General features: G+C 62.9%; 52 protein-coding genes (1 of these 52 running past the window's edge). 32 read left to right on the forward strand and 20 right to left on the reverse strand.

Annotation, left to right across the window (positions count from 1 at the left end):
* The 5 genes from CQ12_RS39040 to CQ12_RS39060 all read left to right on the forward strand — a co-directional run.
* The coding region (locus tag CQ12_RS39040) for a tetratricopeptide repeat protein (protein WP_488226011.1) at positions 1–514 on the forward strand (514 nt) is incomplete at its 5' end.
* Positions 515–554: 40 nt separating this feature from the next.
* Positions 555–1,046, forward strand: coding sequence for a cytochrome c maturation protein CcmE (gene ccmE, locus CQ12_RS39045; protein WP_057840603.1), 492 nt, complete (start codon positions 555–557; stop codon positions 1,044–1,046).
* Positions 1,043–3,025, forward strand: coding sequence for a heme lyase CcmF/NrfE family subunit (locus CQ12_RS39050; RefSeq protein ID WP_057840544.1), 1,983 nt, complete (start codon positions 1,043–1,045; stop codon positions 3,023–3,025). Before ccmE ends, CQ12_RS39050 begins: the two co-directional genes overlap by 4 nt.
* 4 nt (positions 3,026–3,029) lie before the next feature.
* Entirely contained in the window at positions 3,030–3,530 is a 501-nt protein-coding gene (locus CQ12_RS39055; protein ID WP_057840545.1) for a cytochrome c-type biogenesis protein, read from the forward strand.
* Positions 3,531–3,621: 91 nt separating this feature from the next.
* Positions 3,622–4,143: a DUF1993 domain-containing protein gene (locus tag CQ12_RS39060; RefSeq protein WP_057840546.1), complete on the forward strand. Its 522-nt coding sequence runs from the start codon at positions 3,622–3,624 to the stop codon at positions 4,141–4,143.
* Positions 4,144–4,168: 25 nt separating this feature from the next.
* Here CQ12_RS39060 and CQ12_RS39065 read toward each other — a convergent pair whose 3' ends face one another.
* The 3 genes from CQ12_RS39065 to CQ12_RS39075 form a co-directional block, all read right to left on the reverse strand.
* Entirely contained in the window at positions 4,169–4,684 is a 516-nt protein-coding gene (locus tag CQ12_RS39065; protein WP_057840547.1) for an MAPEG family protein, read from the reverse strand.
* A 12-nt stretch (positions 4,685–4,696) separates the two neighbouring features.
* The gene (locus tag CQ12_RS39070; protein WP_063799885.1) at positions 4,697–5,137 is read right to left on the reverse strand and encodes a hypothetical protein; all 441 of its coding nucleotides are present in this window, start codon (positions 5,135–5,137) and stop codon (positions 4,697–4,699) included.
* A 91-nt stretch (positions 5,138–5,228) separates the two neighbouring features.
* Entirely contained in the window at positions 5,229–5,966 is a 738-nt protein-coding gene (locus CQ12_RS39075) for a TSUP family transporter (RefSeq protein WP_057840548.1), read from the reverse strand.
* Positions 5,967–6,070: 104 nt separating this feature from the next.
* Between CQ12_RS39075 and CQ12_RS39080 the strand changes: the two genes are divergently transcribed.
* The 9 genes from CQ12_RS39080 (at position 6,071) to CQ12_RS39120 (ending at position 18,895) form a co-directional block, all read left to right on the forward strand.
* Complete coding sequence (locus CQ12_RS39080; protein ID WP_057840549.1) at positions 6,071–6,955, forward strand: LysR substrate-binding domain-containing protein; 885 nt, start codon at positions 6,071–6,073, stop codon at positions 6,953–6,955.
* Positions 6,956–7,129: 174 nt separating this feature from the next.
* Positions 7,130–8,722 carry a Do family serine endopeptidase gene (locus CQ12_RS39085; RefSeq protein WP_057840550.1) on the forward strand — a complete coding sequence of 531 codons (1,593 nt, stop codon included), beginning with the start codon at positions 7,130–7,132 and terminating at the stop codon, positions 8,720–8,722.
* A gap of 273 nt (positions 8,723–8,995) precedes the next feature.
* Positions 8,996–9,676: a response regulator transcription factor gene (locus CQ12_RS39090; protein WP_057840551.1), complete on the forward strand. Its 681-nt coding sequence runs from the start codon at positions 8,996–8,998 to the stop codon at positions 9,674–9,676.
* Positions 9,660–11,126 carry a sensor histidine kinase gene (locus tag CQ12_RS39095; protein WP_057840552.1) on the forward strand — a complete coding sequence of 489 codons (1,467 nt, stop codon included), beginning with the start codon at positions 9,660–9,662 and terminating at the stop codon, positions 11,124–11,126. Before CQ12_RS39090 ends, CQ12_RS39095 begins: the two co-directional genes overlap by 17 nt.
* A complete protein-coding gene (locus CQ12_RS39100; protein ID WP_057840553.1) occupies positions 11,123–14,059 on the forward strand; it encodes a bifunctional [glutamine synthetase] adenylyltransferase/[glutamine synthetase]-adenylyl-L-tyrosine phosphorylase in 2,937 nt (978 codons plus the stop codon). The genes CQ12_RS39095 and CQ12_RS39100 overlap by 4 nt, the downstream gene beginning before the upstream one ends.
* A gap of 395 nt (positions 14,060–14,454) precedes the next feature.
* The gene (locus tag CQ12_RS39105; RefSeq protein ID WP_083519674.1) at positions 14,455–15,378 is read left to right on the forward strand and encodes a formylglycine-generating enzyme family protein; all 924 of its coding nucleotides are present in this window, start codon (positions 14,455–14,457) and stop codon (positions 15,376–15,378) included.
* A 131-nt stretch (positions 15,379–15,509) separates the two neighbouring features.
* Entirely contained in the window at positions 15,510–17,180 is a 1,671-nt protein-coding gene (locus CQ12_RS39110) for an arylsulfatase (protein WP_057840554.1), read from the forward strand.
* Positions 17,181–17,503: 323 nt separating this feature from the next.
* Positions 17,504–18,529: an HAD family hydrolase gene (locus CQ12_RS39115; RefSeq protein ID WP_057840555.1), complete on the forward strand. Its 1,026-nt coding sequence runs from the start codon at positions 17,504–17,506 to the stop codon at positions 18,527–18,529.
* 168 nt (positions 18,530–18,697) lie between these two features.
* Complete coding sequence (locus CQ12_RS39120; RefSeq protein ID WP_057840556.1) at positions 18,698–18,895, forward strand: hypothetical protein; 198 nt, start codon at positions 18,698–18,700, stop codon at positions 18,893–18,895.
* A gap of 39 nt (positions 18,896–18,934) precedes the next feature.
* Here the strand turns inward: CQ12_RS39120 and CQ12_RS39125 are convergent, their stop codons facing one another.
* A complete protein-coding gene (locus CQ12_RS39125; RefSeq protein WP_057840557.1) occupies positions 18,935–19,156 on the reverse strand; it encodes a hypothetical protein in 222 nt (73 codons plus the stop codon).
* Between the two features lie 286 nt (positions 19,157–19,442).
* On the opposite strand from CQ12_RS39125, the gene CQ12_RS44690 reads away from it, so the two are divergent.
* Positions 19,443–19,709 (forward strand): hypothetical protein, encoded by a 267-nt coding sequence (locus CQ12_RS44690; protein ID WP_157088756.1) that lies wholly within the window; start codon positions 19,443–19,445, stop codon positions 19,707–19,709.
* Positions 19,710–19,840: 131 nt separating this feature from the next.
* On the opposite strand, the gene CQ12_RS39130 is transcribed toward CQ12_RS44690, so the two are convergent.
* Positions 19,841–20,593, reverse strand: a complete 753-nt coding sequence (locus CQ12_RS39130; RefSeq protein ID WP_057840558.1) for an anti-sigma factor — start codon at positions 20,591–20,593, stop codon at positions 19,841–19,843.
* Complete coding sequence (locus CQ12_RS39135; RefSeq protein ID WP_083519675.1) at positions 20,590–21,168, reverse strand: sigma-70 family RNA polymerase sigma factor; 579 nt, start codon at positions 21,166–21,168, stop codon at positions 20,590–20,592. The genes CQ12_RS39130 and CQ12_RS39135 overlap by 4 nt, the downstream gene beginning before the upstream one ends.
* Before the next feature lie 153 nt (positions 21,169–21,321).
* Between CQ12_RS39135 and CQ12_RS39140 the strand changes: the two genes are divergently transcribed.
* Together CQ12_RS39140 and CQ12_RS39145 are read left to right on the forward strand one after the other, a co-directional pair.
* Positions 21,322–22,098 carry a DUF4394 domain-containing protein gene (locus CQ12_RS39140; RefSeq protein ID WP_057840606.1) on the forward strand — a complete coding sequence of 259 codons (777 nt, stop codon included), beginning with the start codon at positions 21,322–21,324 and terminating at the stop codon, positions 22,096–22,098.
* A 432-nt stretch (positions 22,099–22,530) separates the two neighbouring features.
* Positions 22,531–23,775: a cation:proton antiporter gene (locus CQ12_RS39145; protein ID WP_057840559.1), complete on the forward strand. Its 1,245-nt coding sequence runs from the start codon at positions 22,531–22,533 to the stop codon at positions 23,773–23,775.
* Here CQ12_RS39145 and CQ12_RS39150 read toward each other — a convergent pair.
* The 7 genes from CQ12_RS39150 to CQ12_RS39180 all read right to left on the reverse strand — a co-directional run bounded on the left by CQ12_RS39150 (position 23,772) and on the right by CQ12_RS39180 (position 31,114).
* The gene (locus tag CQ12_RS39150; protein ID WP_057840560.1) at positions 23,772–23,987 is read right to left on the reverse strand and encodes a formate dehydrogenase subunit delta; all 216 of its coding nucleotides are present in this window, start codon (positions 23,985–23,987) and stop codon (positions 23,772–23,774) included. The two genes, CQ12_RS39145 and CQ12_RS39150, sit on opposite strands and share 4 nt — an antisense overlap.
* Positions 23,977–24,813 (reverse strand): formate dehydrogenase accessory sulfurtransferase FdhD, encoded by an 837-nt coding sequence (gene fdhD, locus CQ12_RS39155; RefSeq protein ID WP_057840561.1) that lies wholly within the window; start codon positions 24,811–24,813, stop codon positions 23,977–23,979. Before fdhD ends, CQ12_RS39150 begins: the two co-directional genes overlap by 11 nt.
* Before the next feature lie 3 nt (positions 24,814–24,816).
* On the reverse strand, positions 24,817–27,690 hold the full coding sequence (gene fdhF / locus CQ12_RS39160; protein WP_057840562.1) for a formate dehydrogenase subunit alpha: 2,874 nt from the start codon (positions 27,688–27,690) through the stop codon (positions 24,817–24,819).
* A gap of 10 nt (positions 27,691–27,700) precedes the next feature.
* The gene (locus CQ12_RS39165) at positions 27,701–29,257 is read right to left on the reverse strand and encodes a formate dehydrogenase beta subunit (protein ID WP_057840563.1); all 1,557 of its coding nucleotides are present in this window, start codon (positions 29,255–29,257) and stop codon (positions 27,701–27,703) included.
* The gene (locus CQ12_RS39170) at positions 29,254–29,727 is read right to left on the reverse strand and encodes a formate dehydrogenase subunit gamma (RefSeq protein ID WP_157088757.1); all 474 of its coding nucleotides are present in this window, start codon (positions 29,725–29,727) and stop codon (positions 29,254–29,256) included. The genes CQ12_RS39165 and CQ12_RS39170 overlap by 4 nt, the downstream gene beginning before the upstream one ends.
* Before the next feature lie 234 nt (positions 29,728–29,961).
* Positions 29,962–30,744 carry a methanethiol S-methyltransferase gene (gene mddA / locus CQ12_RS39175; RefSeq protein WP_057840564.1) on the reverse strand — a complete coding sequence of 261 codons (783 nt, stop codon included), beginning with the start codon at positions 30,742–30,744 and terminating at the stop codon, positions 29,962–29,964.
* Positions 30,745–30,790: 46 nt separating this feature from the next.
* Positions 30,791–31,114, reverse strand: a complete 324-nt coding sequence (locus CQ12_RS39180) for a hypothetical protein (RefSeq protein ID WP_157088758.1) — start codon at positions 31,112–31,114, stop codon at positions 30,791–30,793.
* Positions 31,115–31,287: 173 nt separating this feature from the next.
* Here CQ12_RS39180 and CQ12_RS39185 point away from each other — a divergent pair, with 173 nt between their 5' ends.
* A complete protein-coding gene (locus tag CQ12_RS39185) occupies positions 31,288–32,946 on the forward strand; it encodes a winged helix-turn-helix domain-containing protein (RefSeq protein WP_198164389.1) in 1,659 nt (552 codons plus the stop codon).
* 109 nt (positions 32,947–33,055) lie between these two features.
* On the opposite strand, the gene CQ12_RS39190 is transcribed toward CQ12_RS39185, so the two are convergent.
* Entirely contained in the window at positions 33,056–33,901 is an 846-nt protein-coding gene (locus CQ12_RS39190; RefSeq protein ID WP_057840567.1) for an HD domain-containing protein, read from the reverse strand.
* 284 nt (positions 33,902–34,185) lie between these two features.
* On the opposite strand from CQ12_RS39190, the gene CQ12_RS39195 reads away from it, so the two are divergent.
* The 3 genes from CQ12_RS39195 to CQ12_RS39205 all read left to right on the forward strand — a co-directional run bounded on the left by CQ12_RS39195 (position 34,186) and on the right by CQ12_RS39205 (position 38,139).
* Positions 34,186–35,151 carry an ABC transporter substrate-binding protein gene (locus CQ12_RS39195; protein ID WP_057840608.1) on the forward strand — a complete coding sequence of 322 codons (966 nt, stop codon included), beginning with the start codon at positions 34,186–34,188 and terminating at the stop codon, positions 35,149–35,151.
* 52 nt (positions 35,152–35,203) lie between these two features.
* Positions 35,204–36,958, forward strand: coding sequence for a cache domain-containing protein (locus CQ12_RS39200; protein ID WP_245310341.1), 1,755 nt, complete (start codon positions 35,204–35,206; stop codon positions 36,956–36,958).
* Between the two features lie 272 nt (positions 36,959–37,230).
* The gene (locus CQ12_RS39205; RefSeq protein ID WP_057840568.1) at positions 37,231–38,139 is read left to right on the forward strand and encodes a LysR family transcriptional regulator; all 909 of its coding nucleotides are present in this window, start codon (positions 37,231–37,233) and stop codon (positions 38,137–38,139) included.
* Here the strand turns inward: CQ12_RS39205 and CQ12_RS39210 are convergent.
* Positions 38,136–39,083, reverse strand: a complete 948-nt coding sequence (locus CQ12_RS39210; RefSeq protein WP_057840569.1) for a LysR family transcriptional regulator — start codon at positions 39,081–39,083, stop codon at positions 38,136–38,138. The two genes, CQ12_RS39205 and CQ12_RS39210, sit on opposite strands and share 4 nt — an antisense overlap.
* 252 nt (positions 39,084–39,335) lie before the next feature.
* Here CQ12_RS39210 and CQ12_RS39215 point away from each other — a divergent pair, with 252 nt between their 5' ends.
* The 6 genes from CQ12_RS39215 (at position 39,336) to CQ12_RS39240 (ending at position 45,265) form a co-directional block, all read left to right on the forward strand.
* Positions 39,336–40,430 (forward strand): ABC transporter ATP-binding protein, encoded by a 1,095-nt coding sequence (locus CQ12_RS39215; RefSeq protein ID WP_057840570.1) that lies wholly within the window; start codon positions 39,336–39,338, stop codon positions 40,428–40,430.
* 55 nt (positions 40,431–40,485) lie between these two features.
* A complete protein-coding gene (locus tag CQ12_RS39220; protein ID WP_057840610.1) occupies positions 40,486–41,184 on the forward strand; it encodes an HAD-IA family hydrolase in 699 nt (232 codons plus the stop codon).
* A 20-nt stretch (positions 41,185–41,204) separates the two neighbouring features.
* Positions 41,205–42,512 (forward strand): NAD(P)/FAD-dependent oxidoreductase, encoded by a 1,308-nt coding sequence (locus tag CQ12_RS39225; protein WP_057840571.1) that lies wholly within the window; start codon positions 41,205–41,207, stop codon positions 42,510–42,512.
* 31 nt (positions 42,513–42,543) lie between these two features.
* Positions 42,544–43,599: an ABC transporter substrate-binding protein gene (locus tag CQ12_RS39230; RefSeq protein WP_157088761.1), complete on the forward strand. Its 1,056-nt coding sequence runs from the start codon at positions 42,544–42,546 to the stop codon at positions 43,597–43,599.
* Between the two features lie 71 nt (positions 43,600–43,670).
* On the forward strand, positions 43,671–44,483 hold the full coding sequence (locus CQ12_RS39235; protein ID WP_057840612.1) for an ABC transporter permease: 813 nt from the start codon (positions 43,671–43,673) through the stop codon (positions 44,481–44,483).
* Positions 44,480–45,265 carry an ABC transporter permease gene (locus CQ12_RS39240; protein ID WP_057840572.1) on the forward strand — a complete coding sequence of 262 codons (786 nt, stop codon included), beginning with the start codon at positions 44,480–44,482 and terminating at the stop codon, positions 45,263–45,265. The genes CQ12_RS39235 and CQ12_RS39240 overlap by 4 nt, the downstream gene beginning before the upstream one ends.
* Before the next feature lie 4 nt (positions 45,266–45,269).
* On the opposite strand, the gene CQ12_RS39245 is transcribed toward CQ12_RS39240, so the two are convergent.
* Both CQ12_RS39245 and CQ12_RS39250 read right to left on the reverse strand, forming a co-directional pair.
* Complete coding sequence (locus tag CQ12_RS39245; protein ID WP_057840573.1) at positions 45,270–47,579, reverse strand: sensor histidine kinase; 2,310 nt, start codon at positions 47,577–47,579, stop codon at positions 45,270–45,272.
* A gap of 192 nt (positions 47,580–47,771) precedes the next feature.
* Positions 47,772–49,148, reverse strand: a complete 1,377-nt coding sequence (locus CQ12_RS39250) for a cation-efflux pump (protein WP_057840574.1) — start codon at positions 49,146–49,148, stop codon at positions 47,772–47,774.
* Positions 49,149–49,673: 525 nt separating this feature from the next.
* Here CQ12_RS39250 and CQ12_RS39255 point away from each other — a divergent pair.
* Positions 49,674–50,027 carry a DUF2200 domain-containing protein gene (locus CQ12_RS39255; protein ID WP_057840575.1) on the forward strand — a complete coding sequence of 118 codons (354 nt, stop codon included), beginning with the start codon at positions 49,674–49,676 and terminating at the stop codon, positions 50,025–50,027.
* A gap of 119 nt (positions 50,028–50,146) precedes the next feature.
* Here the strand turns inward: CQ12_RS39255 and CQ12_RS39260 are convergent, their stop codons facing one another.
* Positions 50,147–50,662: a Spy/CpxP family protein refolding chaperone gene (locus CQ12_RS39260; RefSeq protein WP_057840576.1), complete on the reverse strand. Its 516-nt coding sequence runs from the start codon at positions 50,660–50,662 to the stop codon at positions 50,147–50,149.
* A 218-nt stretch (positions 50,663–50,880) separates the two neighbouring features.
* Positions 50,881–51,249: a hypothetical protein gene (locus CQ12_RS39265; RefSeq protein ID WP_157088763.1), complete on the reverse strand. Its 369-nt coding sequence runs from the start codon at positions 51,247–51,249 to the stop codon at positions 50,881–50,883.
* 350 nt (positions 51,250–51,599) lie between these two features.
* Here CQ12_RS39265 and CQ12_RS39270 point away from each other — a divergent pair, with 350 nt between their 5' ends.
* Entirely contained in the window at positions 51,600–51,875 is a 276-nt protein-coding gene (locus tag CQ12_RS39270; protein WP_157088764.1) for a hypothetical protein, read from the forward strand.
* A 53-nt stretch (positions 51,876–51,928) separates the two neighbouring features.
* Here the strand turns inward: CQ12_RS39270 and CQ12_RS39275 are convergent, their stop codons facing one another.
* The gene (locus CQ12_RS39275) at positions 51,929–52,153 is read right to left on the reverse strand and encodes a hypothetical protein (RefSeq protein WP_057840579.1); all 225 of its coding nucleotides are present in this window, start codon (positions 52,151–52,153) and stop codon (positions 51,929–51,931) included.
* Positions 52,154–52,621: 468 nt separating this feature from the next.
* On the opposite strand from CQ12_RS39275, the gene CQ12_RS39285 reads away from it, so the two are divergent.
* The 3 genes from CQ12_RS39285 to CQ12_RS39295 all read left to right on the forward strand — a co-directional run.
* Positions 52,622–55,942: an adenylate/guanylate cyclase domain-containing protein gene (locus tag CQ12_RS39285; protein ID WP_083519677.1), complete on the forward strand. Its 3,321-nt coding sequence runs from the start codon at positions 52,622–52,624 to the stop codon at positions 55,940–55,942.
* A gap of 173 nt (positions 55,943–56,115) precedes the next feature.
* Positions 56,116–56,610 (forward strand): hypothetical protein, encoded by a 495-nt coding sequence (locus tag CQ12_RS39290; RefSeq protein WP_057840582.1) that lies wholly within the window; start codon positions 56,116–56,118, stop codon positions 56,608–56,610.
* Between the two features lie 264 nt (positions 56,611–56,874).
* A protein-coding gene (locus CQ12_RS39295) for a J domain-containing protein (RefSeq protein ID WP_057840583.1) crosses the window boundary here: on the forward strand, positions 56,875–57,164 show its 5' portion. The gene runs 517 nt beyond the window's last position; 290 of the gene's 807 nt are visible here — the first part of the coding sequence; the start codon lies at positions 56,875–56,877; the stop codon falls past the right edge of the window.

The following is a 57,164-nucleotide window of genomic DNA, read 5'->3' on the forward strand; positions in this document are numbered from 1 at the left end:
GGGCGCGGCGGGCGGCGTCGTCACGGCCGAGGCCAAGGCTGAATTTGAACGCGCGGTGGCGCAAAGCGCCGACGACCCGAAGGCCAATTACTTTCTCGGGCTCGCCGCCGAACAGGATGGCCGCCGGACCGATGCCGCCGCGATCTGGCAGGGCATGCTCGCCAAGTCGCCCGCCGACGCGCCATGGCGCCCGCTGATCGAGGCCGCACTGGCCCGGGTCGGCGGATCTGTCGCGCCGGCACTTTCCAGCGATGCGATGGCCGCCGCCAAGGACATGAATGAGGATGACCGCGGCGCGATGATCCGTGGCATGGTGGATCGGCTTGCGACGCGGCTGAAGCAGAACGGCGACGATGTCGAAGGATGGTTGCGGCTGGTGCGGGCCTATCAGGTGATGGGCGAACGCGACAAGGCGGCGAGCGCGGTCGTCGAGGCGCGGCAGGCGGTCGCGAGCGATGCGGAACGCTTGCGCCAGCTCAATGCCGGCCTGAAGAATCTCGGACTTGATGGGTGAGCAGGGTGACAAGACGCGCAAGGGAAGGCAGAGGACAGAAATGACGCGCAAGCAGCGGCGTTTGACCATGATCGGCGGTTCGCTCGCGGTGCTCGCGATTGCGGCGGCGCTGGTGCTGAACGCCATGCGCGATTCCATCGTGTTCTTCTCCACGCCGACGATGGCCGCGGAGAAGCAGATCCCGCCGGGCAAACGGTTCCGTCTTGGCGGCCTGGTCCAGCCGGGCTCGCTGGTGAAGGGCGACAATCTTGCCGTGAATTTCTCCGTCGCCGACGGCGCCGCAACGCTGCCCGTCGCCTACAAGGGAATCTTGCCGGACCTGTTCCGAGAGGGGCAGGGCGTCGTCGCCGAAGGGGCGATCGACGCCTCCGGCGTCTTTAGGGCCGACACCGTGCTGGCAAAACATGACGAGACCTACATGCCGAAGGATGTCGCCGATGCCCTGAAGAAGCAGGGGCACTGGAAGGACGATTACGGCGCCAAGCCCGGCGCCACGGCCGCGTCTGCGCCGGTTCAGGGGGCCTCGAAGTGATCGCGGAAGCCGGCCATTACGCGCTTGTGCTGGCGCTGGGACTGGCGCTGATCCAGTCCACGGTGCCGATCCTGGGCGCGCGCTGGGGCGATCATGCCTTGATGAATGTCGCGCGCTCCACCGCGCTCGCGCAGTTGCTGTTCGTGGGCGCGTCGTTTGCGGCGCTGACGATGCTGCACGTCGTCTCGGACTTCTCCGTCGTCAACGTGTTCGAGAATTCGCACTCGATGAAGCCGATGCTCTACAAGATCACCGGCGTGTGGGGCAATCACGAAGGATCGATGCTGCTGTGGGTGTTGATCCTGGCGCTGTTCGGCGGCCTGGTCGCCGCCTTCGGCAACAATCTGCCGCTGTCGCTGCGCGCGCATGTGCTGACGGTGCAGGGCTGGATTGCCGCCGCGTTCTATCTGTTCATCCTGGCCACCTCCAATCCGTTCCTGCGCATCTCAAGCCCGCCGATCGAGGGCCGCGACCTCAATCCGGTGCTGCAGGACATCGGCCTCGCGGTGCATCCGCCGATGCTCTATCTCGGCTATGTCGGCTTCTCGATCTCGTTTTCCTTCGCGGTGGCCGCGCTGATCGAGGGCCGCATCGACGCCGCCTGGGCGCGCTGGGTGCGACCGTGGACGCTGGTGGCGTGGATCTTCCTCACCCTCGGCATCGCGATGGGCTCGTACTGGGCCTATTACGAACTCGGCTGGGGCGGCTGGTGGTTCTGGGATCCGGTCGAGAACGCTTCCCTGATGCCGTGGCTCGCCGGCACCGCGCTGCTGCATTCCGCGGTCGTGATGGAAAAGCGCAACGCGCTGAAGGTCTGGACCATCCTGCTATCGATCCTGACCTTCTCGCTGTCATTGCTCGGCACCTTCCTGGTGCGTTCGGGTGTCCTGACATCGGTGCATGCGTTCGCGACCGATCCGGCGCGCGGCGTGTTCATCCTTTTGATCCTCTGCCTGTTCATCGGCGGCAGTCTTTCGCTGTTCGCCGCGCGGGCGACGGCGCTGAAGCAGGGCGGATTGTTCGCGCCGATCTCGCGTGAGGGCGCGCTGGTGCTCAACAATTTGCTTCTGACTGTCGCCTGCGGGACCGTGCTGTTCGGGACGCTGTATCCGCTGGCGCTGGAAGTCCTGACCGGCATCAAGCTTTCGGTCGGCGCGCCGTTCTTCAACCTGACCTTCGGGCCCTTGTTCGTGCTGTTGATGATCGCGGTGCCATTCGGGCCGATGCTGGCCTGGAAGCGGGGCGACCTGCTCGGGGCGGCGCAGCGGCTGATGGCGGCCGGCATTGCGGCGCTGATTGCGATCGCTGTGCTGTATGCGTGGACGTATGGCGGCAGCACATTCGCGCCGCTCGCGATCGGGCTTGCGGTATTCGTCATCGGCGGGGCGCTCAGCGATCTCGCTGAACGCACGGCGCTGTTCCGCGTTCCCTTGGGCGTGGCGATGGCTCGCGCGCGCGGATTGCCGCGCTCGACCTGGGGCACGGCGTTCGCGCATGCCGGCGCCGGCATTGCCCTGATCGGAATCGTCTGCGAGACCACCTGGAACAGCGAGTATATCGGCACGATGAAGCCGCGCGATGTCGCCAACGTCGCCGGCTATCAGTTGAAACTCGATGACATCACGCAGCGGCAGGGGCCGAATTTCCGCGAGATGATCGCGCAGTTCACGGTCTCGAGCGACGGTGAAACGCTGCAGATGATGACGCCGTCGAAGCGCAACTTCACCACGCGCGGCTCCTCGACCACCGAGGCCGCGTTGCTGACGCGCGGCGCCAGCCAGCTCTATGTTTCGCTCGGCGATACCAATGCCGACGGCGCCATTGCGGTGCGCATCTATCACAAGCCGCTGGTGCTGCTGATCTGGTGGGGACCTGTCCTGATGGCGTTCGGCGGCCTGCTGTCGCTGTCGGACCGCCGGCTGCGCGTCGGCGCACCGAAGCCGGCCAAGGCCACCCGTGCGCTGGCTCCGGCGGAGTAGGGCGGTGAGGCGCCTCCTTGCATACGTACTTGTCGCCGCGGTGATGTCAGTCGCGCCGGCCGCTTACGCCGTGCAGCCCGACGAGATCATGGCCGACCCTGCCAAGGAGGCGCGTGCGCGCAACCTGTCGCGCGAGCTGCGCTGCATGGTGTGCCAGAACCAGTCGATCGACGATTCCGATGCGCCGCTGGCGCGCGACCTGCGGCTTCTGGTGCGCGAGCGCATCGCGGGCGGCGACAATGACAGCCAGGTGATCGATTTTCTGGTGGCGCGCTACGGCGAGTTCGTGCTGCTGAAGCCGCGCCTCACGCCGCATACGCTGCTGCTGTGGCTGTTGCCGCCGCTGGCGCTGGCCGGCGGCGGACTGGCGTTGTGGTTCTACAGCCGCCGCCGCTCGCAATCATCAGGCGCAAGCGATCCATCCTTGCTCAGATTGAGCGAAGAGGAGCAGGCCCGGCTGGAGCGCCTGATCGCGGCGGAGACCGCGTCGGAAAAGAAGGGCTGACCGCCTCATTGCAAGCGGGCAGGTTTCCGCTATGAAATCCCCTGGCTAGAAAAATAATATTGCCTTCAATTTGTCTTGGGAGGAAACGGACATGGCCTTTTCACTCTACGACGCCAGCGTGGCGAATTACCTGCAGACCCTCGGTGCGGTCGGCGGCTTCCTTGATCGTGGTCTCAAGCATTTTCGCGATAACAACATCGATCCGGAAACGATGGTCGAGGCGCGCCTTGCGCCTGACATGCTGCCATTGCGCTTCCAGATCATCTCCGTCGCCCAGCATTCCCGCGGCGCCATCGAGGGCGTGCAGAGCGGAGAATTCCGTCCGCCCGCATCCAAGACGCCGTACGACTACGCCGGATTGCAGGGGCTGGTCGCGCAGACCCGCGAAGCGCTGGAGGGCTGGACGCCCGAGGCGGTCAATGCGCTCGGCGGCCGTGACGTCGTCTTTCATCTCGGCGAACACAAGCTGCCCTTCACGGCGGAAGGGTTTCTGATGTCGTTCTCGCTGCCCAACTTCTATTTCCACGCCACCACCGCCTACGACATCCTGCGCACCAACGGCGTGCCGCTCGGCAAGCGGGATTTCATGGGCCGGATGAAGATGAAGAAGTGACCTCGGCGCAAGCTGGCTGCGAACATTAGGCTCGCAGCATGTTCCAGCCCACCCAGACGAGAATGCCGATATTGAGGTACATTGTGGCCGCCATGCCGAAGGCCCGATACAGCGGGTGGATTCGGTAGCCGATCCAGAAGGCAAATCGGGCGACGATGAACACGATGGTGGCGGCTGCAATGACCTTGATCTGGCCGGGCGGCAGGCTGACGCTCAGCGCCAATGTGCCGATCACGAACAGCACATATTGCTGCAGCGTGTTGTCGAGCACGCGCCCGTTGATCAGCGTTGCCTGATCCTCCTTGTGCAGCGTCGGATCGATCGCTTCGCTGAGGAAGCGGTTGTTGCCGACGGTGATGGTGCCGACCACCAGCGGGATCGCGGCAAGGGCGTTTGCCTTGAGGGCAAAGGCAAGCCGATCGGCGAGGCCGGTCAGGGCCGAGGTATCCGCCCAGATCAGCGAGATGCCGGCGATTGCGGCTACCATGGTGAGCACGCCGCTACCGGCGCCAATCGCAACGGTCTGTTGTTCAGGAGTCATGGCACGTCTCCACTATCGATAGCCGGACGAAATCGGACCAGCGTGAACCGGGGCGCTATCCGGCACCCGGGCCGAGATCGCGGCAGACATCTGCAGCACGACGAACAGGCCATGCAGCGCCGTGGTGACGTAACCGACCACCAGCATGTCGGCCGCAATGAAGAGTTGCCAGAATACCAGATTGGCGGTTCCCAGCAGGACGTGAATGGCGACAGCCGCGAGGTGCCAGCCGCGCGCCGGCTGGGCGCGCCACATCAGGATGCCCAGGATGAACGCCAGCCCGTGCGCCTCGATGAAGCCAATTCCGGCATAGGGCGCCTCGGCCACGACATGCGCGACCGGTCCAAGCCCGAAGAATATGCCCCGTACGTCGCTTGCGAAGCCGCCCGCGGACGCTGCGAGGAGAAACGTTGCATTGGCGCGCAGGAGGATCTGTCGGGTGGCGGTAGTCATTGGTGGCCTCCGTGAGGTGCAATGTGGAGATGAAGACATGAGGTGAATCGGAAGAGGGGGACCGGTTTTCCATCCATGTGCACGGCGCGGGTCACAACAGCACCACGCCCTGAATCAGATAGACGGTGGACACCGCGCCGATCACGTATCGCGACCAGGTGCGGAATTGCGTTTCGCTGATGATCTCCAGCACGAACCGCGAGAGATGCGTTCCGGCGACCGCAAGCGGGATCGCCACGACGATCGCGATCAGCGACAGGGCCTCGCCGCCGGCGAGCAGATGACCGAAATAGGCGGCCTTCAGAAAGTGCCCGAGCACCTGCACGGCGGCCTTGGTGGCGACCAGTTGCCGGCTGTTGAGTTGCGAGCGCACGAAGAACACGTCCAGGATAGGACCGGAGACCCCGGCCAGAAGCTGCAGCACGGTGCACAAGACGCCGCAGCCATACGCGTGGCCGGCCTTTCCGATGTCGGGTGTGAGCCGGCCGGGAAGCAGCAGCCCCAACAGAGGGCTCACACCAACGATAATTAGGGCTATCGCCTTGCTCGCCACGAGCGCCATGACGCCGACCACAGCTGCGGCGACCACCGCGCCGCCGGCGTAATGGGCAACGATCCGCCAATCGATATGCGATCGCCACTGCCAGGCCCGCCAGCCGTTCGAGGCCATCTGCACGAGGCCGTGCAGAACCATGGCCGGCGCCAGAGGCATAAAAGCCAGCAGGATTCCCATCAGGATCATGCCTCCGGCCATCCCGAAGATGCCCGAGATGAAGGAGGTCGACACAATAGCGGCGGCGAATCCGGCTGCGAGGGGGAGGCTGAGCATGGACGTCGTCCAGTGAGATGCGATGACTGCTCCATGCGCGTTTGACAGCGGCTTCGCAAACGCGTTTAGTTCAGCCATAGACCAAGCAAATGTTGGGCTAGCTCATGCGCCGCCTGCCTTCGCTGAACGGTTTGCGCGCCTTCGAGGCTGCGGCGCGCCATGGCAGCTTCGTGGCCGCAGGCCAGGAGTTGAACGTCACGCAGGCGGCGATCAGCCGGATGGTGCGGCTGCTCGAAGCGCGTCTCGGATTTCCGCTGTTCGAGCGGCTTCCCAATGGCCTCGTGCTGACCGCGCAGGCGAGGGCGCTGCAGCCAAATCTCACGACGGCATTCGACTCGATTGCATCGAGTGTCGCGCAGGTCTCGGCGATGCGCGCCACGCCGGTTTTGACGATCGGTGTCGGCCCGTCCTTTGCAACACGCTGGATGATTCCGCGCCTTGCGAGTTTCTATCGCGCCCATCCCGAGATCGAGGTGCGGCTGGCGACGGGCGGCGCGATCAATCCGTTCAGGGATGACTGGACCTGCGGCATTCTCCTCGGTGGCGGCGATTGGCCGGAACTGGCGGCTGAGCCGTTGTTTTCGGCGGACCTCTTTCCCGTGTGCTCAGCTTCCATTGCCCGACGGCTCGGCAAGCCGTCGGACCTGACGCAGGAGAGCTTGCTGCAGGTGGCTCACTCGCCGGAGGATTGGCCGTTATGGCTTTCCGCCGCAGGCGTGAAGCGGCGTCGTGCCGCCTTGGGGCCGAGCTTTGCCAATTACGGAATGGCGCTGCAGGCTGCGCTCGACGGTGTTGGCGTGGCCATTGGCCTGCGCCCCTATGTCGAAGACGATATCGCCATGGGACGTCTGGTCGCGCCGTTTTCGCTGTCGGTGCCGAAGGGCAGGGCCTGGTATCTCGTGTATCGTCCGTTCCGCGAAACCGACCCGGGGCTGATCGCCTTCCGCGACTGGCTAAGGCAGAATTTCACGGAAAAGCCGCAGAGCTAAACGGCTGATTTGCCTGCGCTATTCTGCCGCATCCATAAGCCGCCGCATTACCAAAGTTTAATTCCCTAGCCAGCGCGCGGTAAGGCGGCAAACACCATGTTCAGGCCCTGTCAGGTGCCCAGCCCCCGCACCGTAGAACCAATGAAGAATTCAGGCTCTGGAGATCTTAGAAACATGACCGAACGTCCCGTCGATCTTTCCTCGCTACCGTCCAACGGCGCACCGCGCCGTTCGCTGTTCTCGGCGCGCAAATTCGCGCTGATGGCTTCCGTCGTCGCCGGCCTCGGCGCCGCCGTCTATGGCTTCTCGCCGCAGCAGGGCCCGGTCTTCACCAGCGCGGCGCATGCGCAGGTCAACAACGAGGTCCGCAAGGTCGAGCGGCCGATCGGCTTTGCCGACATTGTCGAGCGCGTGAAACCGTCGGTGATTTCGGTCAAGATCAACATCGCCGCCAAGGCCTCGAAGGGTGACGACAGCGCCAACAAGGACGACGACTCGCCGTTCCAGCCGGGCTCGCCGATGGAACGCTTCTTCCGTCGCTTCGGCGGTCCGGATGGTCTGCCGCCCGGCCTGCGCGGTGGTCCGCGTAGCGGCCGTGGTCCGGTCACCGGACAGGGTTCCGGCTTCTTCATCTCGGCTGACGGCTTTGCCGTGACCAACAACCACGTGGTCGACGGCGCCGAGAAGGTCGAAGTCACGATGGATGACGGCAAGACCTATACTGCAAACGTGATCGGCACCGATCCGCGCACCGATCTGGCGCTGATCAAGGTCGAGGGCCGCAAGGATTTCCCGTTCGCCAAGCTGTCGGACAGCAAGCCGCGGATCGGCGACTGGGTGCTCGCGGTCGGTAATCCGTTCGGCCTCGGCGGCACCGTGACCGCCGGCATCGTCTCGGCCTCCGGCCGCGACATCGGCAACGGTCCGTATGACGATTTCATCCAGATCGACGCGCCCGTGAACAAGGGTAACTCCGGCGGTCCGGCGTTCGACACCTCAGGCGAGGTGATGGGCGTCAACACCGCGATCTATTCGCCGTCCGGCGGCAGCGTCGGTATCGCGTTCTCGATCCCGGCTTCGACGGTCAAGAACGTGATCGCCCAGCTCAAGGACAAGGGCTCGGTCAGCCGTGGCTGGATCGGTGTCCAGATCCAGCCGGTGACGTCTGATATTGCCGACAGCCTCGGCATGAAGAAGGCGGAAGGTGCGCTGGTGGCGGAACCGCAGGCCAATGGCCCGGCGGCCAAGGCCGGTATCCAGTCCGGTGACGTCATCACCGCCGTCAATGGCGAGCCGGTCAAGGATGCCAAGGAACTCGCCCGCACCATCGGCGGTCTCGCGCCGGGCAATGCGGTCAAGCTCAACGTGCTGCAGAAGGGCCAGGACAAGGTCTTCAACCTGACGCTCGGCCAGTTGCCGAACACGATCGAGGCCAAGGCTTCGACCGACAAGGACGACAAGGGCAGCCAGAGCAAGGGAACCGACGTGCCGAAGCTCGGCCTGACGGTTGCCCCCGCCAACAGCGTGGCCGGCGCCGGCAAGGAAGGCGTCGTCGTGACCGAAGTCGATCCGAAGAGCGCGGCGGCTGAACGCGGCTTCAAGGAAGGTGACGTCATCCTCGAAGTCGCCGGCAAGAGCGTCGGTACTGCGGGCGAAGTCCGCGAGGCGCTTGATACTGCACGCACCGAGAACAAGAACAGCGTTCTCATGCGCGTGAAGAGCGGCGGTTCGTCGCGTTTCGTCGCAGTGCCGCTGGCGAAGGGCTAAACGAGGACTAGATACCAGATGGAGGGTTTCGCCGGCATTCGTCGCCCCCGCCGACGTCTCCTTCCGGGGAGCGGGTCCAAAACTCGCTCCCTCTGGCAACCTTCCAGCGGAATACGCCCCCCTCCGTCGGAAGGGCCTAGGGGCGGTGAGGTCCCCCAGCTTCACCGCCCGCTTTTTTCACTTGATCGAGAGCATCCGCGGCCGCCTTGCATGTGCAGGGCGGCCGCGCCATGGTGAGAGAAAGCCATTCCCGTGACCGCAACTGCCCAGCAAATGCGCCTGTTGATCATCGAAGACGACCGCGAGTCCGCCGACTATCTGGTCAAGGCGTTCCGTGAAGTCGGCCATGTCGCCGATCTCGCCAGTGATGGCGAGGAGGGCCTGTCGATGGCTGAAGGCGGCGATTACGACGTGCTCGTGGTCGACCGCATGCTGCCCAAGCGCGACGGCCTGTCCGTGATCGGGAGCTTGCGCGAGAAGGGCAATCGCACGCCGGTGCTGATCCTCTCCGCGCTCGGCCAGGTCGACGACCGCATCAAGGGCCTGCGTGCCGGCGGCGACGACTACCTGCCAAAACCATACTCCTTCGCCGAATTGCAGGCGCGCGTCGAAGTGCTGTCGCGCCGCAATGTCGGCCCGGCGGAAGAGACGACCTACCGCGTCGGCGATCTCGAGCTCGACCGTCTGTCGCATCGCGTCGCCCGCGGCAAGGATGAGCTGACATTGCAGCCGCGCGAGTTTCGCCTGCTCGAATATCTGATGAAGCATGCGGGTCAGGTGGTGACCCGCACCATGCTGCTTGAAAACGTCTGGGATTATCATTTCGATCCGCAGACCAACGTCATCGATGTGCATATTTCCAGGTTGCGCTCCAAGATCGACAAGGGGTTTGAGCGGCCCTTGCTGCACACGATCCGTGGCGCCGGATACATGATCCGTGACGGCCTTCGGTAAGCTGATCCGCACCACGGCGTTCCGGCTGACGCTGGTCTATCTGTTTTTGTTTGCGCTGTTTGCCGCGTCGCTGCTCGGCTATTTCGCCTGGAACACGCGGCGGCTGATCAACGAGCAGATCACCGCGACGGTGAACGTCGAGACCACGGAGATTACCGACATCTATACGCGCCGCGGCCTGCGCGGGCTCGTCTACACGCTCGAGAACCGGGCGCTGCGGCCGGGCGCCAATCTCTATCTCGTCACCACGCCTGAGGGAAAAGCGATCGGCGGCAATGTCGGATCGCTGTCGCCGGGCGTGATGGCCTCGACCGGCTGGTCCGAGACCGCCTATCGCCGGCTCGACGAGCAGGACACCGCCGATCATCGCGCGCTGGTGCGCGTCACCGAGCTCACCAACGGTTTTCGCCTGCTGGTCGGCCGCGACCTCGATGAGCGCCGACGGCTGTTCGGCATCGTTGCCAACGCTGCGCAATGGTCGCTGCTGGTCGTCATCGTGCTTGGCATCGGTGGCGGCATCTTCGTGGCGCGGCGGGTGCTGCAGCGGATCGACGCCATGACCGGCACCACAAGGCGCATCATGGCGGGCGACCTCTCCGGGCGCCTGCCGGTCGGCCGCTCCGGCGACGAGCTCGATCGCCTCGCCGAAAACCTCAACGCCATGCTGGAGCGCATCGAGGCGCTGATGATGGGGCTGAAGGAAGTCTCCGACAACATCGCGCACGATCTGAAGACGCCGCTGACACGCCTGCGCAACCGCGCCGAGGAGGCGCTGGCGAGCTCCGGCAGCGAGGCCGAATACCGCGCGGCGCTGGAACGGACCATCGAGGAATCGGACGGGCTGATCCGCACCTTCAACGCGCTCTTGATGATCGCGCGCGCCGAGTCCGGGCAGGCGCGTGGCAACATGGATGATTTCGACGCGGCCGACGTCGCCAGGGGCATCCACGAATTGTACGAGCCGCTGGCCGAAGACGACGGCATGACGCTCCGCGTCAAGACCGCGAACGCGCCGCTGCACGGCAATCGCGAGTTGATCGGGCAGGCGCTCGCCAATCTGGTCGAGAACGCAATCAAATACGGCAAGCCGTCGCCGGTGGTGCAGCCGATGGACCCTGTCGTCGCGGCGCGCACGCGGGAGATCCTGATCGAGGCCCGGCGCGAGGGCAATCATGTGCTGCTCAGCGTCACCGACCATGGGCCGGGCATTCCCGAAGCCGATCGCAAGCACGCGGTGGAGCGGTTCGTGCGGCTCGAGGCGAGCCGGACGTTGCCGGGTTCCGGGCTCGGCTTGAGTTTGGCGTCCGCGGTGGCGACCCTGCACGGTGGCGAACTCAGGCTAGGGGATTCCCATCCCGGCCTGACCGCGACGCTGGTCATCCCGGCGCTATCTGCCGCGGGTGACAGGCTTGCGGCCCAAACGCCGGATGTGCCACAGAAGGTGGCATGAATTCCTCCGCCTTGGCCGCGCGGTTCGTGTGCGGGCCGCATATCCCGGCCACCAGCAACGCCGAACAACGCCTGGGAGATTGGCTCGCCGAACTGGAGCCGGCGCAGTCGGCTGAGATCAGGACGTGGCTGGATCGTCCGTTCGCCAGAGCCATCCTGGTCGGCATTGCCGAGTTCTCCCCCTATCTGTTCGACCTGGTCCGCGCTGATGCCGCGCGGCTGGTCCGCCTCCTGTCCTGCGACCCGGAACAGCACCTCGCCACGCTGACCGAGGGAACCACGCGCGACGTACTCGCCGCTGAGGGCGAGGCCGACGTCATGCGGCTGCTTCGTCGCATGAAGTCGGAGGCCGCGCTGATGATCGCGTTGTGCGACATCGGCGGGGTCTGGCCGGTGATGCGGGTGACGGCGGCGCTGACCGAGCTTGCAACCGTCTCCGTGCAGACGGCGCTGCGTTTCCTGCTGCGCCAGGAAATCGCGCGTGGCCGCATGACCGCCCTCAATCATGATCGGTCGGAGGAGGGCTCTGGGCTGATCGTGCTCGCGATGGGCAAGATGGGCGCCGGCGAACTGAACTATTCCAGCGACATCGACCTGATCGTGTTCTTCGATCCGTCCACAACCTCGCTGGCAGCCGACATCGAGCCGGCGCCGTTCTTCGTGCGCGTGACACAGGCGCTGGCCCGCCTGCTGCAGCAACGCTCCGGCGAGGGCTACGTATTCCGCGTCGACCTGCGCCTGCGGCCCGATCCCGCTTCGACGCAGGTGGCGATCTCCACTGACGCAGCGCTGCATTATTACGAGCGGGAAGGGCGGACCTGGGAGCGTGCCGCGATGATCAAGGCGCGCGTTTGCGCTGGTGACGCCAAAGCGGGCGAGGCGCTGATCGCGGAATTGTCGCCGTTCGTCTGGCGCAAGCATCTGGATTTTGCCGCGCTCGCCGACGTCCACGACATGAAGCGGCAGATGCAGACCTATCGCGGCCAGAGCGAGATCGCGGTCGAAGGCCACAACGTCAAGGTCGGCCGCGGCGGCATCCGCGAGATCGAGTTCTTCGCGCAGACGCAGCAGCTCATCGCCGGCGGCCGCCATCCGGAATTGCGGGTGCGCCCCACGCTGCACGCCTTGCAGGTGCTGGCGACCAGCAACTGGATCACCTTTCAGGCCTGCGACGAATTGACGACGGCTTATGAATTCCTGCGCTGCGTCGAGCATCGGCTGCAGATGATCGCGGACGAGCAGACTCACGCGCTGCCTGAAGATGCCGAGGCGATCGAGCGCTTTGCGAACTTCTTCGGCTATGAGAGCCGCGCCGCCTTTGCCAAGGATCTGCTCGGCCATCTCAACATCGTGCAGGGGCATTACGGCAAGCTGTTCGAGGGCGATCCGGCCGGCTCGGTGAAGCTGCCGCAGCTCAATTACGCCGCCGGGCCTGAGGATGCGCGCCTGCTCGACCATCTGACGACGCTCGGCTTCAAGAAACCGATCGCGGTAGCGGGGACGCTGCAGCTCTGGATGGAGGGCAATTACCGCGCGCTTCGCAACGAGGCGACCAAGGCCGCCTTCATCGAGTTCGTGCCCGGCCTGCTCGACGGCCTTGCGAATGCCGAAGACCCTGACGATGCCGTGGCTGCGTTCGATCGTTTTCTCGGCGCGTTGCAGCGCGGCGGCCGGTTGATTTCCCTGCTGAGCCAGAACCGCGATCTGGTCGCGCTGGTGGCCTTGATCCTCGGCGCGGCGCCCCGGCTCGGCGACATGCTGGCGCGACAGCCGCAGATCATGGACGGCCTGATCGACCCGCGTTTCTTCGGCGCGATGCCGGACCAGAAGGAGTTGTCGGCGCGGCTGGCGACGACGCTGAAGGACGCGGATTCCTACGAGGACTTCCTCGACCGCCTGCGGCTGTTCGGACAGGAGAGCCTGTTCCTGATCGGCACGCGCATCCTCTCCGGCACGGTGTCGGCACAGCAGGCCAGCGTCGCCTTTGCCGACGTCGCCGAGGGCATCGTGCACACCGTGCACGGCCTGGTCACCGACCAGTTCGCCAGCCAGTATGGCCGCATCAAGGGGCAGGAGACCGCAATCGTTGCGATGGGTCGGCTCGGCAGCCGCGAGATGACGGCATCCTCCGACCTCGATCTGATCCTGCTGTACGATTTCGACACCGACAATCCCGACTCCGACGGCGAGCGCTCGCTGCACGGCGCGCAGTATTTTGCGCGGCTGACCCAGCGCCTGATCTCGGCGTTCACGACACGGACCAACTACGGCGTGCTCTATGAAGTCGACATGCGGCTGCGGCCCTCTGGCCGCGCCGGGCCGCTGGCGTCGCGGATCGATTCCTTCGCCGACTACCAGGAACGCGAGGCCTGGACCTGGGAGCACATGGCGCTGACGCGGGCGCGGGTGATTTCGGCCTCGCCGGCGTTTCGCGACAAGATCGAAGGCGTCGTCCGCGGCGTGCTGACGCGGCCGCGCGACGCGGCCTCTACCGCCGGCGACGTCGCCGACATGCGCCGGGCGATCGCGGCGGAAAAGGGCGAGAGCGACATCTGGGATCTCAAGCTTGCCGCCGGCGGCCTCGTCGACATCGATTTCATCGCCCAGTATCTGCAGCTGGTTCACGCCGCTGAAAAGCCCGAAATCCTCAGCGTCTCCACGCTGCAGGTGCTCGACAATGCCGCACGCCTCGGCGTGCTCCCGCAGTCCGACGCCGAGATTTTGCGCTCGGCGGCGCGGCTCTATCACGACCTCACGCAGATCCTCAGGCTGTGCGTCACCGACAAGTTCAACCCGGAGACCTCCGGCGAGAATTTGCTGCACGTAATGGCGCGCGCCGGCGACACGCCCGATTTCTCGACGCTGGAAGCGCGCCTGCGCGAGACGCAAGGGGAGGTGAGGCGGGTGTTCGGAGCGTTGGTTGGCGGCGGTTAGGGCGGTCCTTCGTTTTGAGGAACGCCAGGCAGACATTCAACGAACCTTCGCACGTCTGCATTTGACCCGGCATGAACCTTCCCGAAGTGGTCGAGTGTTACGCTATATCTAAAGGTGGTACTCCCCAGGTGGATATCGGGGCTGACGCATTTCGTATCCGCTTCGCGGCTTTGATTTAGATCAACATCATCTCTAACCGAACGACAATTACTCCCGGTTGCGCCTCAGGAAGTCTGTACCGAACTACGTCGTCCGCAAATACGGGACTCCACACCGATATTGGACCGCGGTCCGATATCGACCCAGTGCATCGGCCGGGAGGTAACGCATTGAAAGCGAAGCCTGAGCTAACGGGCGATATCGCCATTTGTGATGGTCCTTCCGATGTTGATAAAATGACCTGGATACCCGGCGGCACGTTCCGCATGGGATCGGACAAGCATTATCCCGAGGAAGCGCCCGCTCATCGCGTTACCGTCGATGGATTCCTGATCGACCGCACGCCGGTGACGAACCGGCAGTTCAAGGAATTCGTAAAAGCCACCGGCCACGTCACCGTCGCCGAGGTTACGCCGGATCCGAAAGACTATCCCGGCATGCTGCCGCACATGATCTATGCGGGCTCGCTGATGTTCACTCCCCCGAAACACGTGGTCGGCCTGCGCGACTTCAGCCAGTGGTGGTCGTTCGCCAAAGGCGCGGACTGGCGGCATCCCTACGGACCCAAGAGTAACATCAACGCGCTCGACGATTATCCCGTCGTACATGTGGCATTCGCCGATGCGCTCGCTTACGCCACATGGGCTGGCAAGGATTTGCCAACTGAAGCGGAATGGGAGTTCGCAGCGCGCGGCGGGCTCGACGGTGCCGAGTTCGCGTGGGGCGATGAGTTCACACCGCACGGCCGTCACATGGCCAATACCTGGCAGGGCGACTTCCCGCGTCAAAACCTGAATCACGATGGCTTCGAGCGCACCTCGCCGGTCAGCGCGTTCCCGTCGAACGGTTACGGACTTTACGACATGATCGGCAACGTCTGGGAGTGGACCGCCGACTGGTATTCGCCGAGGCACGAAGCGGATGCCGCGAAGGCCTGCTGCATCCCGGAGAACCCGCGCGGCGGCCGCGAGGCGGACAGTTACGACCCCAGAACGACCAATGTGAAAATTCCAAGAAAGGTCATCAAAGGCGGCTCGCATTTGTGCGCGCCGAACTACTGCCGACGCTACCGGCCGGCGGCGCGCCATGCGGAGCCGGTCGATACATCCACGAGTCACCTGGGCTTTCGATGCATCAGGCGAAAAGCATCTGATGCTTAACAAAGAGGAGTGACGCTATGGTTGGCTTTGTATCGAGTGAAAAACCATCAGCTACCGGAAAAGTGCTGCGAAAGAGGGCCGCAGGTTGGCATAAACGTTGCTGCGCAGCGTTGCTCGGTGCGACGACACTGATGACGCTGTCCGGGCCAGCCAGCACGCCGGCAACCGCACAGCCGGCACAGAAGCCCAATATCCTCTTCATCATGGGTGACGACATCGGCCTCTACCAGCCGAGCATCTACCATCGCGGCCTGATGGTCGGCGAGACGCCCAACATCGATCGCATCGGCAATGAAGGCGCGATCTTTACGCATTACTATGCCGAGCAGAGCTGCACCGCCGGCCGCAACGCCTTCTTCACCGGCATGCACCCACTGCGCACCGGCATGATTCCTCCGCAGCTTCCAGGCAGCCCGTCCTACCTGCGGCCGGGCACACCGGCAATCGCCAAGTTCATGCTCGATCTCGGCTACAACACCGGCGAGTTTGGCAAGAACCATCTCGGCGATCACACCGACGCGCTGCCGACCGCGCATGGGTTTCAGGAGTTCTGGGGCTACCTGTACCACCTCGACGCGATGCAGGGCGTAAGCTTCCCGGATATCAACAAGAGCCCGACCCAGCAGACGGTTGCCCCGCCATGCAAGAACACGCCGATCCCCGGCATCCCGGAGGTCGCAGGCGCGGTTGATCCGAAAACTTCGGTTTGCCTGACGCCTCCGCGTAACGTCCTGTCATGCAAGTCGGACGGTTCATCCAGAACTCAGCAGTGCATTGATCAGGGCCCGCTGACCCTCGAGCGGTCGAAGGGTGTCGACGAGGAAATTTCGGCCAAGGTCATCGACTTCCTCGATCGCAACGATCCGAAGACGACGGGCAAGCCGTTCTTCGTCTGGTACAACCCTGCACGCATGCACATCACGACCGTGCTGAATGACAAGTACGCGGCCATGATCGGCGAGCAGGGCGGCAAGGACTGGGGCCTCAACGAGGCCGGCATGAAGCAGATGGATGACAACATCGGCTATGTCCTGAAGAAGCTCCAGGACATGGGACAGCTCGACAACACGATCGTCGTGTTCACGACTGACAACGGCGCCGAGACCATCACCTTTCCGGACGGCGGCACCACGCCATTCAAGGGTGGCAAGTTGAGCACCTGGGAAGGCGGCATGCGGGCTCCGGCGGTCGTTCGCTGGCCGGGCGTCATCAAGCCCGGCACCGTCAAGAACGAAATGTTCGCAGCCCTCGACTGGCTGCCGACATTTGTCAACATCGGCGGCGGCGCCAAGGGCGACCAACTGAAGAAGCGCATCGAGGCCGGCCAATATCCCGGCATCGTCAAGACGACGCTCGATGGCGTCGATCAGACCGAATACCTTTCGGGGCGTTCGGAAAAGTCTGCGCGCGATACCTTCTTCTACTATTCGGGCAAGGATCCATCGGCGGTCCGCTACAAGAACTGGAAGATCTATTTCACGATGGTGTCCGACAATCCGGCGGGCTTTATAGCTGGAGCCCTTCCTTATCACTGGGCGCAGGTTGTCAACATCAAGCGCGACCCGTTTGAGACCTCAGTCGGCACACAAATAAAGACCCTCATGGGCCAGGGTGGCTCAATCGGCTCGCCCTCTACAGCCTACGTCTATGACTGGAACATGCTGCCGATCGGCCAGGCGCTCTGGCTGAAGGAACTCGAGACCTATATTCCATTCCCGCCGCTGCAGGACCCGGCGAGCTACAACCTCGAACAGGTAATACAGCAGATCAAGCAGGCCAAGACAGCCGGTCGCAGCGACTAGCTGCGCGCGACGAGCGTGATCCGACGAAGCGGGCGCCCAACGACGGGGCGCCCGCCAACGGAATTAGAAAAATGATCAAGGAGGCCGCGCCGGACCGGTCGGCACCTCCGCAAAACCGTGTCGGCTTCCGATGCATCAAGCGAACAGAGGCAATTGCATCGGAACGGGAGAAGCACGTCATGAGCATCGATGAGAAATCAGATCGAGAAGGCGATGCAGCCCCGCGCTGGCAGGTAGAATGTGCGGTCAGCGGGCGCCCCGCGTGCGGGCGTCCGTTTTAGGGCTTTCACAATCGATGCCTTTGTCGATGAAAGGAGCCAACTATGTCGACTTCCTTGGGTGTCAATCGCCGTATCCTGCTCTCGTCCCTGGCTTTGCTTCCGGCTCTGATCGGGCCGCTGCGTCCAATATCCGTCCAGGCACAGGCACGCGATCCGCTCCCGTCCTGGAACGAGGGCGCGACCAAGGCCTCGATTCTCGACTTCGTCGCGAGGGTGACGACACAAGGCGGGCCTTTCTTCGTGCCCGTCGATCAGCGCATCGCGACTTTCGACAACGACGGCACCCTTTGGGTCGAACAGCCGATGTATGTGCAATTGGCATTCGTGCTCGACCGCGTGAAGGCCATGGCGCCTATGCATCCGGAATGGAAGACCAAGCAGCCCTTCGCTGCAGTGCTGGACGGCGACCTGAAGGCGCTGGCCGCGTCAGGTGAAAAGGGATTGGTCGAACTGGTTGCGGTGACACATGCCGGCATGACCACGGCGGAGTTTGAGAAGATCGTCACGGATTGGCTGTCGACGGCGCGCGATCACCGCTTCAAGCGGCCTCATACCGAACTGGTCTACCAGCCGATGCTTGAACTTCTTGCTTACCTCCGGGCCAACGGCTTCAAGACCTTTATCGCGTCAGGCGGCGGCATCGAGTTCATGCGGCCGTGGACCGAGCGGATCTACGGAGTGCCGCCGGAGCAGGTCATCGGGTCCTCGATCAAGACCCGATTTGAGATGAAGGATGGCGCGCCGACGCTTTTCCGGCTGCCTGACATCAACTTCATCGACGACAAGGTAGGAAAGCCGATCGGCATCAACGAGCACATCGGGCGACGTCCGATTGCGGCGTTCGGAAATTCCGACGGCGATCTCGAAATGCTGCAATGGGCGACGCTCGGCGCTAGTGGCGCGCGGTTCGGCTTGATCGTGCACCACACCGATGCGGAACGCGAATACGCCTACGACCGTCAGTCGCATTTCGGGAAGCTCGACGTGGCGCTGGACGCCGCAGCGGTGAACAGGTGGACCGTGGTCGACATGAAGAAAGACTGGAAGCGCGTGTTCGCTTTCGAATAGACGCCCCGGATCGCAGCTAGGTGGTCCTCTCGAGTCTCACTGCGCTTCCAGGCCGAGGTGAGAGGTGAGACGGGTGTTTCAGTCGCTGTGGACGAAGGGTAATGCCCGGTTTCTTACGGAGGAACTCCTACGGGCGACCGGAATTGTTGGCGGTATCAGGAGGCTGGGATGCATACCGTGATCAATATCTTCGAAAAACCCATGGAACGCATCAGGAAGACTTGCGAGCTGATGGGCCTGGGCGCCGATTTCGACCGCAAACTGCCGGAACTCCAAACCCATCTGGAAGGGCTGGTGGCCGAAGGCGAGACCAGCGAAGAACGGCTGACCGTGAGCGGCCTGACCTTCGTCAAACAGGGGCGATAGGCCTCGGGCGAGGCCTGAGTAGCGCCGGGCAAAACGCCGTCAGGAAATCTCGTCCGGAAGCTTCCACGCTGGATCCGGCGCGCAACCTTGCTCCCTGGTTTCCTTGACGCGATAGCCGGCCGGCAGGACCTGTCCGCCTGCTTGGTCGGCAACGGGAATATCGGAAATCAGGCCGGCCTGAAGCGCTTGCTTCCAGGCCTCCGCCTCGGTCGGAAGGCCGGGGCCGATTTGCCTGTCGCCATCGAAAAGCGCGTAAGGCACGAACCCTCCAATCAAAACCCCGCCAGCTATCTGAAATAACTGACGGGGCTTTGAGCTGATATTTCCGGTTGGATTTCTCCTTCCTGATCTACCTGCTCACACCCCTAACGTCGGGCGATGGATATCGTTCCCGATTATTTTTGGTTCGGCACGAAGAAATGGCGGCACGTGCGATTGATGGGAATGGTGCGCAATGGCGGCTTTCGGCGGTCTGCCCCAATCGCGTGGAACTGTTGCCACTTTTTCCTGCTTGAAGCCGGAGCGTTCAACTCTGGAGCGGAGGCCCATGCGCAAACTGCTGTTTGGAATCGCACTCACCCTACCCATCGCCTTTGTGCCCCCGGCAACAGCAATGCCCCGAGGCTATCCGTTGATCCACGACTCGCTGGCCAAGGGCGATCTGATCGAAGTAAAGGGCGGGCACGGATGGGGCCGCGGGCATGGCTGGGGCCGAGGGCATGGCTATCGTCCGTTTGGTTGGAGCCGCGGCCGTAAGGTCGGCTGGCGCGGCCGTGGATGCCCGCCCGGTCACTGGAAAAAGGGCTGGTGCTGAAAAGGACGGCCAGCGACTTTCCTCTGGTGCATGATCCGGAAAAGTGGATACCGGTTTTCCGACAAGATCATGCTCAAAAAGAGTTAGAGCGTGATGACGATTCGAAGAAACGTCATCACGTTCCAGGGCGACTACAACGCCCGGGCCGCGTTGCCCTTGAACAGGATCGGGCCAGTCGGTCGTCCGATAGGTGAGCCGCCTTCAGGCTCCAGCGTGATCTCGAACAGTTGGTCCTGCACGGTCTCCGGCAGCGACTCCAGGTCGAGCTGCAGCGTGCGCGACTGACCGGTGATGGCGATCGATTTCGGGCCGATCGCGCGATCCCACAAGGTCCAAACCTGCAAGCTGCGGCCGGCGGGAACCTCGATCGGCCGCAACGGTATCAGCTCGACCCGGCCGTTCGAAAACGCGTTGACGATGGCGCCGGCCTCCTTCGTCGTGTCGTTCACCAGCACGGCGACGTAAATCGGCTTGCGCTGGGCGAGTGCGAGCATGTCGTGACGAAGCTGGCGCGACGTCGCCAGCGCACCGATCATGATCATTGCAAAAAGCGCCGCGGCGAAGGCGCCGCCGATACCGAGACCGCGCCAGAACCGGATGTTGTCCCACAATGTGGTGCCACGTAGCGCGGCGCGTGCGGAGGGCAGGGCGTCGATCGGCGCGATTTTGGTTGCATCCGCGATGCGCTGCCAAAGCGCCGGGCTTGGTGGGGTTTCCTCGGCCGTGAGATCGAGGTCCGCAAGCCGTGCCCGCCACGCGCTCACGGCCTGAGCAAACGATTGGTCGGTTTCGATGCGCCGTTCGGCGGCGGCTTGCTCTGCGCCGTCAAGCAGGCCCATCACGTAATCGGCAGCCATGGCGTTATCGGCGTCGTGCGGGCTCATCCCATGCACTCCTGCAACGCAAAGAGGCTGCGCCGTACCCAGCTCTTGACCGTGCCGAGCGGAACCTTGAGCCGTCCCGCCAATTCGCCGTGGCTCATGCCGTGAACATAGGCCAGCACCACCACATCGCGGCGGGGGCGGTCGATCTGCTCGAGACACCGGCGCAGCGCGCTGGCCTCCGGCATCCGCGACAGGGTGGTTTCGGAATCGACATCCCCGGCGCTTTCATCTGATGCTTCATAGCGATGCTCGTCGCGATGAATGCTCAGCGCCCGGTTGCGCACCACCGCATAGAGCCAGCCGCGCGCGCTGCCGCGGCGCGGATCGAAGCCGGCCGCGCCGCGCCAGATCCTGATAAAGGCGTCGTGCACCGCCTCTTCCGCAAGGTCCTGCCGGAACAGGATGCGTCGCGCGATGCCGACCATGCGCGGCGCCTCGCTGTCGTAGATCACGCGCAATGCGGTGCGGTCGCCGGCCGCGCAACGCGCCAGGGCCGCGGCAAGCTGCGCCTCGCGCTCCTGATCGCGCAGGTCGGGAGCCTGCGGGCTGGCGGTGATGGTGCCATTTCCGGTCATGTCTATGCCCTTGCATAGTTGTTCTACCTTGAGATGCGGCATTTGGATGCATGTGCCGAAAATTATTTTCAGGATGCTGCATCCGTTTCGCCGCGCCGCCGGTACCCGCTGTGTTGGTCCCGCGAGGATCATTCGAACACAGGGAGCTTTACGATGAATTTTCGCTCAATTTTCGCCGCCTCAGTTGCACTGTTGCTGTCATCCGCCGCCGCCAATGCCGCACAGGTCGCTGCCCTGATCGGCGGCGACACCATTGCGATGGTCGACACCGCACAGAAGAAGGCGACCGGCTCGGTCAAGGTGACCGGCATTTCCGGCGCGCTGGTTGGCATCGACGTACGTCCGGCCGACGGCTTGCTCTATGGATTGGTCGACGATGGCACCATTGTGACCATCGCGCAGGACGGCAAGGCCACGACGAAATCGAAGCTCGACACCATGCTTGCCAAGGGCGTGACCGCGACGGTCGATTTCAACCCGGTGGCGGATCGCCTGCGCGTGATGGGCGCGGACGGCATGAACCTGCGGGCCAATGTCGATGACGGCAAGGTGACCAAGGACGGCGACCACAAGTTTGCCGAGGGCGACATGCAGAAAGGCGAAAAGCCGAACATCGTCGCCGGCGCCTATACCAATTCGGTGAAGGGCGCCAAGGAAACGGCGTTGTTCAACATCGACGGCACCATCGGCGGATTGATCAAGCAGGCCCCGCCGAATGACGGCGTGCTCGGCGCGATCGGCAAGCTCGGGATCAAGGCGGATGCCGTCGCGTTCGACATCTGGTCCGACGGCGCCGGCAAGAACGAGGCCTGGCTATTAGCTGATGGCACGCTCTACAGCGTCGACCTCGCTACTGGAAAGGCAACCGAGGCCGCCAAGATCGCCGGCGTCAGCGGCACGGTGAAGGACATTGCCATCATGGGAATGTAGGAGATTCCGGCCGCCCTCGACGCCTGGACCCTGGTGCATCCTGCGCCAGGGTCGATCCTCAGGCGTATCGCTGGCTTGCGCGCTCTTCAGGGTCTCAATTGCGTCGCGGCGTGACGGTTAGCCGAGTGGCCGGCGCGGGTCGATCGTACCTCGCCGGTCACCGCTTTCCGCCGAGCGGCTATGGCGTTTGCGCCATGATCGGAACGTCTGGGAGTGGACGTCCGACTGGTACTCGCAAAAGCACGAAGCCGAAGCGCCGAAGGCGTGCTCACAATCCGCGTGGCGGCCCGAAGCGGCCAGCTTTGATCCATGTCAACGGAACATCCACATTCCGCGCAAGATGTTGAGGGGGGCTCGCATCGTTCAGTCAACGTGATGGTTGATTGACCCGAACTCCACTGACACTCGCTGGAGAGGAGGCACCGTCGGGATATGCTGTTCAACACGATCAGCTTCCTCCGGGATTACCTCTTCAGCATGCCGGTGCTCGCGAAGTTCGCGGTGGGGATGGTCATGCTTGTCATTATCCCCCGGCTTTCCCGCCGATTGAATGTTCCTGTACCTGTAGGTCTGCTGCTCAGCGGCGTTATCGTTGGGCCGTATGTTCTGGACATCTTTGGCAAGGTTCGACCGATCGCAGATTTCCTGGCGGAATTGGGCAAGCTGCTGTTGATGTTCTTTGCGGGCCTGGAAATCAATCTTGAGCTGTTTCAGCGCGCGCGAAACCGCTCGATTGCCCTCGGCATCGCCACAACCGCGCTTCCTCTGGTGCTCGGCACCATCGTTGGGCTCGCATTCGGCTACGCCGCGATTCCGGCGATCGTGATCGGATCGCTACTGGCTTCACATACACTGCTGGGGCTGAGCATAGTGAGCCGGCTCGGCCTTGGCAGCCTGGAGCCGGTGACGGTAGCCGTTGGCGCCACGGTGATATCAGACACTCTGTCGCTCGTGGTGTTCGCTATTTGCGTCTCGATTTACACGACCGGTTTTTCTCCGTCTGGTCTGGCGCTCCTGCTGGCCGAGATCACCGGCTATATCGCGCTGGTCCTGTTTGGCCTGAGCCGCCTCGGTGCCTATATGCTCAAGCGAGTTGAGAACGAGGAGGACGCTTACTTTGTGGTCATGCTAAGCATCATGGCCATCGCGGGCGTGCTTGCGGATGCGATCCAGCTGCCAGGCATCGTGGGTGCGTTCCTTGCGGGGCTCGCCATCAACGCCTCGGCAAAAGACGCGCCAGCAAGTGCCAAGCTAGGGTTTCTGGGTAAATCGCTGTTCATTCCGATATTCTTTGTCGTTACCGGATTCCTGATCGACCCGATCACCTTTGTTTACGGGATTTTCGACAATTTCCTGCTCGTTGCCAGTGTCATCGGCGCCTTGCTCCTCGGCAAGTGGATAGCCGCCTGGGGCGCGGGTCGTGCGTATGGCTACAACCGGGATCAACAGCTCACGATCTGGTCGCTCACACTGCCACAAGTTGCCGCCACGCTTGCCGCGGCACTGGTCGCGCATGACACGCTCGGTTCGGCCGGTCAACGGCTGCTCGACGATCGAATGCTCAATGTCGTGCTTGTGCTTGTATTCGCAACATCAGTCCTTGGACCGGTGTTGACCGAGCGGTTTGCGCCTCGTCTGACGACTGGCGAGAAGAGACATGCCGCGGGCGGCGGTTAAGCGGCCTTCTTCAGCGTCTCGAGCGCGTCGCGGACATTGGGGTCCAGCCCCGTGCCGCCATTGTCGAGATGGGCGAAGATCGCCTTGCGCATCCGTGGATCCCAGAACTTCCTGATGTGCTCGGCAATCCCCGGCACGGCCCTGTCGTGGCCCTGGCTCTGGAAGAATTTTCCGATCTGGTTGGCCATGTAAATCAGTCGATCAGGCGACATGGATAGCCTCCGCAACGCCGGGATTTTGTGGAACCGCAATCCGCTCGGGATGCGTGAAGATCTCAAAGCCATCGGACCGGGCAATCGCTGCGAGCGTGATGCCGGCGGCTTCCGCCGTACGCACCGCCAGCGCCGTCGGCGCCGACACCGCGACCATCAGCGGGGCGCCGATCGCAGCGGTTTTCTGTACCATCTCGACCGAGACGCGGCTGGTCAGCAGCACCATGCCCTCAGTGACGGGAGTGCCAGCCTGCGCCAGCGCGCCGGCGAGCTTGTCGAGCGCGTTGTGCCGGCCGACATCCTCCCGCAATGCCACGAGGCCGTGCGCCGGCGTCCAGAACGCCGCCGCATGCACCGCGCGGGTCTGAATGTTGATCTGCTGCAACAGGGTCATGCTCGCCATGGCGGCCATGATCTCGGACGGCGAGAAGGTGCGCCCCTTCGGCACGATCGCGGCAGGGCGGACGGCTTCCGCAATCGACTCCACGCCACAAATCCCGCAACCGGTCGGGCCCGCGATATGCCGCCGTCGCTCGTTGACCAGCTCGGCGCTGGAAGGTTTCAGCCACATCCTGAGCTCGATGCCGTTGTCGAGTTCCACGATGTCGAGCGTCTCGATCTCGTCGGGCGACCGCACGATGCCTTCGCTGCGGCTGAAGCCGATGGCAAAGTCATGCAGGTCCTGCGGCGTGCCCATCATGACGGCATAGGTGCCGCCATTATAGGTCAGCGCAATGGCCGTCTCCTCCGGGATCAGGCGCGGGCCTTCACCAAGCTGGCCGTTGCGCCAGATCTGCCGATCGGCGGTATAGACCGGATTGGGCATGCCTTACTCCGCGGCTTCCGCAGGCGCGATCCGGCGGGAGTGGCGGGCCTGCTCGTCATAGGCCTTCTGCCAGTCGGACGGTCCGTTCGACGGCGAGATCTGCACCGCCGTGACCTTGTATTCCGGGCAGTTGGTGGCCCAGTCCGAAAAGTCCGTGGTGATGACGTTGGCCTGCGTGTCCGGGTGGTGGAAGGTGGTGTAGACCACGCCCGGCGCCACACGATCGGTGATCTCCGCGCGCAGCGTGGTCTCGCCGGCGCGGCTCGCCAGCCGCACCCAGTCGCCATCGCGGACGCCGCGCTGTTCGGCATCGTGCGGGTGGATTTCGAGCCGGTCCTCACTGTGCCAGACGACGTTGTCGGTGCGGCGGGTCTGCGCGCCGACATTGTACTGACTGAGGATGCGCCCCGTCGTCAGCAGCAGGGGATAGCGCGGTCCGGTCCGTTCGTCGGTCGGGACATATTCGGTGATGACGAACTTGCCCTTGCCGCGCACGAAGCCGCCGATATGCATCACCGGCGTGCCTTCCGGCGCCTTCTCGTTGCAGGGCCACTGCACCGAGCCGAGCTCGTCGAGCTTGGCGTAGGAGACGCCGGTGAAGGTCGGCGTCAGCGCCGCGATCTCGTCCATGATCTCCGACGGATGATTGTAGTGCATGTCGTAGCCCATCGCCTTGGCAAGGCCGATGGTGACTTCCCAGTCGGCGAGGCCGTTGCGCGGCGTCATCACCTTGCGGACGCGCTGGATGCGGCGCTCGGCGTTGGTGAAGGTGCCGTCCTTCTCGAGGAAGGTCGAGCCCGGCAGGAACACATGGGCGTAATTGGCGGTCTCGTTGAGGAAGAGGTCATGCACGATGACGCATTCCATCGACGACAGCGCCGCCACCACATGCTTGGTGTTCGGGTCGGACTGCAGGATGTCTTCGCCCTGAACATAGATGCCCATGAACGTGCCTTCGATCGCGGCATCGAACATGTTGGGAATGCGCAGGCCCGGTTCGGGATTGAGCTTGACGTTCCACATCGCCTCGAACTGGTCGCGCACGGCATCGCCCGAGATATGGCGATAGCCGGGCAGTTCGTGCGGGAACGAGCCCATGTCGCAGGAACCCTGCACATTGTTCTGGCCGCGCAGCGGGTTCACGCCGACGCCGGGACGGCCGATATTGCCGGTCGCCATCGCGAGGTTGGCGATCGCGATCACCGTGGTCGAGCCCTGGCTGTGCTCGGTAACGCCGAGGCCGTAATAGATCGCGCCATTGCCGCCGGTGGCGAACTGCCGCGCGGCTTCGCGCAACACCTTCGGATCGACGCCGGTCATGATCGCGGTCGATTCCGGGCTGTTGTTCGGCTGCGCGACGAAGGCGGCCCATTCCTCGAACTCGCTCCAGTCGCAGCGCTCGCGCACGAAGGCCTCATCGACGAGGCCTTCGGTGACGATGACATGCGCCAGCGCCGTGAGCACGGCAACGTTGGTGCCAGGCATCAGCGGCAGATGCAGCGCCGACATATGCGGCCCTTCCACCATCTCGGTGCGACGGGGGTCGAGCACGATCAGCTTGGCGCCCTGGCGCAGCCGCTTCTTCAGCCGCGAGGCGAACACCGGATGCGCGGAAGCCGGGTTGGCGCCGATCACCATCACGACGTCGGTATGTTCGACCGAGTCGAAATCCTGCGTGCCGGCCGAGGTGCCGAACGTGGTCGACAGGCCGTAGCCGGTCGGCGAATGGCAGACGCGGGCGCAGGTATCGACGTTGTTGTTGCCAAAACCGCCGCGGATCAGCTTCTGCACCAGATAGGTTTCTTCATTGGTGCAGCGGGAGGAGGTGATGCCGCCGACGGCGTCACGGCCGTATTTCTGCTGAATGCCCTTGAACTTGGCGGCGGCAAAGTTGAACGCCTCGTCCCACGATACTTCGCGCCAGGGATCGGCGATGTCTTCGCGGATCATCGGCTTGAGGATACGCTCCTTGTGGGTGGTGTAGCCCCAGGCGAAGCGGCCCTTGACGCAGGAATGGCCGCGATTGGCCTTGCCGTCCTTCCACGGCACCATGCGCACGACTTCCTCGCCGCGCATTTCCGCCTTGAAGGCGCAGCCGACGCCGCAATAGGCGCAGGTGGTGACCACGGAATGCTCGGGCTGGCCGATCTCGATGACGGATTTTTCGGTCAGCGTCGCGGTCGGGCAGGCCTGCACGCAGGCGCCGCAGGACACGCATTCGGAGCCGAGAAAACTTTCGCTCATGCCGGGCGAAACGCGGCTGTCGAAACCGCGGCCGGAAATCGTCAGCGCAAAGGTGCCTTGCACTTCCTCGCAGGCGCGGACGCAGCGCGAGCAAACGATGCATTTCGAGGGATCGTAGGTGAAGTAGGGGTTGGATTCGTCCTTCGGCATCCAATTGTCATTGGTGCAGCCGTCGGACTTGGCGAACACGTGGTTCTCGCCCTCGTACCCATAACGAACGTCGCGCAGGCCGACCGCGCCCGCCATGTCCTGCAATTCGCAATCGCCGTTGGCGGCGCAGGTCAGGCAGTCCAGCGGATGGTCGGATATATAGAGTTCCATCACACCCTTGCGAAGCTTCTTCAGCCGCTCGGTCTGGGTGTGAACCACGAGGCCGGGCATGACCGGCGTGGTGCAGGACGCCGGCGTTCCGGCGCGGCCCTCGATCTCGATCAGGCAGAGCCGGCAAGAGCCGAACGCGTCGACCATGTCGGTTGCGCATAGTTTCGGAATCTGAGTGCCGGCTTCCATGGCCGCGCGCATGATGGAGGTGCCCTCGGGCACCGTGACGCTGTTGCCGTCGATGGTGAGCGTCACCATCGCCTCAGATTTCGAGCGGGGCGTGCCGAAGTCGATCTCTTCGATCAAAGACATTGTCAGTCTCCTATTCCGCGGCCTGCAGGGTCGCCGGTGCCGGGCCAAAATCTTCCCGGAAGTGTTTCAATGCGCTGAGCACGGGGTAGGGCGTGAAGCCACCGAGCGCGCAGAGCGAGCCGAATTTCATGGTGTTGCAGAGGTCTTCGACCACCGCGAGGTTTTCGGACGTGCGCTCGCCGCGAATGATCTTGTCGATGGTCTCGACGCCACGGGTCGAGCCGATCCGGCACGGCGTGCACTTGCCGCAGGATTCGACCGCGCAGAATTCCATCGCAAAGCGGGCCTGCTTCGCCATGTCGACGCTGTCGTCGAACACGACGATGCCGCCATGGCCGATCAGCCCGTCGCGCGCCGCAAAGGCCTCATAATCGAACGGCGTATCGAACAATTCGCGGGGGAAGTAGGCACCGAGCGGACCGCCGACCTGCACCGCGCGAACGGGACGGCCGGAGAACGTGCCTCCGCCGACGTCGTCGATCAATTCCCCAAGCGTGATGCCGAAAGCGACCTCGAACAGCCCGCCATGCTTGATGTTGCCGGCAAGCTGGATCGGCATCGTGCCGCGCGAGCGGCCCATGCCGAAATCGGCATAGGCCTTCGCGCCGTTGTCGAGGATGAAGGGGATCGCCGCAAACGACAGCACGTTGTTGATGACGGTGGGTCGGCCGAACAGGCCCTTGTGCGCCGGCAGCGGCGGCTTGGCGCGGACGATGCCGCGGCGGCCTTCGAGGCTTTCCAGCAGCGAGGTTTCTTCGCCGCAGACATAGGCGCCGGCGCCGACGCGGACTTCGAGGTCGAAATTGTGGCTGGAGCCGACAATGCCCTCGCCGAGATAGCCGGTGCGCCGGGCCGCCGCGATCGCAGCGTTCATCGCCGCCACGGCATGCGGATATTCCGAGCGAATGTAGATGTAGCCCTTGGTGGCGCCGACGGCGATGCCTGCGATCGTCATGCCTTCGATCACGACGAAGGGGTCGCCTTCCATGATCATGCGGTCGGCAAAGGTGCCGCTGTCGCCTTCGTCGGCATTGCAGACGATGTATTTGCGGTCAGCGCTGGCCTGCGCGACGGTCTTCCACTTGATGCCGGTCGGGAAGCCGGCGCCGCCACGGCCACGCAGGCCGGATGCGGTAACGTCGGCGAGGATCTCGTCCGACGTCAGTGTCAGCGCACGCTCCAGCCCCTTGTAGCCGCCGTGGTCGCGATAATCTTTGACCGAGCGGGGATCGATCACGCCGCAGCGCGCGAAGGTCAGGCGGGTCTGCCGCTTCAGCCAGGGAATTTCGTCCGCGAGACCGAGCCGCAGGGCGTGCGGGCCGTTGCTCGCCATCGCCTCGAACAGGGAGGGGACGTCCGCCGGAGATACCGGGCCATACGCGACGCGGCCTTTCACCGTCGCCACCTCGACCATCGGCTCCAGCCAATAGAGCCCGCGCGATCCGTTCCGGATGATCTCGATCGGCAGTCCGCGCTTCTCTGCGGCCTGCTCGAGTGCCGCAACGACATCATCGGCACCGACCGCAATTGCGCCGGCATCGCGCGGAACGAAGATTCGCATTTTCATCGCTGCGCCTCCGCCACCAGCGCATCGAGGCGCTGCTCGTCCAGCCGCCCGACGACGCGGCCATCCAGCATCGCCGATGGCGCTGTGGCGCAGAGCCCGAGGCAATAGATCGGCTCCAGCGTGACGCGTGCGTCAGGCGTGGTGTTTCCAATAGCGATACCGAGCTTGGCTTCCGCGCGCGCGGCAAGCGCGTCGCCGCCCGCCGCCTGACAGGCCTCGGCGCGGCAGATTTTCAGCACATGACGGCCGGCGGGCTCGTGGCGGAAGTCGTGATAGAACGTGAACACGCCATGGACTTCGGCGCGGGACAGGCTGAGCGCGGATGCGATCATCGGAATGGCGGGCTCCGGCACGTAGCCGAACGCCTCCTGCATCGCGTGCAGGATCACCAGCGTTGCGCCTTCGAGCTTGCCGTGCTCGGCGATGATCTCGGCGCCGCGCGCCTCACTCCAGGGTTCGTATGCCGACATCAGCAGGTTCCGATCAGAGGTTGTGGTCCTCGGATCAAAACCTGGAATCACTCAAAGTATCAATAAAGCTGTCCCATGTTGCGATTTCAAAACCCAATCAAGACAATGGCATAGGCAATGCCTATGGGGTGATAGGGGGCGGATTGGGGTTAATGCCTGATTACCGTCACATTCCGCAATGGAACGCGCCCGTCACTGCCGCGACGGGCGCGTCCTCCGTGTTTAATCGTCGTTTCAGAAGACGCCCGGCACCAGCATCGCCACCTTTTCGCGATAGCGCCGATACTGATCGCCGAACATTGACACCAGATCGCGCTCTTCCAGATAGATGCCGACAAAGATGTAGGCCGTCGTCACCGTAGAGAACAGCAGGTGGCCGAGCGTCATCACAGGCGTGCACCAGAAGGCGATGATGAAGCCGAGATAGATCGGGTGCCGGATCAGGCTGTAAAGGCCCGGCGTCTTGAACTTCATCGGCTCAACCACGCGTCCGGCGAAATGCGAGACCACTTGCGTCAATCCGAACAGCTCGAAATGGCTGATCAGGAAGGTGCTGTAGAGCACGATGAGCCAGCCCACAAAACCGCCCGCGGTCACGATGCCGGCGATCGTGGGATTCTCGACGCTCCAGACCACCATCGGCATCGGCTGCCATTGCCAGAACAGCAGGATCAGCGAAAGGCTTGCCAGCAGCACGTAGGTCGAGCGTTCGATCGCTGGCGAGGCGAAGCGTGCGAACAGCTTCTTGAAGCCCTGCCGCGCCATGCCGCTATGCTGCACGGCGAAGATCGACATCAGCACCAAATTGACCAGCAGGGCGGTCGTCAGCGAGGACGTGCGACCGGTATCGATTGTCTTCGGTACGACAAATCCCGAGACGAAGCCGACTGCGTAGAGAAACGTGCCGAAGAAGATCAGGTAGGCGAGGCCGCCGTAGCAGAGAGTAAGCAGCCTCGTTGCAAGGGAGGCGACGGCGGGACGCGCCGCATTGGGTCCATTTTGCATCGTAATCGACATTCGAAATCTCCTTGGTTTGGAAATGTGACGTCGGCAAATACTTTGTTCAGGACAGTTCGAGGCGCCTCGGCTTGCGACGCCGTGCAACTCTTTCGAGGGCGGGGTCGATCGGGCTGCGGTAGATGCGCTTGCTTTTCAGGTCGCGATCTCCAGCCTGGTGCGCCGCGAGCCAGGCGGCTTGCCGATCGCGGTAGGCGATGGCAGCGGCCATCCAGCTGTCGACAAGGCCCCGCAGCCGGGCGGGCAGGGCGAGGGGGCTGACGGCAGCGCTTGTACGGATCGGTGCGTGGGGCCGGATGGCAGCGTCGTGCGGCAACAAACCTTCTGGTGAAACATCCCCCTTGGTGGGATTGAGCAACAGGCCAATCATGGTCATCTCCGATTGAACGATGATTGACCCATCTGTAGATTGGGATTCCTGTTCCTGCTTGGCGGAGTCCTTGAGAAGACCTTTCTTTTTCCTCCGGAAGTGACTGTTTTTACTTAGTTTGTATCGTGAACCGCCTGATAGTGGCGGACCTGCCTCGCATCGGAATCACAGAGGTGGTATTGCAGTACCGGTTTTCCGATTATGAAATCGACCTCGGTCAGCATGAGCTGCGCCGACTAGGCGAAGCCGTGCATATCGAGCCCCAGGTATTCGATCTCATCGTTCACCTCGTGCGCAACCATGACCGTATCGTCAGCAAGGACGAACTGATCGAGACGGTCTGGAATGGCCGGATCATTTCTGAAGCCGCGCTCTCCAGCCGTATCAACGGCGCCCGGCGCGCGCTTGGCGACAACGGAAACGATCAGCTCTTTATTCGGACGCTGCATAAGCGGGGATTCCGGTTTGTCGGCGATGTTCACGCCATCGATGCGCCGAAAGCCGACATGGAGACGGCTTCGCTCGTTCCTGACGATGCGGTGACGCCGGACGATCTCTCCGGCCGCCTCTCGGTTTCTGCCGAAGTGCCCCGCCTCGATGATGTCGTCTCGGAATCCATCAAGGCAGAGGCTGTCACGCGATCGTCGATCGCGGTGATGCCGTTTGGAAACATGTCTGACGATCCCGAGAACGACTACTTCAGTTACGGGCTGACGGAAGACATCATTCGTCTCCTCGCCCGGAACCGGTGGCTTTCGGTGATCTCGCGACACTCGACCGTGGCGTTCCAGGGACGCACGGTGGACGCGCGCGAAATCGGCGAGCAGCTCGGTGTCAGGTATGTGCTGGTCGGCAGCGTCCGCAAGAGCCGCGATGCCGTACGGATAACGGCGGAGCTGGTCCGGGCGGCGGATCGGAAGCAATTATGGGCCGACAAATACGACCTTAAGCTGGAGTATATCTTCGATATCCAGGAGGAGATGGCTCGCCAGATCGCCGCAACGATCGAGCCCGAGCTGTCCAAGGTCGAGCAGCAACTCGCCGCTCGCAAGGCGCCGGAAAGCCTCGATGCCTGGGATTGCTACCAGCGCGGTCTGTGGAATTTCTGGCGCTTCACCTCGCCGGGATTCGATTCGGCTGAAGCCTATTTTCAACGGGCAATTTCAGCAGATCCGAACTTCGCCCGCGGCCACGGCGCTCTCAGCTACGTCAATTTGCAGCGCGCCTTTGTTGACGAGCCGAAAGATCGTCCAGCGCGACTGGAAGCGGCCTTGCGCCAGGCGCGTGATGCCGTGGCGCTCGATGACCTCGATTGCTTCTGTCACTGCGTCCTCGGACGAGCGCTCTGTTTGACCCATCAGAATGACGAAGCGCTGGCAGCGCTCGACGTAGCCCTGGAGCTCAATCCCAGCTTTGCGCAAGCCTACTTCGCGCAAGGGTTCAACCTGCTCTGGTACGGGCGGGAGATCGAGGCGGAAACGCTGCTCGATCAGGCGACCATGCTCAGTCCTCGCGACAGCCATCTGTGGAGTTTCCACCACGTCCGCTCCTGGACGCACTTCTCCCTGGGCGAGTACGAAATAGCGGCCGAGTTTGCCCGAAGGGCAACACGGCAGCCCAATGTCACCTATCAGGCCTTTGCGTCCCTTGCGGCGTCGCTTGGCCTTTTCGGCGAGCAGGCGCAGGCGAAAGCGGCGGCCGCCGAGCTGCTGCAGCGCAAACCGAACTACAGCCTCGAGACCGCGCGACAGGAGCTGTTCTTCTGCAACGATCGCGGCTTCATCGATCGCTTCGTCGAAGGGCTGCGTGTCGCCGGTATCGCGCGCGCCTAAAGCGCGATGACTTTTCTTCGAACGTCATCCCGCTTTATCTTCTTGTTTGAGCATGATCTTTTCGGAAAACCGCTGCACACTTTTCCGGATCATGCTCTCGCTGGCGTGATCACGGCTGTGGACCGGACAGGTTCATTTCGCGCTCGGCGCGGAACACATTGCTGTAAAGGTTTGCGATCCACTGACGCCCCCTTGAGGTGACGTTGAGATAGCGTATCGCTGTCTGGATTTGCGGCGCCACATTGTTCCAGTAGAACTGCGGATATTTGTAGACGACATCAGCCGGCGTCTCGTAACCGAGCTGCTTGGTCAGGCCGATCTCCTGAAATTCATAGAACAGGGCATTCGACTTTTTCAGGTAGTTCGGGTCGCCGAGCTGCCCGATGAGGTCAGCCGCGCGCAGCAACAATCCCTCCTCTTCGATCAGATCGTCTCCCGCCGCTTCCGGGTAGGGAAAGCGGGTATATTCGATCGCCCTGGCGATCCGGCTGGCATCGACTTCGTCCATTGTGTCGAGGCGCTCGAAGACGAACAGTTTTGAGCGGTCGACATGGTAGGGCGCCAGCGACGCATCGGACGAGCCTCTCGGCAGGCGAATGGTTCGGCCGCTGAGGTCGGCGACATAGGACTCGCCGTCATCTCCCTGAACGGTTCCTCTGACGTAGCCGATGTCGTGGGTCAGGCACGCCAGGATGAAGTTGGCATAGTCGTCGGGCGTCGTTGGTCGCAGCACCGCCCGTCCCATCAGGATGTCGTGGCCGGCCAGGGTGACGAGCAGGGAATGCTCGACGTTGTGATAGAGCGCGTCGCTGTTGCCGATGCACTCCAGTGTGAGCCGGGCGGCATAGGGCAGGAACTCCGCCAGTCGGGCTTGGGAGGAGCCAAACCGGCTCTTGGTTTCCGAGGTCAGGAATGTGCCCAGGGCTTGCGCTACCAGTTCCGGGATTGTGATCATCTGAACACCCCATCTCGATTGTGCGGTGTAGACGCAATATTCGCGTATCAGTGCAGCACCAGCACCATAGCACGTTGTTTGGGCGTGCCGGATGTCACCCGCTTCATGTGCCTCGCAGGTAATCTGGGCCGGTTTGATAACGGTGGGTCAGATGCCGTGACGTATTTCGGCAGACGTACGCTGGCGACGTGAGACCAGCCGCCAAGCCAAAATCAAGATTATCTTCAGATTATCTGAATACGGGCTCCAAGCGCGGCGTGGCGATTCAGGCCATATTCGCCGGCATGAAACGACGAGAATTCATTGCGCTCGCGGGTGCTGCGATGGCCTGGCCGGCCACCGCATTCGCGCAGGATTCGGCAAAAGCCTATCGTATTTTCTGGGTTTCCATCCAATCCCAGCCCGATCCGTTTCTGGACGGCTTCAGGGAGGGATTGCGGGCGCGCGGTTACATCGAGGGCAAGAACCTCGCCCTCGAACTTCACTTCGGCAATCCCCATGCGCTGCGCGAGGTGGTGGCCGAACTGAGGCGCGGCAATATCGATCTTGCCGTATCGAGCGGTCCTGCGACGCGGGCGCTGACGGAGGTCAAGGACATCCCCGTCCTGTTTGCTCTCAGCGGCGACCCGGTGGCGTTGGGCGTCGTCGAGAGTCTCGGTCAACCCGGCGGCAATTTCACCGGCTCGACGTTCCTGTCGCTTGAACTGGCGGGGAAGCGGGTTGAGTTGCTCAAGGAGGTGGTGCCGAGCCTGCGCAGGCTGGCCGTGTTTTCGAACAGCAACCATCCGGGAGAACAATCGGAGTGGCGCGCGACCAGGGAGGCCGCGACCAAGCTCGGCATTGAACCGGTCTATGTTCCCTTCGCCGGCCCGAACGAGCTGGACGCCGGACTTGTCGCGGTGGGGGAGGCCCATGCGGACGCCTTGCTGGTGTTCCCGGACGTTCTCACGATGGTGCATCGGAACAAGATCGCCCAATTTGCGACCGCGCACCGGTTACCGTCGATGTTCGGCTGGAGCGAATATTGCGAGGCTGGCGGATTAATGAGCTACGGGGCCAATCAGCGCGCGACGTATTTCTGGCTCGCGACCTACGCCGACCGGATCTTGCGCGGTGAGAAGCCAGCCAATCTTCCTGTCATGCAACCCACGAAGTTCGAACTGGTCGTCAATATCAGGACAGCCGAACAACTCGGCATCGACCTCGACAAATCGTCCATCCTGTTTCGCGCCAACAGGGTGATCGAATGAATTAGGCGTATCTCATATTGGTTTGAAACCCTTTTGTTTGGATATTCTTTCGGTGATCCGTCCGCGCCGCTCCCTGTTCGTCAAGTATTTCACTACGCTGTTTGTCGCAGTGGTGGTGCCGCTGCTGCTTGGCTCGGCAACCGAAGCCTGGTTTGCCTTTCGCGACAACCGGTACGATCTGGATGAACTTCTCCGGGTCGAAGCCCGTTCGGCAGCCGATCGGATACAGGCATTCACGGACGGCATCCGCGATCAGCTCGGCTGGGTCGTGCAGTTTCCTTGGACCCAGGGCGAGGACGACCGGCGCAGGATCGACGGACTGCGCCTGTTGCAGCAGGTACCGGCGATCGTTTCGCTCTCGATGGTCGATCCGACCGGCACCGAACGCGTTTTCGTATCCCGCGTCAGCATGAACAGGACCGGCGCCGGCGCTGATATGTCGGAGGATCCTGCGGTCATCGGCGCGCGCGCCAACCGGGTCTGGTATGGCCCGGTGCATTACCGGCGCGATTCCGAGCCTTACATGCGGATCGCGGTGGCGGGAAACCGTGCGGCCGCCGGGATCGTCGTTGCCGACATCAACCTGAAACTGATCTGGGACATCATCGCGTCAATCAAGATCGGCGACACCGGCCACGCCCTTGTCGTCGACGATTCCGGACGGCTGATCGCCCACCCCGACATCAGCCTGGTGCTGCGCAGCGGTGTCGGAGCAGGCGACTTCAACCGGCTGAAGTCCGAAGTCAGCGCTGCGGATGGAGCGGCGGTCACCACGACCGGTGAGGACGGCAAGCCCGTCGTTGCGCTTTCGGTACCTGCTCCCAATGTGGGCTGGACGGTGATCGCCCAGCAGCCGGCTTTGGAGGCGTTCGAATCCATCCGCGCCGCGCTGTGGCGTTCCCTGATACTCATCGGCCTCGGCATAGTTTTCGCGCTGGTCCTGGCCTATTGGCGGGCATGCCGCATGTGGGGACCAATCCGGCAACTGGAAGCCGGCGTCGAACGGATCGGGATGGGGCAACTCGACCATCGCATCACGATCCAGAGCCGCGACGAGCTGGAGCAACTGGCTGTCAGGTTCAACCAGATGGCGGAGGAACTCGCGGTCTCGCAGCACAAGTCCGAGCGCATCAATCGCCTGAAGCAGTTCCTGGCGCCGCAGGTGGCCGAACTGGTCGAACACTCCGATCAGCGGCTGCTCGACGGACATCGCCGGGAGGTGGTCGCGATCTTCGGCGATCTGCGCGGCTTCACTGCGTTTTCCGCGCGCGCCGAGCCCGATGTCATCATCGCGGTGCTGCGGGAGTATTATGAAGCGATTGGCGCCGTGACGGAGCGCCACTCGGCGACCTTGATCCGCTTCGCCGGTGACGGTGTGATGGTTCTCGTCAACGCGCCGGTCGCCTGCGACGACCCTGCGGAGCGCGGTGTGCGGCTTGCGATCGACATGCAGGCCGCCGTGCAATCGCTCGCCGATTCCTGGAACGCCCGCGGCTGGGCCATTGGTTTCGGCGTCGGTATCGCGATGGGACCTGCGACCGTTGGAACGCTCGGCTGGCACGGACGCCTCGACTACACGGCGATCGGAAGCGTGGTCAATCTGGCGTCGCGGCTTTGCGGTCTGGCCGAGGACACGCAGATCCTGGTGGACCCGGTCGTTACCGGTCATGTCAAGGGCAGCATCGGGCTTGCATCCATCGGCGAGAGGACCATCAAGGGCTACGATCATGCTCTCGAGGTTTTCGCCGTGGCCCGCACCGGCGCGCCGGTGCGTCGCACATCGCCTGAGTTGGATCTCGTCAGCTAACGGCTTCAACGCCCGTCGGCATGGCGATGGGTATCGCGGAGCCTGTCATCGGGCGCGCGCGTTCGCGCGACCTGTTGGCTCCACCCATCCTACCGGGCTGGCATACGCGATAACGGCGAAAAATCGTCCAATTTGACAATCCAATCGATCCCGCAAGATGCTCATCCGACGCCGCTTTTGAAGTATTGGCGGCTGCCCGCCCGTGCTATCTGTGGCGAGCCGGGCGGGGGCCTTGCCACCGGATCGACCGCTAACTTCCTGGGAATGACGCCTTGATCGACAAGCTTGAACTTCTGCTCGCGCTCGCCAAGGAGCGGCATTTCGGACGGGCTGCGGAAGCCTGTGGCGTCACCCAGCCGACCATGTCGACCAGCCTGAAGCAGCTCGAGGAGATCCTCGGCGTCATGCTGGTGCAGCGCGGCTCGCGCTTCCAGGGCTTTACGCCGGAGGGCGAGCGCACGCTCGATTGGGCGCGGCGCATTGTCGGCGATGCCCGGGCGATGCGGCAGGAGATCAACAGCCTCAAGGACAAGCTCTCCGGCGAGATCCGGATCGCCGCGATCCCGACCGTGCTCGGCATGGTGGCGTCGCTGACGACGCCGTTCCGCGCGCGCTATCCCGACGTGCGCTTTCGCATCCATTCCTGCACCTCGGCCGACGTGCTCGGGCTTTTGGAAAACCTCGAGGTCGATGCCGGGCTGACCTATATCGAGAACGAGCCGATCGGCAAGGTTCGCACCTTTCCGCTCTACAACGAGAGCTATCGGCTGCTGACGTCACCGGACGCCATGTTCGGTGATCGCAAGCAGGTGACCTGGAAGGAAGTCGGGCAGGTGCCGCTGTGCCTCTTGACGCCGGACATGCAGAACCGGCGCATCATCGATCGCGCGCTGGCGTCGGTCGGGGTTGAGGCCACGCCGACGCTGACGTCGAACTCGCTTGTCGTCCTCTATACGCATGTCAAGACGGGCCGTTGGGCCAGCGTGATGCCGGCAAAACTCGCGGAGACGCTGGGATTGGCGGACACCATCCGCAGCATTCCGATCGTCGATCCCGTTGTCGACTACAGCGTCGGATTGGTAATCCCGCAGCGCGACCCGATGACGCCGCTGATTGCCGCATTGGTGCAGGTCGCGCGCGAGGTCGCGCCGACGCTGGAAACAGATCACGCCAGCGCCTAATAGCTCGTCGGCATCAGCTGCAAACGCGGGTAGAGTCGGTCGATGGCGGCCATGTCGGTGTGCATCTGCTCGATGATCCAGTCCCTGATCTCGCTGACGACCGGTCGGATCGATCGGTCATGCGGGTGCACCAGTTCGCAAAGCCGCCGTGTCGTGGTGAGCGTTTCCGAGGCCGGCACCAGCGCGCCGGTGAGCAGCCAGTGCGCCGCGACGGTAAGCCAGCCGAGCGCAATGCCCTGGCCGAGCAACGCCGCCTGCACCACGACAGCATAGTCGGAAAAACTCAGCGACTTGGCGGGCCCCGATCGTCTGGTGAGAAAGGTCGGATATTCCGCAGCCCAATCGCCCGGCGTATCGGCGAGGCGGATGATGGTGTTGGCCTCGATCGGCCCGTCAGCGCTATCAGCGTCGCGATAGGCGGGACTGCAGATCGGCAGCATGACTTCCTTCATGACCAGCGCACCGTTCCGCTCGGGATCGTATCGGTCGCGAAACCGCATGCCGAGATCGACATTGTCGACCGGCCCGCGCAGCGGACCGGAGATAAGCTGGAAGCGGAGATCGACGGTGGGAAACTGGCGCTGCAGCTTGTCGATGCGGGGCATCAGCCAATGGGTGGTGAACGCCGAGGAGACCGAGAGCGTGACGGTTTCGGTGCCCTTGCGGCGGCGGTCGATCTCGATCAGGCCGCCTTCGATGCTGCGGAATCCATCCGATACGTGGCGATAGAGGATCTCGCCTTCTTCCGTCAGGGTTGCGCGGCCATTGGTGCGATCGAACAGACGAACGCCGAGATAGTCCTCGAACTGTCCGAGCATCCGGCTTACCGCGGGCTGGGTGACGTTCAGTTCGGCCGCCGCTGCCGTGAAGCTGCCGTTGCGCGCGGCGGCGTCGAAGACGAACAGCGCGTGGCTAGAGGGCAGCTTCCGCCGAAGGTCAGGCATAACCTGATGTTATGCCGCCGGTGAGAATTTGGCAATTGCCCCTGCCGGCCAACTCTGGTTGGCTTGCGCGATAGCCTGCCAGGACGGGCGGGATTGAAAATCCGGCGCAGCAGGGACAGCCTCGGGGGCTGGCCTGAAGTGGCCGATCTATAAGACGAGATCATGCCGGTTTCAACCGTCGCTTGCGCCATCGCAGGCGACGTGGATGGCGCGCATCGGTGCACGCCCTCGGCAACGCAACGGGGTCGATCATTGGGCCAGGGCGGAGAGAGCGTCGATATCAAGGCTGCGAGCAAGAGCTATGGCGCGGTCCTGGCGCTGGATGACGTCACCCTGAACGTTGCGCCGCGCGAGTTCGTCTCCCTGCTCGGGCCGTCCGGGTCCGGCAAGACCACGCTGCTCGGCATTCTCGGCGGTTTCGTTCAGCCTTCGTCCGGCTCGATCCATTTTGGCGGCCGCGACGTGACGTTCCTGCCGCCGCACAAGCGCGACATCGGCGTGGTGTTCCAGAACTACGCGCTGTTCCCGCACATGAGCGTTGGTGAGAACGTCGCCTTTCCGCTGCGGGCCCGACGGATTCCAAAGGCGGATTGGGCTGCGAGAGTGCGCGCCGCGCTGGCGATGGTCGGGCTGTCGGGTTACGAGGCGCGCGGCATCGCCCAGCTCTCCGGCGGCCAGCGCCAGCGCGTGGCGCTGGCGCGCGCCATGATCTTCGAGCCGCGCCTGATCCTGATGGACGAGCCGCTGTCGGCGCTCGACAAGCAGTTGCGGGAAGCGATGCAGATCGAATTGCGCGAACTGCACAAGCGGATTGGCGCCACCATCATCTATGTCACCCACGACCAGCGCGAGGCGCTGACAATGAGTGACCGCGTCGCGATCCTCAAGGACGGACGGCTGGTCCAGATCGATCGCCCCGAGCGGCTGCACGATTATCCGGCGGACTCTTTCGTGGCGAGTTTCATCGGCGAGGCGAGTCTGCTGCCGGTCCGGCGCATCGACGCTTCTAGCGTGGCGCTCGGATCGGCTGTCCTGAAAAGCGCGCGCGCGCTTCCCGGCGGCGAGGAGCTGATGCTCGCGGTGCACAGCGAGAAGCTCTTGATCGCGAACGGCGTGGCGGATGCCGCGCTCAATCGCCTGACAGGCAGGGTCACCGACATCGTCTATCAGGGTGAGAGCCTTCGCGTGTTCCTGCAACTGCCCGACGGCATCCGTCTGAGCCTGCGCCAGCCCAGCCATTACCAGGCCTCGCGCCTGTTACCTCCGATAGGCGGCGAACTCACCGTTACGCTCCATCCCGAAGACACCATTGTCGTACCCAAGGCGCAGGAGAAAGCGCGGGAATGAGTGCCGACATTCAAATGCAAGTGCAACCACAGACCAACCAGAACAAGAGATGAAAATGTCCTACGATAGCTTCAAGGTTCTCACTTTCGATGTCGTCGGCACCTTGATCGATTTCGAGGCCGGCGTGCTCGATGCCGTGCGCCGGATCTCCGGTCGAAAAGCGGCCGAGCTCAGCGACGATCAGATCTTCGTGTCCTACAAGCGCGGCCGTGATGCGCATCCGGAGCGGTCGAGCGAAGTGATGTTCCATGTCTACCGGCACCTCGCCAGGGAATTGGGACTAGCGGCCGACGATGCCGCCTGCGACGCCTTCCAGCTCGCCGTGCTGCGCTGGCAGCCGTTTTCGGATTCGGTCGAAGCGCTGAAGCGCCTGCGTACCAGGTTCCGGTTGGTCGCCATGACCAATGCGGATCGCGTCGCGCTGTCGTGCTATTCCCACGCGCTCGATAATCCTTTCCACGACACCGTCTGCGCCGATGACACCGGGGTTGCCAAACCCGATCCGGAGTTCTTCGCCTACAACAAGGGGCGGCAGTCCGCGTTCGGCTACAAGCAGTCCGAAATCCTGCATGTGGCGCAGAGCCAGCATCACGACATCGGTATCGCCCGCAAGCTTGGCTACAAGGTCTGCTGGATCGAGCGTCGCCAGGGCATGAAAGGTTTTGGCGGTACGCCCGAGGTGCCGGAGCTCACAAAGCCCGATTTCCATTTCGCCACAATGAAGGCGTTCGCCGACGCGGCGCTTGGAAACTGAATAAGGGCAGGGCGGCGGAGATGGCAGAGGTCTGGACCCCAATGGCACCGGCCGCCTCGCTCTGGGCGGCAACGGCGGAGCCGTTGCCTGCCTTTCCGAAGCTTGCCGGCGAGGTGAAGGCCGATGTCGTCATCATCGGCGCGGGTTACACCGGGCTGTCTGCGGCGCATCACGTCGCGAAGAGCGGTTTTGCTCCGATTGTGCTCGAAGCCAATCATCCCGGCTGGGGCGCGAGCGGCCGCAATGGCGGCGTCATCACCGCCAAATTTCGTCTCTCGTTCCGCGACGTCGATACTGTTCATGGCCGTGCCATGGCCCGACGCATGTACGAGATCGCGCACGAGTCCGTCGAGATGGTCGATGAGCTGGTGTCTGAATTCGGCATCACCAGTGCCCGGCTGATGCGCAACGGGCAAGTCAAGGCCGCGCATAATCAGGCAACGCTCAGGTCCGCGATCGACGAAGCCGAATGGATGAAGCGACAGATGGGCGATACCGAGGTTCGTATCCTCGATGCCCACCAGGTGCGCGAAGAGACGGGATCGCGGGGGTTTGTCGGCGGGGTGCTCAATCCAGGGTCCGGCGGCATTCATCCGCTGAATTACCTGCGCGGGCTCGCCAAAGGTGTTGCGCAGCGCGGCGTGCCGATATTCCAGGAGAGCCCTGTGCTGGCGCTCCGTCGCGATGGCGATGGTGTCGTCGCTGAGACGCCCGGCGGCAGCGTGCGCGCGCGTCAGGCGATCATCGCCACCAACTCCTATTCCGACCTGACATCGGCAACGGTGCGGCTGCAGCGCACATTGGTGCCGTTTCGCAGCGCTCTTATCGCTACCGAAAAGCTGTCACCGAATCTCGCCGGCAGCCTGATGCCGACTGGGCGAACTTACACAGAGACCAAGCGGATGATGCGTTGGTTCCGCAAGGTCGACGACCGTGTCGTCTTCGGTGGTCGCGGCGCCTTCGGCAAGCAGGATTCGGAAAGCGCGTTTGAGGCGCTACGCCGCGCCATGACGGGTATCTTCCCAGAGCTTGCGGATGTTCCGTTGGAGTTTCGCTGGTCCGGCCTTGTCGGCATGACGCTCGATTCCGTACCGCATGTCGGCCGCATTGATGACCGTACCCTCTATTCAGTCGGCTACAATGGCGCCGGCGTCGCAATGTCGAGCCTGATGGGCCGCTATCTCGCGTCGCTTGTGCGCGGGGAGGCAGTCGACCTTGGCTTGCTCGACGCGCGCCGCATCAGGACCATTCCATTCTATTCGCTGCGTGAACCGGCCGTCCGCGTGGTGGCCGGCTGGTACCAGTTTTTGGATGCGGTCGGGCGTTAGCTACGCCCGATCATAACAAGAGGGGTTGAACATGATGATTGCATCTCTGTGTCGACGTGCACTGCTTGGAGTCTCCCTTGGCGCCCTGGCTACTTTATCGAGTCTGCCGGCCAGCGCGGACCAGATCACCTTCGTCTCACAAGGCGGCGCCTACCAGAAGGCGCAGACCGTCGCGATCCTCGATCCCTCGGCCAAGAAGCTTGGCATCACCATCAACCAGGACAGCATTCCCGACGCCTGGCCGGCAATCAAATCGCAGGTGGCGAGCGGCAAGCCGACCTGGGACGTCGTCGACGTGCCGACCGGCAACTGTCTGCGCGGCGGCGAGCAGGGCCTCGTCGAGAAGCTGGATTTCGCCAAATTGCCGAACGCGGCGGCGATGCCGGAGGCCTATCGCTCTGCCTATTCGGTGACCTACGAATTCTATTCGAGCGTGCTCGCCTTTAGCCGGAAAAAATTTCCGGATGCCGCGCCGTCGAGCTGGGCCGATTTCTGGGATGTGAAGAAATTCCCTGGCCGCCGCGCTCTGCGCAACCACCCGTTCGCGACGCTGGAGGCGGCCCTGATGGCCGACGGCGTGGCGCCCGACAAGCTGTATCCGCTCGACGTCGACCGCGCGTTCAAAAAGCTCGAGGAGATCAAGCCCAGCATCACGGTGTGGTGGACCTCGGGTGCGCAGTCGGCGCAGCTCCTCAACGACGGCGAGGTCGACATGGTGATGGCCTGGAACGGCCGCGTCAGCGCGCTGATGGGCGAGGGCGCCAAGGTCGCCTTCACCTACAACCAGGGTATCCTGCAGAGCACGTCGCTCTGCATCCTGAAGGGGGCGCCCAATCTCGCCACCGCGGTGCGTTTCGTGAACGAAGCTGTCGATCCCGTCCACCAGGCCAACCTGCCGCTGCATATCGACTATGGCCCGGCCAATCCCAAGGCGTTCGACACCGGCGTGATCAAGCCGGAACGCGTCGCGCAACTGCCGAGCGCGCCCGACAACGCATCGAAGCAAGCTCTGATGTCGTATGCCTGGTGGTCGTCGCCCGCGGGCGAGGCGGCAGAAAAGCGCTGGGTCTCGTTCATGCAGAAATAGCGGGGACTATGGCCGTGCACAGCCCAGCGCCAGACATCTCGCTCCGGCACCAGCGTCGCGAGCAGCGCCTGATGCTGGCGCTGGCGCTGCCCGCACTGCTCGTGATCCTGCTGCTGATCGTGCTGCCGGTCGGCTGGCTCGCCTGGCAGTCGGTCTATCACGACGGCTTTACGCTCGAGAATTACCGCCGGATCTGGAGCGAAGACATCTACTGGCGCAGCTTCGCTTTGACGTTCCAGATCAGCCTGCTGGTGACGCTGCTGGCGCTGCTGCTCGGCTATCCCATTGCCTATGCGGCGAGCGTCGCGCCAAAGCGCTGGAGCATCGTCATCCTGGCGCTGGTGGTGCTGCCGTTCTGGACCAGCGTGCTGGTCCGTGCCTATGCCTGGCTCGCATTGTTGCAACGGACCGGCGTCGTCAACCAGGTGCTGCGCCAGATCGGTGTGATCGACGAACCGCTGGCGCTGGTGCACAACACTTTCGGCACCGTCGTTGCGACCCTGCACATTCTGCTGCCCTTCATGGTGCTGCCGCTCTACGCCACGATGCAGCAGATCCCGCGCGATCTGATGCAGGCCGGCGCCAGTCTCGGCGCCGGTCCCATGCTCACCTTCTGGCGGATATTTCTGCCGCTCTCGCTGCCCGGGGTGCTCGCGGGAAGCACGCTGGTCTTCGTGCTCACCCTCGGTTTCTACATCACGCCCGAATTGCTCGGAGGCGGTCGTACCATCATGATATCGATGCTGGTGAGCCGCAATGTCGAACTCTACGATCAGTGGGGGGCCGCCAGCGCCGTCGGCGTGGTGCTGCTGATCGCGGTCGGGCTGATCTTTTTCGCCGTCAGCCGATTCATTCCGCTCGATCGCGTGTTGGGGCAAAAATGACGATGTCCCGCCCATACCGCATCGCCCTGATTGTCATCTGCGCGCTGGTGCTGCTCTATCTGATCCTGCCGATCCTGATCATCGCGCCGATGTCGTTCTCGGCCGCGCGTTTCCTGACCTTCCCGCCGCCGTCGCTATCGCTGCGCTGGTATCAGGAATATGTCGGCAATCCGGCCTGGATGCAGGCGACCCGCGTGACGCTGACAGTGGCGGTGCTCACCGTCGTCATTGCAACCCCGCTCGGCGTGGCCGCGGCATATGCGATCAGCCAGTCGAAATGGCGGATCATGCGGCTGATCCACATGACCCTGCTGCTGCCGCTGGTGGTGCCGATCATCATCACCGCGGTCGGCATCTACTTCGTCTTCGCCAAGGCCGGCCTGGTCGCGTCCATGACCGGCCTCGTGCTTGCCAACGTCATGCTCGGCTTGCCCTATGTCGTCATCTCGGTCGCGGCGGGATTGCAGAGCTTCGACTCGACGCAGGAGATGGTGGCGCGCAGCCTCGGCATGAACAGGCTGCGCAGCTTCTTCGTAGTGACGCTGCCGCAGATCAAGGCCAGCGTCATCGCAGGCGGCATCTTCGCCTTCATCTCCGCGATGGACGAGACCATCGTCGCCCTGTTCATTTCCGGCGGCCAGTATCAGCCGCTGACCAAGCGGATGTTCACCGCGCTCCGTGACGAGATCGACCCGACGATTGCGGCCATCAGCACGCTGATGACCGCGGTGTCGTTCATGCTGGTGCTGATTGCAACCAGCCGGTCGAAGAAGGGCGCGTGAGCCGTCAGGCGGCGGCCTCGATCTTTGCCATCGCCTTCGTCCGCTCCGGTTCGCGCGGCAGCACGATGCGGACCACGGTGCCGGTGCCGAGCTTGGAGCGCAGCCGCATCGTTCCGCCATGCAGGCTGGTCAGCGAGCGGGCGATGGCCAGCCCAAGCCCCGAACCCTGGTAGGTCTTGGTGAGCTGGCTCTCGACCTGCTCGAACGGCTTGCCCAGCCGCTGCAGCGAGGCCGGTGCGATGCCGATGCCGGTATCGGCGATCATCAGCACGATCGAGTTGGGGAGGACGTGGCTGCGCACGGTGACCCTGCCGTCGTCGGGGGTGAACTTGACGGCATTGGAGAGCAGGTTGACGAAGATCTGCTTGACCGCGCGGCGATCGGCCACGACGGAAATGGTGCGTTCGATATCGGCGTCCAGCGTCAGGTTCTTGTCCTCGGCGCGGCCCGAAACCACGCGCAGCGACTCCGCCAGAATCTTCGACAGGTCGAGCGGCTCCATGTCGAGCTTCATGCGGCCAGCCTCGATCTTCGACATGTCGAGGATGTCGTTGATGACTTCGAGCAGGTATTTGCCTGATGTCAGGATGTCATGGCAGTACTCCTGATACTTGTCGGAGCCGAGCACACCGAACATGCCGCTGCCCATGATCTCGGAGAAGCCGATGATGGCGTTGAGCGGCGTGCGCAGCTCGTGGCTCATATTGGCGAGGAATTTCGACTTGGCCTGGTTGGCTTCCTCGGCGCGGTTCTTCTCCCGCGAATATTTTTCGGCGAGGTCGGCCAGCTCCGCCTGCGAGCGCTTCAGATCGATGACGTTGGCGCGGAGGCGAGCGTCGTTCTCGATCAGCTTCTGCTCGTGCTCCTTGATGCGGGTGATATCGGTGCCGACCGAGACGTAGCCGCCGTCCTTGGTGCGGCGCTCGGAGATGTGCAGCCAGCTTCCATCGTCGAGCTGCGCCTCGAACGTGCGCGCTCCCGGCGCTTGCGCGCCGGTCTCCTGCAGTCTGGTGCGCACTTCCGGCATGCTGCCGACCTCGATCACGGTCTCATACGACGTGCCGGGGGTTACCGCCGTATCGGGCAGTTTGTGCAGGCGCTGGAAGTGCGAGTTGCAGAGCACGAGGCGGTCTTCCGCATCCCACAGCACGAAGGCTTCCGGGATGGTCTCGATCGCGTCGCGCAGCCGCAGGTCGGCTTCCACGGTCTTTTCGGCGAGGCTCTTCTGCTCGGTGATGTCGACCGCGATACCGATCAGATGCAGCCCGCCGTCGGCCAGGGTCTGGCTGAGCTCGCAACGCACCCGCAGCCAGATCCAGTGGCCGCCGGTATGCTGCATGCGGAAGGTCTGGTCGATGTGGTCGAGCTTGCCGGCGATCATCTGGTCGGCAATCTCGAACAGGTCGATGTCGTCGGATTTCACCAGCGCGTTGACTTCGCCGAAGGTGAGGAGGTCGTTGCGGGAATCGAGGCCGAGCATCGTGAACATCGATGCCGACCAGAAGATCCGGCCGCGCGACAGGTCCCAGTCCCACAAGCCGCAGCGGCCTCGATTGAGCGCGGTGTCGATCCGGCCGCGCACCGCGTCGTTGATGAGATCGCCCTCGCGGGCGCGGGTCGACTGCCAGTGGAAGGCGAAGCCGAGGATCAGCACGACGAAGCCGGTGGTGGCCGACAGCGTCACCGACAGCGCGGCATCCGAACCCCACAGCGGCTCGTTCTTTTCCTGGATGACGATGACCTGGCCCGGCAGCGACTTGATCAGCTTCGAGATTGCCATGGCGCCGTTGCCGTTCGGCAGCGTCATGTCGTTGATGACGCCCTGCTGGCCGGGCGTAGCGAGAAGTTGCGCCGTGCTGATGACATCGAGGATGTGGTCGCCGCCGCCGAGGCTGCCCTCGCCCGGGACGCGGGCCATGATGCGGTGATCGGCGCCGGTGATGATGACATGGCGGCCGTTGGCAAGGCCCCAGGCCGGGATCAGGTCAGGCAGCAGGCTCTGCAGCCGCTCGAGATTGAGGGCGCGGTCCTGCCGGACCGAGGCAACACGGTCGAGGCGCTCGGCCAGGAGATCGGTGAGTGCGGAGAGGTCGCGCTTCATCGCGGCGCGCTTCTGCCGGCTCTGGTCGATCACCTGCACGAAGGCGCCGAGGCAAATGGTGATGAGGAACGCGATGATGAGCGTCGGCACGGCGCGACGAAGCGCCGGCTCTGCCGTCAGCAGCCGGTGATAGGCAGGTTTCGCGATCGATTGCGCCAATCCTTTAATCGAATCGGATTGAACGTACGCGTTCGCCGCGTGCGCTCGCGCCATGCCGTAGACCCCCGCCGAAAGCCCATTTGCACACTGACCGGAAGCGCCCCGCACACCTTCCGAATCACAGCGATTTGAATCCACTTTTTTGGGGCTGTCGAGAGTCAACGATTCGTTAATTCGAAATAAATCTTGTCCAACGCAAATTAAGGCATCGCCGAGGCGAGTCCGAAACGGGAACGCTCCGAAAAACTACGCACGCGGCGGCTCGGCATGGCTGATCACGCGCTTGATCGAGGGGAACGCGCGACGCAGCGCGCGTTCGATCTCGTCGACGCTCTCATGTACCTTGATGACGCTCAGCGACCGCGCGGCGCGGCAATGGAAATTAACGATTTCGCCCGCGTCGGTGTCGCGCACGCGCACATTATGAATGTCATGGATCGCGCCGTTGCCGGCAAAGCGCATCAGCGCCGCCTTGATCACTTCGACGCGCTCGGGCGCGGCTTCGGTGCCGTGCGGCAGTTCCGGCTCGAGCGGCTCGATGTGGGTGTCGACCTCGACGTCCTCGCCAAAGTCCTCGCGGATGCTGTGCTCCAGGTCGTGGGCGATGTCGTGCGCGGCCAAGAGTTCCATGTCGCCGTCGACTTCGAGGTCGAGGCTGACGATCAGCTTCTCGCCGAGGTCGTGTACGGTGACGTGGTGGACGGCGAGGCCGGAATTGCGGGCGATCACCATGACGCGCTCGCGCACGCTCTCATTGTCGCGCGCAACCGGCACCGCGGTGAAGGTGAGGTCGGCGTCGCCGAGCGCCTTGCTGACGGCCACTTGCGCGGATTTCTTGATCGCTTCGACGCGGTCGATCGGATAGGTGCGCGGCACTTTTGCGATGGCGTCGATGAAATGCGTCGGCCCGACCATGCGCACGCGCACGCGTTCGACGCCGACTACGCCCGGCACCGCGCGGATCGCGGCGGTCGCCTTTTCGAACGCGCCCTCCGGCGCGCGGTCGAGCAGGGTTTCGATGGTGGAGCGTCCCAGCCGCAGGCCGATGATCGAGATCATCACGGCGACCGCGATCGCGGCGACCGAGTCGCCCCAGGCAAAGCCCATGCCGGTCAGCACGAGGCCGATGATCACGGCAGTGGAGCCGAGCACGTCGGAGGCAAAATGCAGCGCATCCGCCGCCAGCGCCTGGCTCCGCGTCGCCCGCGCCGCGCGATGCAGCGCCCGCGCGCGCCAGAAATTGACGGCGATGTCGATCACCAGCACCACGAAGGGAATGGCGGAGAGCGTCGGCGGCGGCGCGCCCTCGCTCAGCCGGCTCCAGGATTCGACCAGGATGCCGCCGGCCAGCACATAGAGCAGCGCGATGACAAAGAGCGCCGACAGGCTCTCGAACTTGCCGTGGCCGTAATGATGTTCCGCGTCCGCCGGCTGGTCGGACACCCGCACCACCAGCCAGGTGATGACGGTCGCGATCACGTCGACGGAAGAGTGCAGCGCCTCCGAGATCAGTGCCAGCGAGCCGATCGCAATGCCGACGGCAAACTTCGCCGCCGCCATGCCGGCGCTGGCGAAGATCGAGATCGCCGCGACATTGGTCTTGAGGGTAGGGGAACTGGTCATGGCCGGCGGTTTAGCAGGGGGGCAGTTAACATGAAAGGCGGGGGTTTGATGCGCAACCGCAACTCGTTTGCAGGAGCATTTGTTGCGAATTGTTCGCGGGGTTTGATGCCGTCATTGCGAGCGCAGCGAAGCAATCCATTGTCACCACGCATGCGGAGGGATGGATTGCTTCGCTACGCTCGCCATGACGTAGGGATAGCGATGTAGCACTCGATTGTCATCCCTTGCGCACACGGGGAATCCAGTACGCCGCGCGGATTTACCGGAGCGCGTGAGGGGCTGCGACGATATGGAGCCGTGCGATACAATAGTGTGCCCATCTTCATAGGCGGTAGCGTGTGAATAAACTCAGGCATATATCTTGAACTCTGGCGAATGCCTGATTTTGCCTTGGGTAAACACCGGGTGGGAAGGCGCCGCTAAGCCCGGGATTAGTAACGCACAGCTTCTTCATGGCTAGTAGCGGCCGGGCACCCAGATGATCTCAGGTCTTACATGCCTTAATAAGATTCTCCTGGAGCACTCATGGCAAAACACCGGATCTACACGACGAGCTTCGCAAGCGTTTACCCACTTTACGTCGCGAAAGCAGAGAAAAAAGGACGTACAAAAGCAGAGGTCGATCGGGTCATCACCTGGTTGACGGGTTATGGTCAGAAGGAGCTGGAAGCTCAACTGGAGAAACAGACTGACTTCGAATCATTCTTTGCCGAGGCCCCTAAAATCAATCCCTCGCGAGCCTTGATCAAAGGCGTGATTTGCGATGTCCGGGTGGAAGATATCAAAGAACCAACTATGCGAGAAATTCGCTATTTGGATAAATTGATCGATGAGCTGGCGCGGGGAAAAACAATGGATAAAATTCTGCGAAGAGAATGACCCTGAGCGACCTGGGGGAAGTCCGCCTTGACCAAAGCCGACTTCGCCCAGGCTTGAAGTCAGTCAGCCGCATATGCTCCGACCATGACGCGGCAGTTCACAAATCGAATTGCCTTGCTTCAATCGTCTTCGTCAGCCAGCGCGCGCCGCCGTTCTACGGCCTCGCTCATATCGTGGAGCACAAAGAGCGCAAGCGCTGCCATGTGTCGCCGCTGTTCGGGACTAAACGTCTTATAAAGTGGCTGCCACGCTTCGGCGAGCTTATCCAGATCGGCTGATCGTTGAGCCAATGCTTCCGAGCGTCGTTGCATGAATGCGATGGGATCACGATTGCGCATGACCTCGATCGTGCTTTGATCGGCCCGCCTGCCCACTGTTTCCGAGATTTTTGCAACGCGGGCTTTCCGATCCTCCGCCCTGCCACGAATGGCGCTCTCGACAGCCGGCCATAGTTTTTCCTGGTCAGGTGTGAGCTGCAACGCGGCCTTCACCAGTTCAATCCGCAAGTCCGTCAGCGAATTCCGGTCCGCTATATTCAGCCGTTCCGGAGTCGCGGGAGAGGGAGTTTGCGCGTGGGCAATCGGCGATGCAGTAAGGAAGAGTGCAGTTGCTCCAACCACTACTATTTTGATCATCGCGATCTCCTAGGTAAATCGCCCCCAGGCACCGCGCAAAAGAGATCGCGCATCGCGATGTCCCGTTGATTCAAATCAAGGGAACCAGAGAAGTTTCGTGTGTGCGCCCGTGCGCCGGTATTCGGTGACGGAAATCAACGCACATACGTGGGGCGGATCAGCCTTCGCTAATCCGCCCCACGGGCTACGGCATCTGCGCACCTCTTCAGATGCACAGATCAAAGACCTCCCCGCGGCAGGAAGAAGCAAAGCTCGACTCCCGTGGGCCGATTGATGAACAGCACGGGAGTGCGATCAGGCGTGTCCTCTTCCTTGATGATGTCGGGCGGGATGGTTTTCCACTCACCGTCTTTCAGGTATTGCCACTGGTCCGAGCGATCTTCGCCAACCCTGAAGCGGGTCTTGAATACGTCGCCATTGTCGCAGCAGGATTTCCAGGGAACACCGAGACGCTTCCGGGCGGCGGCGTTCATTTCCTGCTTGTTGAACCATTCGTGGTTCGCCATCGACGGATCGTGCCCGTCTGCCCGAAAGGAAAACAAGACAAGAAGACCGAATGCCGTCAGTACGCGACCAAACGCTTTCATGGCAGCCTCCATTGTGGACTGTCACCAAACGCGAATCACACGAGCTCTCCGGCAACCCATCAGGCCACATTCAGAGGAAAATGGAATCGCATTTCTGAGCGACTTTTCTCATTTGAGCACGACTGTTGTTTTCCTGTTGGTGTTCTACCGCACACGCGGACCCGTATTTTTACCGGTACCACCTGACCTTTCTCTGCCTCCAACGATGCTCATGGGGCGATGGCGCCCAGAAAAAAGACGTCCCAATGTTCCGTCGCAACATCAACTGCGCGTGAGACGTGAGGTAGTTCACATCTGGAAATAGCGTGTTGATTTAAGGCCGTCGCATGCCCGGTTTCGGGAGGTGTGCGATGCTGTTGTTGAATGGCCAGATCCAGTGGCGGGGAATAAGCACTACCGTGGTAGTCGAGCTTATCATCCTGCTCGCACTTGCGTTGGCGGCTGTCAGTTACGTGGAATGGTCATCGAAAGTTGCCGTTGCCGAGTTCATGAGCGCGACCGAGTCATCGGCATCTGATCCGAACCATTCCAGCGAGTCTCCGGTGCAGGCTCAGTCCCGCAAGGGATCAACGGGCTGCCCCGTGGGCAAGAGATCGCTGCCAACTCAGCTGGCGCCATTGCCGTAAATCCACGGACCAACTCGTCTCGTGCGCTTACGGCTTGCGTGACGGGGCAGATTTCATCTGCGGCCGAGAAGCTCGACCGGAGTACGGTAGAGCTCGTTACTTTCATCGTCGGTGATGCGTACGGCGCATCCGGTGGAACACAGCTCGGGTCGAACGATGCGAAGCTCGCTCGCGAGACTTTCCGCTTTATCGATCGCGTTTTCCATGTCTTCGAGGATCATGCCGCCCTGGCATTTGAATTCCGCGCCGATGACGAGATCAAAATTGAAGTATGGCATTGCAGCCCCCAGCCAAGTTTCAATCGCAGTGAATCTAACCTGAGTCTGGTTGGTTTCTTCATTACAACTCCGATCTTGAGATCTGATTGTAATCGGCTGTTGCGTTTCGGTACCGTGACCGCACCATCGCGTGCAGAGAACGCGACGAGGCACCTGCGTAGGATGGGTGGAGCGAAGCGATACCCATCAATGTGTCCGTTCACACCGGCGATGGGTTTCGCGGAGCCTGTCATCGGGCGCGCGTTCGCGCGACCCGTTGGCTCTACCCTTCCTACGAAAATGCGCGCTGCGATCTCGTGGTACCATCCACGGTTCGGAGGCGGGCCCGACATGATCCACCTCGAACGTCAGCGCTTTAGAATCACTATGGAACCCAGGGGCGGACGGCTGGAGGTGTGACGGAGATCATAATGCTCCCTCGAGTTCCGGCGCATTGTGCCGCCGCCATTGATATCCCCTGAGGTCCGGATGCACTGCACGAATTGCGCAGCCGAAGTCCCGGAGCAAAGAGCGTTCTGTAGCCAGTGCGGAGCAGCGGTCGTGCGACGCTGTCCGGCCTGCGGCGTTGCCAATCCGGCACTTAACAAGTTTTGCGGCGACTGCGGGACCAGGTTGCGCGTGGAGTCGCGCGCGGCGGCAACGACGGTGCGTGACTCGCGGCCGGTCGAACGCCGGCAGCTTACCGTCCTGTTTTGCGATCTGGTCGGATCGACTGAACTCTCCGCGGGACTCGATCCCGAAGACTTCAGCGCAATCATTGCCGGCTACCGGCGCTGCATTGTTGAAACCATTGCCCGCTTCGACGGCTTTGTCGCGCGACATCATGGGGACGGCGCCGTCGTATGTTTTGGCTACCCTCACGCGCACGAGGACGACGCGGAGCGTGCCGTTCAGGCCAGCCTCGCACTGGTGCAGGCGATCGCCGCCTTGCCGGCAAAAGAGAAGTTGAGCGCGCGGATCGGCGTTGCGACGGGCGTTGCGATTGTCGGCGACATGTCTGATAGCGCGATCTCCGAGGAGCATGGCATCCTCGGTGACACCCCGAATCTTGCCGCCCGGCTGCAATCGCTCGCAGAGCCCGGCAGCGTTGTCATTTCGGGCCGCACAAAGACGATCGCGGGACCGCAGTTCGAGTATCTCGATCTCGGCAAGGTCGAGATCAAGGGTTTGGCAAAACCGGTCGCTGCCTGGCAGGTTGCCGGCAGGACAATGGTGAGCAGCCGATCGCATGCTCTCCAAAGCGGCGATGTGCTTCCGCTGATCGGTCGCGATGAAGAAATGGAGTTGATTCTGAGCCGATGGAAGCGAGCCAGGAGCGGCGAAGGTCAGGTGGTCCTGCTTTCTGGCGAAGCTGGCATCGGCAAATCACGGCTCACCGTCGCGCTTCTGGAACAGCTTGCGCGCGAGCCGCACATTCGCCTGCAGTACTTCTGTTCGCCGCAGCATACCGACAGCACGCTCTATCCTGTCATCGGCGAGATGTGGCGCGCCGCCGGCTTCGCTCACGATGACGGCCAGCAAGCGAAAGCGGACAAGCTCGACGCGCTGCTGACTCAAAGCGCGACGCCAGCGGAGGATGCGGCGCTGTTTGCCGAAATGCTGTCGCTGCCCGGCGATGGGCGCTACCCCCCGGTTGAAGTTGAGCCGCAGCTCCGCCGTCAAAAAACACTGAAAGCGCTTGCTTCGCACATCGAGGCGCTGGCGCGGATCCATCCCGTGCTGATGATTTTCGAAGATGCGCATTGGACCGATCCCACCAGCCTCGAATTCTTCATGGGGGCGGTGGACCTGGCCGTGCATCACCGGCTGTTGATACTTGCGACCTTCAGGCCGGAATTCAGCCCGCCCTGGATCGGACGGCCGCAGGTGAATGAGCTGACCCTCAACCGGCTGGCGCCGCGCGACATCCATTCCCTCATCGAGGAAGTCGTCGGCGACCGGTCGCTGCCGGCGGGCATCCGCCAGGACATCATCGAGCGCACCGACGGCATTCCGCTGTTCGCCGAGGAAATGACCAAGGCGGTGCTGGATGCGGAGGGCGAGAGTGAGGTGCAGCGGACCTTCGCAGGGGCGCCGACGCCTGTTGTGGCGGTTCCGGCAAGCCTGCAGGCTTCGCTGATGTCGCGGCTCGACCGGCTCGGCCCGGCGAAAGACGTCGCGCAGGTCGGCGCGGCGATCGGCCGGGCATTTCCTCACATGCTGCTTGCCGCGGTCGCGCGAAAGCCGGAAGCGGAACTGGATGCCGACCTCAACCGGCTCATCGCGGCGGGGTTGTTGTTTCGACAGGGCGCGCCGCCACATGCGAGCTATCTGTTCAAGCACGCGCTGGTGCAGGACGCGGCCTACGGTACGCTGCTGCGCGAGCCGAGGCGCGCGCTGCATGCGCGCATCGCCGAAGTCCTTGAAAACCAATTCCCGGAAATAGCCGATAGCCAGCCCGAGCTGCTCGCCCGTCACTACACAAAGGCCGATCTGATCGAGAAGTCAGCCCGTCTGTGGGGCAAGGCGGGACAGCGGTCGCAGGAGCGTTCGGCGCTGATCGAAGCAGCAGAACAGCTCGATCAGGCACTGGCGCAAATAGCGACCTTGCCCAGCACGCCCGACCTTCGGCGCGAGCAGATCATCCTGCAAGTCGCGCTGTTGAACACGCTGATGCATGTCAAGGGATATGGCGCTCCCGAAACCAAGACTGCGGTGGCGCAAGCGAGGGCGTTTATCGAGCAGGCGGGACAGCTTGGAGAGTCGCCCGATGACCCCTCGCTGCTGCTCTCGACCCTGTTTGGCCAGTGGATCGTCAATTTCATCAACTTCAATGGCGACGTTGCGCGCGAGCTCGCGGCACGGTTTCTGGCGCTGGGCGAGAACGAGGGCGCGGCCGTGCCGCGCATGATCGGACACCGCACCATGGCAAGTACGCTCGCGTTGCGGGGGGACCTCGTTGAGGCCAGGGCGCACTACAACGAAGCCCTCGCGCTCTATCGTCCCGCCGAGCACCGCCGATTGATGACGCGATTTGGCCAGGACCTCCGGGTCACATGCCTGGCCTTCCGTTCGATGGCTTCATGGCTGCTCGGTTATCCCTTGGCCGCGCTGAACGACGCAGACTTGGCGCTAAGCGAAGCGCGCCAGATCGAGCATGCGGCCACGTTGATGTTCACGCTGAATTTCCCGATCCTTGTTAATACCTATTGCGGGAATTACCACGCGGCGAATACGCATCTCAAAGAGCTTGTCACACTGGCGGAGGAGAAGAGCGCCCCGTTCCGGAAAGCGGAAGGCGTGTTGCGGCGGGGCTATATCCTGACCCTTACGGGAGCGGCGAAAGCGGTCGAGACCGTCACGGCAGGTATTGATCTATGGCGGTCGGCCGGATCGACGATATTTACGCCGGAGCAGGAGTTCATGCTGGCCATCGCGCACGCGGATGCCGGCCAGTTCGACGATGCATGGCGCTGTATCGGCAGCGCCATGACGGCAATGCGGGAAACCAAGGAAAGATGGTGCGAGGCTGAGGCGCATCGCGTTGCCGGCGAAATCGCGCTCAGGTGGCCGCAGCGGGACGAGGCGAAGGCGAAAGCGTATTTCGAGCATGCCCTGACCATCGCGCGCGCGCAGCATGCAAAGTCGTGGGAACTGCGCGCGGCCACCAGCTCGGCGCGGCTCTTGAACTGTCAGGGCAAACGAAAAATGGCGCGTGAGCTTCTCGCGCCGATCTACGACTGGTTCACCGAAGGATTTGACACGAGCGATCTGCGAAAGGCCAAGGCCTTGCTCGCCGAGATCAGTTGAAGGCGCCTTCGGTCATCAACGAGTCGGTCGCCGGCGCGGATGATTTAGGTTTCATTCATCGTAATTATTAGAGTTCAATTCAAATTTTCCGATCATGATCGCCGCGTTTCTCGCGGCATTTCATTTTTGATCGGCAGCTCCAACACGGCTCGCGTTGCTACGGAAGCATTATCATGGCGATCGCTGGTGCAGTGTTTCGTGCTCAGGGTTTTGGCGGGCTTGTAACCGAGCGGCTGCATGCCGCCGGCTTGAAATCGCACGCCCCAAAGTTGTTGGCCGCCTGCGCTGTCCTGTTCTCGATCTCGGTTGCCGGTTGCGCGCGCAATCCCGCGCAGGGTGAATTCAATTCAGCCCAACGCGAAGTCAAAGCGCCTCCCACCCGTGCGGTCGTGCGCGCCCGCCGACCCTCTGAACAGCGTCGATATTCGGAGCCAAGAATTCGGCGGCCGGACCCGGCGCTGCTTTCCCCGCAGCCTGCGCCCGATTGCGAGTTCAGAGTATCCGACCTGAAGACCGTGGATCCGGATCGGTGGGCCCGCTTGAAGGTCGAATACGAGCGACAGTGCTATCAGGATGCAGAGAAGGCTGCGCGCGACCGCCTGATCTTGCTGCAGGCGTCCGCTACGTGCGAAATCGAGCCGACTCGACAGCGAACGCCAATCCGGTAGCAACCCAGGATAGCCAGCGGCACGCTTGTTTCTGCGCTTCGCATGAACCGTGTACTGGCGCAGCGCGCACTTCTAAATTGTATTCAGCATCCACCATCGACGCGGTAAGCCCTGTGTCTTCCAGATGACAATGGCAGGGCAGCCGCCCTTAATTTCGTCGTTCTTTTGCCATGCCGCCGCTTCACGTTTTGCCGGTGGGATTCGATTTTGCTGTGCTTTGGCTGGGGAGGAGTTGAAGAGTATTAATTTTTTTTGAGAGTAACTATGAAAACTCTTTACGATATTGTTGGCGCACTTCCGGATGACGACGCGGAAGATTTGCGAGTTGCATTTCGCAGGGCCGTTAAGGCCAACCATCCTGACCTCAATCCCGGTAATCCGGAAGCTGCGCACACGTTCAGGCGGATCGTTCGCGCCAACGCCATTCTGAGCGATCAACGGCAACGAGAGGCCTATGATCGGCTGCTCGAGGCCGCGCGCCGGCAGCAGCAGAAGCCAAACCGCAGTGCGTTCTCCGTCGCCATCCGCAGGCTCGGCGTTGACGCCATGGCGAG

The organism is Bradyrhizobium jicamae (assembly GCF_001440395.1).
Taxonomy (GTDB): Bacteria; Pseudomonadota; Alphaproteobacteria; order Rhizobiales; family Xanthobacteraceae; genus Bradyrhizobium; species Bradyrhizobium jicamae.

Bases quoted from the DNA above. Each gene is read 5' to 3' on its own strand.
- ccmE (WP_057840603.1), top strand. From the start codon at position 555: ATGACGCGCAAGCAGCGGCGTTTGACCATGATCGGCGGTTCGCTCGCG.
- CQ12_RS39060 (WP_057840546.1), top strand. From the start codon at position 3,622: ATGGCCTTTTCACTCTACGACGCCAGCGTGGCGAATTACCTGCAGACC.
- CQ12_RS39065 (WP_057840547.1), bottom strand. From the start codon at position 4,684: ATGACTCCTGAACAACAGACCGTTGCGATTGGCGCCGGTAGCGGCGTG.
- CQ12_RS39070 (WP_063799885.1), bottom strand. From the start codon at position 5,137: ATGACTACCGCCACCCGACAGATCCTCCTGCGCGCCAATGCAACGTTT.
- CQ12_RS39075 (WP_057840548.1), bottom strand. From the start codon at position 5,966: ATGCTCAGCCTCCCCCTCGCAGCCGGATTCGCCGCCGCTATTGTGTCG.
- CQ12_RS39080 (WP_057840549.1), top strand. From the start codon at position 6,071: ATGCGCCGCCTGCCTTCGCTGAACGGTTTGCGCGCCTTCGAGGCTGCG.
- CQ12_RS39085 (WP_057840550.1), top strand. From the start codon at position 7,130: ATGACCGAACGTCCCGTCGATCTTTCCTCGCTACCGTCCAACGGCGCA.
- CQ12_RS39090 (WP_057840551.1), top strand. From the start codon at position 8,996: ATGCGCCTGTTGATCATCGAAGACGACCGCGAGTCCGCCGACTATCTG.
- CQ12_RS39100 (WP_057840553.1), top strand. From the start codon at position 11,123: ATGAATTCCTCCGCCTTGGCCGCGCGGTTCGTGTGCGGGCCGCATATC.
- CQ12_RS39105 (WP_083519674.1), top strand. From the start codon at position 14,455: ATGACCTGGATACCCGGCGGCACGTTCCGCATGGGATCGGACAAGCAT.
- CQ12_RS39110 (WP_057840554.1), top strand. From the start codon at position 15,510: ATGACGCTGTCCGGGCCAGCCAGCACGCCGGCAACCGCACAGCCGGCA.
- CQ12_RS39115 (WP_057840555.1), top strand. From the start codon at position 17,504: ATGTCGACTTCCTTGGGTGTCAATCGCCGTATCCTGCTCTCGTCCCTG.
- CQ12_RS39120 (WP_057840556.1), top strand. From the start codon at position 18,698: ATGCATACCGTGATCAATATCTTCGAAAAACCCATGGAACGCATCAGG.
- CQ12_RS44690 (WP_157088756.1), top strand. From the start codon at position 19,443: ATGCGCAAACTGCTGTTTGGAATCGCACTCACCCTACCCATCGCCTTT.
- CQ12_RS39130 (WP_057840558.1), bottom strand. From the start codon at position 20,593: ATGAGCCCGCACGACGCCGATAACGCCATGGCTGCCGATTACGTGATG.
- CQ12_RS39135 (WP_083519675.1), bottom strand. From the start codon at position 21,168: ATGACCGGAAATGGCACCATCACCGCCAGCCCGCAGGCTCCCGACCTG.
- CQ12_RS39140 (WP_057840606.1), top strand. From the start codon at position 21,322: ATGAATTTTCGCTCAATTTTCGCCGCCTCAGTTGCACTGTTGCTGTCA.
- CQ12_RS39145 (WP_057840559.1), top strand. From the start codon at position 22,531: ATGCTGTTCAACACGATCAGCTTCCTCCGGGATTACCTCTTCAGCATG.
- CQ12_RS39150 (WP_057840560.1), bottom strand. From the start codon at position 23,987: ATGTCGCCTGATCGACTGATTTACATGGCCAACCAGATCGGAAAATTC.
- fdhD (WP_057840561.1), bottom strand. From the start codon at position 24,813: ATGCCCAATCCGGTCTATACCGCCGATCGGCAGATCTGGCGCAACGGC.
- fdhF (WP_057840562.1), bottom strand. From the start codon at position 27,690: ATGTCTTTGATCGAAGAGATCGACTTCGGCACGCCCCGCTCGAAATCT.
- CQ12_RS39165 (WP_057840563.1), bottom strand. From the start codon at position 29,257: ATGAAAATGCGAATCTTCGTTCCGCGCGATGCCGGCGCAATTGCGGTC.
- CQ12_RS39170 (WP_157088757.1), bottom strand. From the start codon at position 29,727: ATGTCGGCATACGAACCCTGGAGTGAGGCGCGCGGCGCCGAGATCATC.
- mddA (WP_057840564.1), bottom strand. From the start codon at position 30,744: ATGTCGATTACGATGCAAAATGGACCCAATGCGGCGCGTCCCGCCGTC.
- CQ12_RS39180 (WP_157088758.1), bottom strand. From the start codon at position 31,114: ATGATTGGCCTGTTGCTCAATCCCACCAAGGGGGATGTTTCACCAGAA.
- CQ12_RS39190 (WP_057840567.1), bottom strand. From the start codon at position 33,901: ATGATCACAATCCCGGAACTGGTAGCGCAAGCCCTGGGCACATTCCTG.
- CQ12_RS39195 (WP_057840608.1), top strand. From the start codon at position 34,186: ATGAAACGACGAGAATTCATTGCGCTCGCGGGTGCTGCGATGGCCTGG.
- CQ12_RS39210 (WP_057840569.1), bottom strand. From the start codon at position 39,083: ATGCCTGACCTTCGGCGGAAGCTGCCCTCTAGCCACGCGCTGTTCGTC.
- CQ12_RS39220 (WP_057840610.1), top strand. From the start codon at position 40,486: ATGTCCTACGATAGCTTCAAGGTTCTCACTTTCGATGTCGTCGGCACC.
- CQ12_RS39225 (WP_057840571.1), top strand. From the start codon at position 41,205: ATGGCAGAGGTCTGGACCCCAATGGCACCGGCCGCCTCGCTCTGGGCG.
- CQ12_RS39230 (WP_157088761.1), top strand. From the start codon at position 42,544: ATGATGATTGCATCTCTGTGTCGACGTGCACTGCTTGGAGTCTCCCTT.
- CQ12_RS39235 (WP_057840612.1), top strand. From the start codon at position 43,671: ATGCTGGCGCTGGCGCTGCCCGCACTGCTCGTGATCCTGCTGCTGATC.
- CQ12_RS39240 (WP_057840572.1), top strand. From the start codon at position 44,480: ATGACGATGTCCCGCCCATACCGCATCGCCCTGATTGTCATCTGCGCG.
- CQ12_RS39245 (WP_057840573.1), bottom strand. From the start codon at position 47,579: ATGGCGCGAGCGCACGCGGCGAACGCGTACGTTCAATCCGATTCGATT.
- CQ12_RS39250 (WP_057840574.1), bottom strand. From the start codon at position 49,148: ATGACCAGTTCCCCTACCCTCAAGACCAATGTCGCGGCGATCTCGATC.
- CQ12_RS39255 (WP_057840575.1), top strand. From the start codon at position 49,674: ATGGCAAAACACCGGATCTACACGACGAGCTTCGCAAGCGTTTACCCA.
- CQ12_RS39260 (WP_057840576.1), bottom strand. From the start codon at position 50,662: ATGATCAAAATAGTAGTGGTTGGAGCAACTGCACTCTTCCTTACTGCA.
- CQ12_RS39265 (WP_157088763.1), bottom strand. From the start codon at position 51,249: ATGAAAGCGTTTGGTCGCGTACTGACGGCATTCGGTCTTCTTGTCTTG.
- CQ12_RS39270 (WP_157088764.1), top strand. From the start codon at position 51,600: ATGCTGTTGTTGAATGGCCAGATCCAGTGGCGGGGAATAAGCACTACC.
- CQ12_RS39275 (WP_057840579.1), bottom strand. From the start codon at position 52,153: ATGCCATACTTCAATTTTGATCTCGTCATCGGCGCGGAATTCAAATGC.
- CQ12_RS39285 (WP_083519677.1), top strand. From the start codon at position 52,622: ATGCACTGCACGAATTGCGCAGCCGAAGTCCCGGAGCAAAGAGCGTTC.
- CQ12_RS39290 (WP_057840582.1), top strand. From the start codon at position 56,116: ATGGCGATCGCTGGTGCAGTGTTTCGTGCTCAGGGTTTTGGCGGGCTT.